Genomic DNA, 46,895 nt, shown 5'->3' with positions numbered 1-46,895 from the left:
CTTTTGGTAATTCAATTACATTTGCTTCATCATTATTGAAAATAAATTTAAAATCTAAAGCAGGAGGATTTTCATTCTGATCAATATTTTGTTTTCTTACTTCAGGATCAGAAATCTCTTTATAAAAATCTAAACCTTTTTCATTGTATTTTACTTTAATCTGAGTCTCATATTCTACCTCATAAAATTGAGCATTTGTATAGCTTGAAATTAAAATGATTAGTGCGATTAGTTTCTTCATATTTAGTGATTAAGATTTAAATATAACAAAAAAGAGACACAATAACTTGTGTCTCTTTAAAATATGATAATAAATCTATTTATAAAATATGTTTCTCTGCGTGATAAGAAGAACGAACCAAGGGTCCAGATTCTACATGACGGAATCCTAATCCACGTGCGAAATCTTCGTATTTTTTGAATTGTTCTGGCGTGATAAACTCTTTCAAAGGTAAATGCTTTTTCGTTGGCTGTAAATATTGACCAATTGTAATGACATCTACATTTGCATCAGCAACTTCCTGAATTGTTTCGAAAACTTCGTCTTCAAATTCACCCAAACCAAGCATAATTCCTGTCTTTGTACGACGTTGACCTGCTTCTTTTGCATAACGTAAAACTTTTAACGAACGATCATATTTTGCTTGAATACGAACTTCGCGCGTTAAACGACGAACCGTTTCCATATTATGAGAAAGCACTTCTGGAGCAGCTTCTACAATACGATCGATGTGTTTTTCGACTCCTTGAAAATCTGGAATCAATGTTTCCATCGTTGTTCCTGGGCTAATTCTACGAACAGCATGTATTGTTTCTGCCCAAATAATCGATCCCATATCTTTTAAATCATCACGGTCAACAGAAGTTAAAACCGCATGTTTTATTTGCATTAATTTGATAGAACGCGCAACTTTTTCTGGTTCTGCCCAATCCACTTGCTCTGGACGACCAGTTTTTACACCACAAAAACCGCATGAACGCGTACATACATTTCCCAAAATCATAAATGTTGCAGTTCCTTCACCCCAACATTCACCCATATTAGGACAGCTTCCACTTTGGCAAATGGTGTTCAATTTATATTTATCTACTAAACCCCTTAATTCGCGATGTTTTTTCCCCGTAGGCAATTTTACACGTAACCATTCAGGTTTTTTTACTCTTCCATCTGGTAATAGCTCAACACTCATACATTACTTTTCTGATTGGCTAATTTACAATTATTTTTTCTAAAACAGATTCAATTGTTTCGATTCTAATTCCAACAAAAATTGTTTGCGTTTCTTTCCGCCTGCATATCCAGTTAACGAACCATCTGAGCCAATTACGCGATGACAAGGCACCACAATTGCAATTTTGTTTTTCCCATTCGCATTTGCAACTGCTCGTATCGCTAATAAATCTCCAACAGCTATCGATTGTTCTTTGTATGATCTTGTTTCTCCAAATGGAATTTTAATTAATTCGTTCCAAACTTTTTTCTGGAAATCTGTTCCAATCAAATCAAGTGGAATGCTAAATTCTTTTAAATTTCCCTTAAAATAATCGTTCAATTCATTTTCTAAACGATTCAAAACTTCATCATCTTTTTCCAAAATTTCACCCAAGTTTTCTATTTCTTTGAGTTGTTTTTCAGTCGATTTTCCATCAAAAAACTCTAACATACAAAGTCCTTTTTCCGACTTTATTGCAAGCATTTCTCCAAGAGGTGTTTGTATTTTTTTTGAGTGAAACATTTTATAAAATTTTAGTTGAAAGTTAGAAAAATATAGTCGTAATTTGGTATCAAATTTGTTGTTAAAAATATCATAAAATTAATTTATGAAAAAATCTATTTTCGCGAGTATTATCGCATCTTTCATTATATTCTCTTGCCAATCAAAAGGTGTTCAACAAGAACAAAAAAATACAGATTCTTCTAAAGAAATTACAGACGCTGTAAAAAAAGAACACAATTCTATGAATTCGTTGGATTGGGCTGGAAAATATGAAGGAACTTTACCTTGCGCCGATTGTGAGGGAATAAAATATATTGTTGAATTGAAAAAAGATGGAAACTTTTTTATTGAGCAAGAATATTTAGGAAAAGAAACAGTTTATCAAGACGAAGGATTTTATAAATGGGATGCTTCTGGAAATGTATTACATTTAAATTCGAATGTAAGTCCGTTAGTGTTGAAAGTTGAAGAAAATAGATTGAAAGTTTTGGATCAACAAGGAAAAGAGATCACAGGAAATTTAAAAGATAAATACATCTTGAAAAAAACTAAATAATAAAAAATAAAAGGCAATCTCGATTACGGATTGCCTTTTATTTTTGAAATTATTTTTAGTTCAATAAATGATCTTTTGTCAATTTTTCAAAAACTTTGATCACACCAATTACTTGAATTTCCTCTTGTAAATATTCTTCAAAAGAAAAATAGTTGTAAGCTTCAATTTCGTTTGTTGGTTTTATTTCTTCGTTCAAATCGTACAAAAAACAATCTTGTTCCATCAAAAGGTTTTGCTCTCCATACGCTTCGGCCGTAATATGACAATAAAAATTGAGTTCTTCTTTTACCAAATCCAAACTCAATTCTTCTTTTATTTCTCTTACCAAAGCTGTTTCAGAATTTTCACCTTTATCAATTTTTCCACCTGGTAAATACCACGCTTTTTTATTTTTGCTAAATGTCAAAAGCAGTTTATTATTTTTAATAACTAATAAACCCGCTGTTGGTAAATCAATCATCTTTTATTTTTCTAAACTTTTTTGCCATTCCCAAGCTGTACGCATACTTTCTGACAATTTTGTTTCAGGTTTCCAAACCAATTCTTTTTCTGCTAAAGAGTTATTTGCATAAGCTTCGATAATATCACCTGCACGACGCTCTTTGATTTCGTATTTCAATTTCAAATCATTCGCATCTTCAAATGCGTGAACAACTTCTAAAACCGTAGATCCTGTTCCCGTTCCAAGATTAAAGAATTCTAGCTTTGCTTTATTCTTATTTTCGATCAAACGAGTTACGGCTTTTACGTGTGCATCAGCCAAATCATTTACATCAATATAGTCACGAATTGCCGTTCCATCACGCGTAGGATAATCATCTCCCCAAACCGATAATGCTTCTCTTATTCCAGCCGCCGTTTGTGTAACATAAGGAATTAGATTGTTTGGAATACCTTTTGGTAATTCTCCAATTTTAGCTGTTGGATGCGCACCTACGGGATTGAAATAACGTAAACAAATCACATTTTTATCAAATGCTGCTGAGAAATCTTCTAAAATTTCTTCTCCCATTTGTTTCGTTTTTCCATAAGGAGATTCAGGTTTTTTCAGCGGAGTTTGCTCATCAATAGGCATTTTATCCGCTTGTCCGTAAACTGTACAAGACGAGCTGAAAATAATATTATCAGCATCAAAATCTTTCATTGCATCCAAAAGATTAATCAAACCTAAAAGATTATTACGGTAATACATCAACGGTTTTTCTACAGATTCTCCAACTGCTTTATGCGCTGCGAAGTTGATAATTCCGTCTATTTTATTTGTTTTGAAAAATTCGTTTACTTTTTCTTGATTTTTTAAATCAATCTCAAAATAAGTTGGTTTTGTTCCAATAATAGAAGTAATTTTATCTAATACACCAATTTCTGTGTTCGATAAATCGTCTATAATCACAACTTCATAACCCGCATTTTGTAAAGCTACAACTGTGTGCGAGCCAATATAACCCAAACCTCCAGTTACTAATATTTTACTCATTTTTAATATTTAGTTTTTACAGTGAAATCAAATTTAGGAAAATAAAAAAAGCTTCTGAAACTAATCAGAAGCTTTTTCGTATTATTTTTAGGATAAATTATTTTCCAAAAAATTCGCGAACAGCAGAAGTGATATAAGCTAATTGCTCTTCATCCAACTCTGTGTGCATTGGTAAAGACATTACTTCTTCTACCAATTTGTTCGTATTTGGGAAATCTACATCATTATAATGTCCGTTATCGTATGCTTTTTGTTTGCGTAATGGAACAGGATAATAAATCATCGCAGGAATTTCTTTTTCAGTCAAGAAAGCTTGTAATTCATTACGTTTACCATTTGTTACACGTAACGTATATTGATGGAATACGTGAGTTGTATCTGCTCCTTTTACTGGCGTTAATAATGCATCAATATCTTTAAAAGCTTCTGTATAATAAGCCGCAGCTTTGTTACGAGCAGCGTTATAATCATTTAAGAAAGGTAATTTACGACGTAAAACTGCTGCTTGAACAGAATCTAAACGAGAGTTAACACCAACTTCATCGTGGTAGTAACGTTTGTACATTCCGTGATTTACAATTCCACGTAAACGATGCGCAATATCATCATCATTTGTAAAAATTGCTCCACCATCACCATAACAACCTAAGTTTTTTGAAGGGAAGAAAGATGTACAACCAATATGACCAATTGTTCCAGCTTTTCGACCTTTGTAATCCGCTCCAATAGCTTGCGCAGTATCTTCTACAACATATAAATTATGTTCTTTTGCAATTGCCATAATCTCGTCCATATTCGCACATTGACCAAATAAATGAACTGGAATAATTGCTTTAGTTTTTGGCGTAATTGCCGCTTTCAATTTTTCTGTATCAATTGTAAAAGTATCATAATCAACGTCAACTAAAATTGAATTTAATTTCAATAAATCAACAACTTCTACTGTTGCAGCAAATGTAAAATCTGCCGTAATCACCTCGTCACCTGGCTCTAAACCTAGCGCCATCAAAGCAATTTGCAACGCATCAGTTCCGTTTCCACAAGGAATTACGTGTTTTACATTTAAGTAATCTTGCAATTCAGTTTCGAATTGTTTTACTTCTGGTCCATTAATAAAAGCAGCCGAATCCAAAACATTCAAAATTGCTGCATCAACGTCTCCTTTTATTTTTTGATATTGACTTTGTAAGTCAACCATTTGTATTTTTTTCATAACTTAATGAATCTTTCAAAATCTACAACTTTAAAAAGTCGTTATTATTACAACAAATGTACAAAAAAAGCTCATTCTAAATTTTTAACTTTGCAACATTGTGCAAGGATTTTATAACACATCAATTAAGGCGTACGGAATGGCGCTAAAATTGGCTTCGAATTTTAACGAAAAAGCAAAACTTTGGGTAGATGGAAGAAAAAATTGGGAAGAAAAAATAGCTTCTAAAATTTCTGAAACCGATAAAGCTTTGTGGGTACATTGTTCATCTTTAGGCGAGTTTGAGCAAGGTCGACCTGTTGTTGAAGCGTTAAAAGAAAAATATCCGACACATAAAATTGCTGTTTCGTTTTTCTCGCCTTCTGGTTATGAAATTAGAAAGAATTATCAAGGCGCAGACGTTATTTTTTATTTGCCTTTGGATACAAAATCGAATGTAGAAAAGCTGATAAAAGTGCTTCATCCAGAGATTTTGATTTTGGTGAAATACGAATATTGGTTCAATTTGATTACCGAATTACATCAGCAAAACATTCCGACAATTGTGGTTTCATCTATTTTTAGAGAAAGTCAAAACTTTTTCAAGAAAGATGGAAAAAATTGGTTTGCGAAAAAATTAAGTTTGATAAATCATTTCTTTGTTCAAAATCAAAAGTCAAAAGATTTATTAGATTCAATCAATATCACACAAAATACAATTGCGGGCGATACGCGATTTGATCGTGTCAAACAGATCATTCATCAAGATAATCAATTGGATTTTATGAATGATTTTAAACAAAATTCGAAATTAATTGTGGTTGGAAGTTCTTGGCCAAAAGACGAAGAATTATTTATGAATTTAATCAATCAAAGGTTAACAAATGATTGGAAAATTGTTTTTGCACCACATAATTTGAATGATGGTGAAATCAATTCTTTTCTAAGTAAAATCAATCAAAAAGCAGTTAAATTTTCAGATTTAGAAAAATTATCACAACAAGATTTAATCGATTCTAAAATATTTATTCTCAACACAATTGGTATTTTATCAAAAGTCTATTCTTATGCAGATATTACCTATATTGGCGGAGGTTTTGGTGCAGGAATTCATAATACATTAGAGGCGGTGACATTTGGAACCCCTGTAGTTTTTGGCCCTAAATACAAGAAATTTCAGGAAGCTGTGGATTTAATAGAAGTTGGCGGAGGATTTTCTATTGCTAATCAAACTGAATTTGATACAATTATGAATCGTTTGATGAATGATGAAAATTTCCGAAAAGAAAGTGGAAAAAAAGCTGGAGATTTTGTTCAAAATTCACCAAATGCGACTAAAATTATTTTAGAATATTTAAATGATATTTTGTAAATCTTAAAATTTTATCAATTTTTAACAAAAAAGGCACAGAAATTGTGAGTCAAAAAAGCATTATTGATTTTTAAAGATTTAAATCAATCTTTTGTATGGATAAAACTTTACTTTTGAATTAAATATTATAACTCAGACTTAAGTAATAAAAAAAAATGAAAAAACTAATCTTAGGAATAGCACTTTTTGGTGGATTAAGTGCAGCAAACGCGCAAATTGATTTAGGAGTAAAAGGAGGTCTTAACTTCCCAACTTTATCTGGAACCGAAAGTTCTAAATTCAGAACTGATTTTTATGTTGGTGGTTATGCAAACTACAAAGTAACAGATCAATTCAGTTTTCAACCAGAGGTTTTATACTCTAAACAAGGAGCAGGAATCAAAACTCACGACGGAAGCGATAACAAAATTGTAACACATAATATTAATATTCCTTTAATGGGACGTTACGAAATTATGGAAGGTTTAAATGTTGAGTTTGGTCCTCAATTAGGTTTCTTGGTTTCTGCAAAAGAAAAAACAGAATTCAATAATATCAAAACTAAAGAACCAATTACTGATAATTTCAAAACATTTGATTTTGGATTAAATTTAGGTGCTGGATATAAAGTAACTGACGAGTTAGAAATTAATGCTCGTATCACAAAAGGATTAACAGATATCAATCATAATCCTTCTGCAAAAAGTACAACAAACACATATTTTAGTATAGGTGTAGCGTACAAATTGGCAGAAATGTAATTCATTTCAAATCAAAAATATAGAAAGGAGCTTTTGCTCCTTTTTTTTGTGCTTTATCGTTAAATAATTCTAAAAAAACTTTGTCATGTTAAATTAAATTCTATATTTGTAGTAATAAAAATACAATTGTAGATATGAAAGTTAAATTATCAAGAAGAGAAGAGGAAGTGATGGAAGTTATTTGGAGCGGAAAACAAGTTTTTGCAAAAGATATTATCGATTCTTACGACGATCCAAAACCAGCGAATACTACAATTTCTACCTTATTAAAAAGGATGCATGACAAAGGTTATATTGATTACGAGCAAATGGGAAACTCGCGTCGATACTATGCTTTGGTAAAAAAAGATGATTATTTTTCGAAAGAAGTAAAAGGAATGATTTCGAACTTCTTTAATAATTCGGCAACGCAATTTGCTTCATTTTTTGCAAAATCAAACAATATGTCAGTCGAAGAATTAGAAAAATTACGTGACATAATTGACAATGAAATAGACCGTAAAAAGAAATAGCCTATGGTTGCGTTTTTTATAAAATTTATTCTTTGTTCCGGATTTTTATATTCTTTTTATAAACTTTTTTTGGAACGTGAAAGCATGTATAAAATCAATCGATTTTATCTGTTGTTTTCGTTGATATTTTCGTTAATCGCGCCTTTGTACAAAATTGATTTGCCTATAACAGCGACGGAAACGAATATTTCGCCCGAATTATTGGCTTTTTTGATGCAAAATCCTGAATTGTTGCAACAAGAAAAAGGAATCAATTTTGGTGATATTTTGAATGTTATTTACATTTTGATTGGTCTAATATTTCTTGTAAGATTTATCTACAATTTGTACGAATTGATGTTCAAAATTAAAACTGAAGAAAAAATCAAAGATCAAGAAATTACATATATTCTCGATTTAGATTCGAATCAACCATATAGTTTTTGGAAATATATTTTTATTCCGAAAAAGCAACTGAAAAGTTTGCATCAAAACTTAATTGATCACGAAAAAGCGCATTGTATTCAGAAACATAGTTTGGACATTTTGTTGATAGAGATTTTTCAAATTCTTTTTTGGTTCAATCCGTTTATTTATTTCTATAAAAAATCAATCAAACTAAATCATGAGTTTTTGGCAGATGAATATGTTTTGCAAAGAAACTCAGATTTGAAAACTTACCAACATCAAATTTTGGATTGTATTGCAACGCAAAATCCATCTATGATGGCAAGTAATTTCAATTTTATTCTAACTAAAAAACGCCTACTTATGATGACAAAAAATACATCAAAACGAAAAGTAAAAATTCTGTCTTTTGCTTCGTTGCCTTTTATATTGAGTGCTTTTGTACTTTTTAGCCAAAAATCGTTCGCGCAAGAAGTTGAGAAAAAAGCTCAAAAAGTGGAACAAGCGTTGGAAAAACCTGTTCAATCGCAAGCCGAAATTCTACTTGATCAAGCAACTACTTTAAGAGATTCGCTTCTCAAAACAGATCAAGCTAAAACAACAACTCCAATAGAAAAAGTGATTACGAAAGATGAGTTAAAAACGATTTTGAAAAGTAATGCGCAAAACAAAATTATCTTGAATGATGCTGGAGATATTATTCTGAATGATTCTATCAAAATAAAAGATATTGTCTTGAAAAAAGAGTTGTCTCCAACGATTTTATATGGAACTGACGGAAAAATTTTGCAAAAAATTGATCCAAAAGATATAGACAAGGTTTTTGTAAGAAGTAATGAAGGTTTGATAGAAATTATCAAAAAAGATTCAAGTATCATCAAAATTTTTAATTCTGAAAAAGACATTCCGAATATCAATAAAAAAGTAAAAACAGCTAAAATGCCAACAGTAAAAAATAATATTAAGTTGAAAAACGGTTATTCAATTTACACGGACAAAAATGGCGTTGAGCACAAAATTATTAGTTCTGAAATTGATAGAGTTTATTTAGAGAATCAATTAAAATCAAAAGAAATTGATAATGGTTATAGTCTAAGTTTTTCAAAAAATAAAGGAGTTGATAAAGCGGAAATAGAAAAACAATTAAAAGAAGCACAAGCAAGAGGTTATGATATTACAGCTATAAAAACTGATACTAAAAATCCCGAAATACAAAAATTAGGTTCATTTACTGTAAAAACATTCTATTCTGAAGATCCTAAAGAAATGAGTAAACATCTTGAAGAAAAAAAGAAAGAACTTGAATTACAAGAAAAAAACACTAAGAAAATGCTAAAATAGATTGAGAAAAGGCAAAAACAGCTAAAAAAAGAAATTAAGAAATAATCAAAATTTCATAGTATATATAACATATTCAAAAAAAAGGAAACTCGTTCGGGTTTCCTTTTTTAGTACGTCATGTTTTGGCATTCTGATTTCTTATTTTTGAGAAGATTGTTTAACTTTCCTAAAAATTCAGAATTTGTTACAAGCAGGCGATTTCAAAATTTACAATGCATCCGCTGGTGCAGGTAAAACTTATACGTTGGTGAAAGAATTTCTTTCGTTGTTATTAACCAATGAAAGCGATTATCATTTCGAACATATTTTAGCCATCACATTTACCAATAAAGCTGCTGGTGAAATGAAAGAACGTATCATCGAAACGTTAGAAGAAATCGCCAAAAATCCTAATCCAAAAGAAAATCAATATATTCTGGAATTAGCTTCGGAATTGAATTTGAAGCCTGAGATCATCAAGACAAAAGCATACAATATTCTGATTGCGATTCTTCATAATTATTCCAAATTTTCGATTTCCACAATTGATAAATTTAATCTTCGATTGATGAAATCTTTTGCGCAAGATTTAGGTTTATCAATGAATTTTGATGTCGAAATGAATACAAATGAAATCATTAATGAATCGGTTGATTTGTTGTATTCAAAAATTGGAGAAGACGAAAAACTAACGCAAACAATGATCAAAATTGCGTTGGATAATATGGACGAAAATAAATCGTGGGATATTCGAAAAACACTTTCTTCAGACACTTCGGACATTTCTAATGATCGTCATTTGCAAGATTTAGAAAAATTAAAAAACATTTCGTTAGACGAATTTATTCGTTATCGAAATGTTATTTTTGATGATATAAAAACTTTGAAAGATGGTTTGATTACAATTGGAAATGAGTTTTTCGAATTGCTTGCAAACAATGGAATTTCGGTAAATGAATTACCAGGAAAAAGTCGAGGAATTGCTGCTTTTTTCCAGAAATTAAAAAACTTTGATGGTTTTGGTTTAATTTTACCAACCGATGCGAATACAAAAGATATTTTGGAAGACGGTTACCTTTCGAAAGTGAAAGAGGCAATAGCAGAATCTATTTTTCCTCAAGTGAAAGATTTGTTCGAAAAAGCTGCGAACATCAATGATCACTTACTTTTGTTAACCTCCATTCAGAAAAATATATCCTCAATTTCGTTGATTAATGAAGTTGAAAAATCATTGGATTCGATCAAAAAAGATTCAAATGTTTTGTTGATTAACGAATTCAATACTATCATCAGTAAAAATCTGCAACAACAACCTGCCAATTTTATTTATGAGCGAATTGGTTCGCGTTACAATCATTATTTTATTGATGAATTTCAGGATACATCGACGTTACAATGGAATAATCTGAATCCGTTGGTCGAAAATGCACGCGCGCAATCTGATACGATTATGTTGGTTGGTGATGCAAAACAGTCCATTTATCGTTGGCGAGGTGGAAATCCTGCACAAATGATTGATTTAATTGATCGAAAAGAGGAAGAAAATATTAAAGTTGAAGAATTAGAAAAAAACTGGCGAAGTCACGAAAATATTATTCAATTTAACAATGAATTGTATTCGTTTATCGCGCCACAACTCAATTTGCCGAGTTTTCAATATTTGTACGAAATCGGAAATAAACAATTAACTAATCATCAAAAAGATGGTTTTGTCAAAATAAATTTCATTGAGCAAGAAGGTCGTTCGAAAGATTTATTTAAAGAACAAAATTTAGAATTGGTTCTTAAAACAATTGAAGATTGTCGAGCAAATGGTTTCTCATTAAATGATATTGCGATTTTGGTTCGTAGTAATGCGCAAGGGATTTTGTTAGCGAAATATTTGACCGAAAATAATTTGGTTGTGATTTCTAATGAAGCTTTGTTGTTAAAAAATTCATTCGAAATTCAATTGATTGAATATTTGTTCAAAATCACCTCAAATCCTCAAGACGAGCAATCAAAAATTCGTTTTTTGATGGTGGCTTATGAATTAGAATTATTCAAAACGGATGATTTAACAATCACAGTTGAAAAAGCTTTAAAAGGAGATTTGCCAAAGTTTTTAAAATTAACCAAATCAGTTGGGATAGATTTAGATTTTATTCAAGATCAAAACCTTTCGTTGTATGATTTTACAGAAAAAGCGATTCGAACTTTACATTTACAAGAGCGTTCGCCCGCTTATATTTTAAGTTTTTTGGATGTTATTTTAGAGTATTCATCGAAAAATGAATCAGATCTGAATTCATTTCTTGAGTTTTGGTCAACAATCAAAGATAAAGCGAGTATCAAAACGCCAAAAGGTGTTGATGCGATTCAGATTATGACGATTCACAAATCAAAAGGCTTGGAATTTCCAGTTGTAATTTTGCCGTTTTTAGATTGGCAAAGTAAGAATTCTAAAATTTGGATTCCATTACAAAAAGATGAAGAAAATCCGTTCGAAACATTTTATGTTGGAATTAATAATGAATTAAAATCAATCAAAAACGAAGCGATAAAATCGAAGATTGACGAAGAAGAAAATTTGGTTCAATTGGATGAAATTAATACGCTTTATGTTGCAACAACGCGTGCAAAAGAGCAATTGTATATGATTGCGCTAAAACCGAAAGAATCTTCGAAATCAAAAAATATTGCAAATTATTTACACGAGTTTGTTTCGTATAAAGGTTTTTCTGAGGATGAAATTATTTTGAAAGGTTCTCCTGAACGAATTTCAACTCCAAAAATCATAGAAAATTCTTCGGCTGAATTAAAAATTTATTCTTCGGATTGGAATACGCGTTTAGTAATTAATACCAATTCGGAAAAAGCGCAAGAAAAGTTGAAATTCACCGAATTTGGAAATACAGTTCATAACATTTTATCGCAAATTGTTACACAAAATGATTTGCCAAAAATCATTGAAAGTGAAAAACAACGTGGTACAATTTCAGCCGAAAATGTAGAACATCTGCAAAAAACCTTGCAAAATTTATTACAAGATGCTAAATTAGTTCCATATTTTGCTGAAGGTTTAACGGTTTTGAATGAGCGCGATTTTATTGATGAAAATGGACAAATTTTCAGAGCCGATCGTGTGGTAATTGATGCAGAAAATAATTGTTCGATTATCGATTATAAAACTGGTCAACCCGATTTAGATCATCATTTTCAAGTAAATAGATATGCCAATTTTTTTAGAAATTTAGGTTATAATATTCAGACCAAAATCTTGATTTATATTGATGATGAACAGCAAAAAATAAATGTTGTAGAGGTATTTTGATGAATGAAAATGTAAAATTAAAATTAGCGAGTTTACCCGAAACGCCCGGTGTTTATCAATATTATAACAAAAAAGGAGATTTGTTATACATTGGTAAAGCGAAAAACTTGAAGCGTCGCGTGAATTCGTATTTCAATAAACAACACGATTCGAAACGTTTGCGTGTTTTGGTGAGCAATATCGATAACATCGAAACGATAAACGTTAATTCTGAATATGATGCTTTGTTGTTGGAAAATAATTTGATTAAAGAGCATCAACCACGATACAATATCCTGTTAAGAGATGACAAAACCTATCCTTGGATTTGCATCAAAAATGAACGATTTCCTCGTATTTTTTCGACTCGAAATGTTATCAAAGATGGTTCGGAATACTTTGGACCATATTCTAACGGAAAAGCGATGAAAGTTTTGTTAGGTTTGATAAAAGAATTGTATCAACTAAGAACGTGTTCGTATGATTTGAGTGAAAAAAATATCGAAAATCATAAATTCAAAGTTTGCTTGGAATACCATATTGGCAATTGTCTTGGACCTTGTGAAGCTTATCAAACAGAAGAAGAATACAACGAGCAAATTTCGGCAATTCGTAATATTATCAAAGGAGAATTTAACGAAGCAAAGCAATATTTGATTAACCAAATGACAAAATATGCATTGGATTTGAAGTTTGAAAAAGCGCAAATGATTAAAGAAAAAATCGAAGTGTTACAGAATTATCAATCTCGATCTACAATTGTTTCGCCTACGATTACCAATGTTGATGTTTTTTCGATTACGTCGGACGAAGAATATGCCTATGTCAATTTTATGAAAATTTATCATGGCGCAATTATACAGTCCCATACAGAGGAATGGAAAAAGAAATTGGATGAAACGGACGAAGATTTATTGGAACGCGCAATTATTGATTTTTCGGATCGATTTAATTTAACTTCGAAAGAAATTTATGTTCCGTTCGAATTGAGTTTAGAAATTCCGTTCAGAAAAATTACCGTTCCGAAAATTGGCGATAAAAAACATATTGTCGATTTATCGTTAAAAAATACACGAATTTATCGTTTAGAACAGCTCAAACAAACCAAAATCGTCGATCCTGATCGTCATACAAATCGTATCATGAATCAGATGAAAGTTGATTTGCGTTTACCTGCAGAACCTCGACATATTGAAGGTTTTGATAACTCTAACATTCAAGGAACGAATCCTGTTTCGGCTTGTGTGGTGTTCAAAAATGGAAAACCAAGTAAGAAAGATTATCGCATTTTCAATGTTAAAACCGTAGAAGGACCGAACGATTTTGCGACGATGGAAGAAGTGATTGAAAGACGATATTCGAGAGTTTTGGCTGAAGGAGAATCTTTGCCTCAATTAATTTTGATTGATGGTGGAAAAGGGCAATTAAGTTCGGCTCTAAAATCTATTGATCGTTTAGGATTGCGCGGAAAAGTTTCGGTGATTGGAATTGCGAAGCGTTTAGAAGAAATTTATTATCCAGATGATCCTTATCCGTTATATTTAGACAAAAATTCTGAAACCTTGAAAGTGCTTCAACATGTGCGAGATGAATCGCATCGATTTGGAATTACACGTCACCGAAATCGACGAAGTAAAAATGCTTATAATTCGGTTTTGGAAGAAATAGAAGGTATCGGTCCGCAAACAATTAAAGAATTATTAACAAAATTTAAATCGGTCGAACGAATAAAAAATGCATCTTTGTTAGAATTAACCGATTGTATAGGAAAATCTAAAGCAAAAAAAATAAAAGATTATTTTTCGAATGATGAAAAATCTACTAATTGACAGAGATTTAACGTCTCTTTTGAACAATCCAAAGCTACAAGCCACTTTGGCAATTGTTCCTATCACTTTATTTGTACTTGGCTTGTTAAGTTATTTTGGAATTTTTTATTCGATGTTTAGTACGCTCGATGTGCAGCTAGGACATTCAGGAAGTTCTAAATCGCTATTGAGTGCGTTATTAGGAAATCTTATCATTTTTATCTTCTTGGTATTGATGAGTTTTTTCACTGGCGTGATTTCTTTTGTATACTTTATTGTGCATGCTTTAAAGAATCCAAATTTGATAAAAAGTGATGATCGCTTGGTCTGGATTACGATTATTATTTTTGGAAATGGAATAGGAATTTTTGTCTATTGGCTGACTCAAATCAAGCGAAAAAAACCTCGTCCAATTATTGATTTATACACAGACGATATCTAAAAATATAAACTGCTTTACAATTTAGTAAAGCAGTTTTTTTTATGAATTATTTCAAAAATTTGTACCTTTTAACTACAAATCAAAACAACATGAAAATAGTAGAATTATTAGCAAAAGAATTGCAAAACGAGTATCAAATTACCAAAGAATTTATTGCAAGATTCCCTGAGGATAAAACGACATACAAACCTCATGAAAAAAGTATGGACATTACAATGTTGACGAATCATATTGTCGAAATATTTGCTTGGCCAGCTTTGATTTTAACAACTGATAAATTAGATTTTGCTACAGGAGATTACAAACCGACAAGTTTTACTTCTGTGCAAGATTTACAAAAGAAATTAGACGAAGATTACGAAGCGGGTGAAAATTCCTTGAAAAACGCAACGGATGAAGAATTGAATAATAATTGGAAAATTGTTGCTGGTGATACAGTCTTCGCAGATTTTACAAAATATGAAGCAATTCGTCATGCACTAAATCAAATCACACATCATCGCGCTCAATTAGGGGTATTTTATCGTTTATTGGGAATAGATTTACCTTCTAGTTATGGACCAAGTTCTGATTCTCAAAAGTTTCAATAAAAAAAGACCTCTTAAATAAGAGGTCTTAAAATCATAATTAGTGTTAATTGTATTACTGATTAGTAATATTGTTATCTCAAAAATATAACATATATCATATTTAAACAAATCTAAGTTGTGTTTTTTTTAAGAAATATTAACAATTTTATAATATTCGTAGTTAATAATCTATTTTATTGATTTTATCTAAAAAAGACATCTATAAAAGTATCAATTAATATGAATTCATAAAAAAAGCTTTCGAAATTCTCGAAAGCTTTTTTATATTTTGACTTTATATTGTTTTAAACAAAAGGAGTTTTTACAACTTCTGCTAATACATTTTTATCACGAATCTGAATTCTGATTGTTGTTCCAACTTTAGCAAAATCTGTGTGAACATATGCTAAACCAATTCCTTGTTTCAACATTGGAGATTGCGTTCCAGAAGTTACAATACCGATTGTATTCTCATTGTCATCTACAACTTTATAATCGTGGCGAGGAATTCCTCTTTCAATCATTTTGAAACCAACTAATTTTTTCTCAACTCCAGCCTCTTTTTGAGCTTTCAAAATATCAGAAGAAATAAAATTTGTATCCAATTTTGTTACCCAAGCAAGACCAGCTTCTAATGGAGTTGTGTCATCGTTGATATCATTTCCGTATAAACAGTAACCTTTCTCTAAACGCAATGTATCACGAGAAGCCAAACCACAAGGCTCGATATCGAAAGATTTTCCAGCTTCCATCACCTTATCCCACATTTCGTTTGCTTGTTCATTCGCGAAATAAATCTCGAAACCTCCAGAACCAGTGTAACCTGTTGCAGAAATAATCACATTTTCCATACCTGCAAATGTACCAATTGCGAAATGATAGAACGGAATTTCAGCTAAATTAACATCTGTCAACGATTGCATTGCTTCAATTGCTTTTGGACCTTGGATTGCTAACAAAGACATCTCATCAGATTTGTTTGTTAACTCTGCACCAAACGTATTGTGTTTGTTCATCCATTCCCAATCTTTATCGATGTTAGATGCATTTACAACTGCCATCCACTCATCATCAGAGATTTTATAAATAATTAAATCATCTACAATTCCTCCTTTTTCGTTTGGCATTGCATTATATTGAGCTTGACCAATTGCAACTTTCGTTACATCATTAGTCAATAAGTGTTGTAATAAGTCTGTTGCTTTTTCTCCTTTTACAAAAAATTGTCCCATGTGAGAAACGTCAAAAACACCAACTTTTTCGCGAACAGCAAAGTGTTCTTGGTTAACACCTGCGTATTGCACTGGCATTTCATATCCAGCAAAAGGAACCATTTTCGCACCTAAATCTTTGTGCTTTTGGTTTAATGCAGTTACTTTCATTGTTTGTTTGCTTTGATAAGTTTATAATTCTCCCAAAAATAAGGAATTAATTGTTAGGAAAATTTCTTAAATAGAAGATTATCTAATTTTGTGAATAATTTTTAAATTCCCTTCCGTCGCTTTATACGGCTCGAAACGCATAACCGATTTTCCTTTACCAAATTTGTTCATAAACTTTTCGTTTATTTTTCCTGATAATTTCAATGGTTGACAACCTTCGCAAGGAATAATCAAAATGGTATCGTTTGTTTTACCTTTTACTTTTACAATTTCGTACGAATAATCTGTATCCAAACGAGAATTAATAACATTTTCAATTGGTTTATCGAAGCTCTCAATAAAGAAAACACGTCGATCTTTGTTGCTTCCAATAATAATTGCAGCACCAACTAAAATCAATAAAACGACAATTGATATGGTTAAAATTTTTTTAAAATCCATCTTTTTGGTTAATTCGTGGATTAAAAGTAATAATTCATTCCGAATGAAAAAAATATTCGTTTTATTTCCTATCTTTTTACTCCTATTTACATTGACAATGAATAGTTGTACAAAATCAAAAATATTAAAAGAAAAACATTCAATTTCATTACAAAATATTCAAAATGGAGATTTGATTTTTGTTGGTGCGCAAACCGAAGAACTTTCGGGTGCGATAAATAGAGTGACAAAAATAAATAATGAAACCAATTTTGATCATGTTGGATTGATCGAAAAAACGGCTGATTCTATTTTTGTTCTACATGCTGCTCCAATGGGCGGATCGCAACGAGAAGAAATACATCATTTTTATACTTCTCAAACCGAAAAAAATAATAAAATTGTCATTTATCGTCTCAAAAATGAATATCAATCTACGATTCCTCATGCAATTGAAAAAGCTAAAACAATGCTCGGAAAGCCTTATAATTGGTTATATATTCTGAATGATGACGAATTATATTGTTCCGATTTTATAGAAAGAGCTTTTCGTGATGATAACGTTTTTGAACTAATTCCTATGAATTTTAAAAACAAAGGAACCGGAATTATTGATGATTTTTGGATAGATTTTTATCGTAAAAAAGGAAAAGATGTTCCACAAAATGAACCAGGAACAAATCCAAATCAATTAGCAACTTCTGAGAAATTAGTTAGGATTGGAGAAATAACTTTATGAAAAAGAAAAAAATAATAGAAATTGTATTTCTAATAATATGCTGCACATTTCTCTATTTTAATTCTAACTATTATATAAATAATCAGAATTGGAAATATAGAAATGGATATCATATTGGAGATATCTTGGAAAAATCTAAAGGAGTTTCTAACAATGAAACTCAGTATTGTTTTGGATATATTTTAATTATAAAAAATAATCAAACCAATGAAAAAGGATATTATATTAGAAAATAATATGAAGCAATAACAAATATCTAGTTTCTAACCTTTACTTTTCATTAACCGCAAAAGAAACAAGTTTCGAAGTTCGAATTAGAGAGTTGAAGTTTTAAGACAACCCTAAACATTATAAATTAATAAATGAGAAATCGTAAAAAACTACTAGACAAATCTATCTGCCTAATCCTAGAAAATTCAAATAAAGAAGATGACATAAAAGTATATTATGGCAAAGTTTTAAAAGATAAAACTGGATCATATTATTTTACTGATAATTCATCAACAATACATTTAACTTTAGATGAAGAAGATTTAGACAATGCGAAAGTAATAACCCAAGAAAAACAGAAAGAAAATGAAATATTTAGAAACTGTGATTATTCTATTTGGATAACAGTAAATATTATTGAAATTGATGAACCAACAGATGACATGAAAAAAACTAATATGAAATGGGATTAATCCCTACTTTTACCACATGAAACAAAATATCATTTATAGTATCATTTTCTTTTTCGTGTTGTTTGGACTAAAATATCTGTTTGATAAAAGCGATGTACAAACAATGTTGGTTTATTCGGCAATTGGAACGGTTATCTTTTTTATTTATCGCGTTGTTGTAAGAAAAATGTTATACAAACAAAAAGACCAAGAAAACTAATTTTCTTGGTCTTTTTTTATTGCTTGCATCGCTTCCTCGATGTGCGTTTCGGCAACATTTGAAACAATGTGTTTGATTAATTTTCCTTGTTTATTGAATACAAAAGTTTCTCGTGGTGTGATTAAGCCAAATTTCTTTTTAATTCCTAACAATTTCGACAACTTTGCGCCTTTATCAGAAAGTAACGGAAAGTTGAGTTGATGTTTTGTATAAAACTTTTCGTGAGAAGATGTTGATTGTCCATTTATTCCAACAATCACAGCATCCAAAGCATTAAATTCTGCATTTACATCACGAAATTGACAGACTTCTTTTGTACACATTGGCGTAAAATTCATTGGATAAAAGAATAAAACAAAATATTTTTTGTACAAAAACTCGTCCGAATTAAACCAATTTCCTTTATTATCCTCCAACGAAAAAGTTGGAATGTGATCACCTAATTTCATTCGCCTGCGTATTCTACGAAATTACGTGGAGTTTCGTATAAGGTTACTTTCAATTCTAAATCAGTCGCTAATTTTGCTCTAATTTTATTCCAAATCAAAATCACAATATTTTCGGCAGTTGGATTGATAGTTTTAAATTCTTCAATATCAACATTCAGATTTTTATGATCCAAATAATCTTCAACTTCAACCGCGATAATTTTTCGTAATTCGTCCAAATTCATCACAAAACCTGTTTCTGGATCAACTTCACCTTTCACCGCCACAATAATTTCATAATTGTGTCCGTGATAATTTGGGTAAGAACATTTTCCGAAAACTTCAAAATTCTGTTCATCGCTCCAATTCTTGTTAAACAATCGGTGCGCAGCGTTAAAATGTGCTTTTCTGTTGACAGTAACTTTCATCTGTATAAATTTTTATTCTTCGATATACGAAACGTAATGTTCAAAAATTATTTTGAACCAAGCTGTATAATTCTGAGGATTTTTTTCCATATCTTTTTTCAAATCATCCAATTCTACCCAACGATAAGCCATCACTTCATCAGGATTTAGCTTTGGTTCGTCATCAAATGTTCCGATAAAAACATGGTCTAATTCATGCTCAATCAAATCATTTTCTAAATGTGCTTTGTAAATGAAATTAAATTTATATTCTAATTCGCAATCAAATCCCATTTCTTCTTCCAAACGTCTGTGCGCCGCTTGTTCGTATGTTTCGTTATCGCGCGGATGACTACAACATGTATTCGTCCACAACGTTGGCGAATGGTATTTGCTCGCAGCTCGTTGCTGAATCATCAATTCTCCTTTGGAATTGAATACAAAAACAGAAAATGCACGATGCAACAAACCAGCTACATGAGCCTGTTGCTTCTCCATCAATCCTAATTTTTGATCGTCCTGATCAACTAAAACTACAAATTCTTCCATAAAACAAAAATAACCATTTATGTAGGATTAAAAAAGAAGTTCGATTTCTTTGTGCTTAAATTCTCGCAATGCTTGATTGATTTCGATCAGTAAATTTCCCGCTTCATTTACATCTCTAATAATTCCGTCCACTTCTACTCCATCCAATCTAAAATGCGAGATTTCATCTTTTCTAAAAAGATTATCTAAATATGTTTGATGAATTTGTTCGAAATTTTTCTGTTCTAAAATTGGATATTCATTTTCGAAATGATGCATTAAATCTGCCAAAATTTCCTCGATGTCATATTCTTTGTCAGTTACTTTTCGAATAGATGTTGCTTTTGGTAAGTGATTAAAATCAGCTTGATTGACATTAATTCCTATTCCAATTACAGAATTCATTATTCCATTGGAACGATGATTTTCGATTAAAATTCCGCAAACCTTTTTATCATTTAAAATGATATCATTTGGCCATTTTACGTTAGATTTTGGATGAAATTGTTTTAAAAATAGACAAATAACATTTGAAATCCATTCATTAAAATAAATTAATTCTTGAAAACTATAATCCGTTTTCAGCAAAAAACTAAAGGTTAAATTTTCTCCTGCGACAACTTTCCACTCATTTCCTGCGTAACCTTTTCCTTTTGTTTGATTTTTAGCATGTATGACAGTCCAACTATTGGCATCTTTTTTGGACAAATCCACCAAGAACTCATTCGTATTAGGCAAAGAATCAAAACTAATTAAATACATTTTTTTTACTATTTTTATAGAGTGGTTAAAGTTATTTTAAAAAGTTTAAACTTTAATAAGGATTCACTAAATTTGCGAATTACAAAATAAAAGATGATAGATACTCAATATACAAAAGACTTGCTAGATAGCATTGTTGACGGAATTACAAATGTTAAAGGAGAAGAAATTACAATTCTAGATTTACGCGAAATTGAAAATGCATTTTGTCAATACTTCGTTATTTGTACCGGAAACTCGAATACACAAGTTAGTGCTTTAGCTGGTTCGATTGAAAGAACTGTAAAAACAGAAATGTCAGAAAGACCTTTTCATGTAGAAGGAACGCAAAATAATCAATGGGTTTTGTTGGACTACACTAATGTTATTGTCCATATTTTCCAAAAAGAATACAGAGAATATTACGATATCGAAAGTCTTTGGGGTGATGCTGTAGAGACGCGTATCGAAATGGAATATTAATCATAACTGAAACCAAAAAAAATTGAAAAAAAATAATTTTAAACCTTCGGGGTTTAATCCTACATGGATATATGCCATTATTGGATTATTGCTGATTGCCTTTCTATTATTTTCTGATAATATTGGAGGTGCCGGCGGAACTACTAAAAACATAGACCGTACGACTTTCCTTTCTTATGTAGAAAAAGGTTACGTAAAAGAAGCCAATCTAGAAAAAGAATCAGGACGTGTAAGTGTATATTTAACGGACGCAGCTCTCAATACTGAAGAATTTAAAAAGTTTAAAAAATCAAACGAGACTTTAAATCCTTTTGCTACAGGTGCTCCAAACTTTATTTTCAATGTTGCTGATGCAGGAAATTTTGAAAAAGATTTTTATGCTAACGTAGAAAAGAGCCCAAATAAAACTGCCGTTCTTAACACACAAATTTCAAATGGTTTTGGAAGTTTGTTTATGAATCTTTTCATTTCATTGATTTTCTTCGGATTAATCTACTTCTTACTATTCAGACGAATGGGCGGAGGTGGATCTGCTGGAGGTGGCGGAGGAATTTTCTCTGTCGGAAAATCGAAAGCGAAATTATTTGAAGGTGATGATCATATCAAAACAACTTTCAAAGATGTTGCAGGTTTAGAAGGTGCAAAAGAAGAAATTGAAGAAATCGTTGAATTCTTGAAACACCCAGAAAAATTCACAAAATTAGGTGGACGTATCCCTAAAGGAGCCTTATTAGTAGGACCTCCAGGTACAGGTAAAACCTTATTAGCAAAAGCTGTTGCTGGAGAAGCGAAAGTGCCTTTCTTCTCATTATCAGGATCAGATTTCGTAGAAATGTTTGTGGGAGTTGGTGCATCTCGTGTACGTGACTTATTCAAAAATGCAAAAGAAAAATCTCCTTCAATTATCTTTATTGATGAGATTGATGCAATTGGTCGTGCACGTGGAAAATCAAACTTTACAGGTTCTAATGACGAACGCGAAAATACATTAAACCAATTATTAACAGAAATGGATGGTTTCGGAACAGAATCTAACGTAATTGTGATTGCTGCAACAAACCGTGCTGATGTATTGGATAAAGCATTAATGCGTCCAGGTCGTTTTGACCGTATTATTCACGTTGATTTACCTGAATTAAACGAACGTAAAGAAATCTTCGCGGTTCACTTACGTCCATTAAAATTAGGTGAGGATGTAGAAATCGAATTTTTAGCAAAACAAACGCCAGGTTTCTCTGGTGCAGATATTTTCAATGTTTGTAATGAAGCGGCTTTAGTTGCTGCTCGTAAAAACAAAGAAGTCGTAGAAAAACAAGACTTTTTAGATGCTGTTGACCGTATTATTGGTGGATTAGAGAAGAAAAGTAAAGTGATTAAACCTTCTGAGAAAAAACGTATCGCTTATCACGAAGCAGGTCACGCTACAATTGGTTGGTTAACAGAACACGCTGCGCCATTGGTTAAAGTAACTATCGTTCCTCGTGGACGCTCATTAGGTGCCGCTTGGTATTTGCCAGAAGAAAGACAAATTACAACGACAGAACAATTGTTAGACGAAATGTGTATGACAATGGGTGGTCGTGCTGCTGAGGAAGTTGTTTTCAATAACATTTCTACAGGTGCATTAAGTGATTTGGAAAAAGTAACAAAACAAGCTTCTGCAATGGTAAGTATTTACGGATTGAACAAAGAAGTTGGTAATGTTTCTTATTATGATTCATCTGGACAAAATGAGTATGGTTTCAGCAAGCCTTATTCAGAACAAACTGCTCAGGTAATTGATAAAGAAGTAAAAACAATGATCGAAGCTCAATATGATAGAGCAAAAGATATTTTACGTGAACATCGCAATCAATTAGATGTTTTAGCTCAAAAATTAATTGAGAAAGAAGTTATCTTTAGAGAAGATTTGGAAGAAATTTTCGGACCAAGAAAATTTGTAAGCGAATTGGATCAAATCGAAGAAAAACAAGAAGAAGCTATAGAAGCTGGTCCAGAACAAGTGATTCAACCAGAAGCTGGAAATGATATTTAATCAAATTCATTCAAAATAATAGAAAAAATCGTCCAAATCGGACGATTTTTTTTTTACTTCTTATTATATTGTTAAAAATTATTACCTTTAGGCTGTAATTGATTAATTTCATATAAAATCATGAGTTTTCATGTGGAAAGCAATTAAAAACCTACTTAAAAAAGCTACTGAAAAATCAGCAGAGAATTCAGATGATAATCACATTGATTTGTTTCATCCAAATTATGCTGACCAAAAGATTTCTATGGACGAAGTCTTTGCTACAAACTTTAATGTAGGTGGTGGACATTTTTTATTTTGTGAAAATATAGAAGAGGCTTCTCAAAATCTGAAAGAAATTGTCAATTACGAAAATGTGACCGAATTAATTTGTCCTGATCCGCGCTTACAACAAATTCTTAATTCAGTCAATATTCCTTTTGTCGAAAATCCATGCGATTCTCGTTATACGCTTAGTTTTCTTAGTTGCGAATTTCTGATTGCTTTTGATGGAAGTATTATGTTATCGGCACATCAAACTTATGGAAGAAATATTGCTGATTTTCCATCAAATTTTATTATCTATGCACGCCCGTCACAATTAGTGGAAAATGTGAGCGTGGCATTACAGAAATTACGAACATTAAAAAAAGACAACCTTCCATCTAAAATAACTTCGATTCGTGGAAAAAATATGCACAAATTTCCGAACGTAGACAACGCGAAGAATATTTATTTGTTATTGGTTGAAGATTAGCCATGAAAAATTTAGCAATTAGAGCTTTCTCTGGACTTATTTACGCACTTATTATATTTTTCGGGACAACGATAAACCCAAAAGGTTTGATTGTTTTGATGATGGTTTTTGGACTTTTTTGTTTGTACGAATTTTTTAAAATCACTAATCTTACCAATAAACTTTATCAATTAGGAGCACTTTTAGCTGCCTTAATTGTTTTTGGATATTATGGAAAAGAATTTTTAGAAGCTTTCGAAACAAATACTCATTACTATTTTCATTTAAAAAGTTTGTACTTCATCATTCCAGTTTTATTTGTTTTTAGTATTTATATTATTTTCAAATCAACCAATGAATTATTGAACGATTTTGGAAAAGTTACTTTAGGTTTAACATACGTTATCGCACCATTTGCCTTAGCCTTAACTTTACCTAGTTTTGATTATAATTTAGGCGAAAAATTGATGCATTACGAAGTATTTTTCGTATTCTTATTACTTTGGTGTAGTGATACATTTGCATATTTAACAGGAAACTTAATTGGAAAACACAAATTAGCACCTAAAATCTCGGGAGCAAAAACGTGGGAAGGTTTTTTTGGAGGAATAGTTTTTACGTTATTAGCTGGATTCTTAATTCAGAAATATTTTGGAGAAAACTTGCACGGAAATTGGATGATTATTGGTTTAATCGTTGCTGCATTAGGTCCATTAGGAGATTTGACAGAATCTAAATTAAAACGATTTTTCAATGTAAAAGACAGCTCTAACCTTATTCCAGGACATGGTGGTTTTTTAGATCGATTAGATAGTTTTATATTTGTCGTACCATTTGTTTATTTATATTATTTATTAGTATATACTTTATGAAACTTCACAGAGAAGGAACAGCAATTTTGATAGGTTGCTTAATTTTATTTGCAATCGCTACAGGAGTATTACATTACTTTTTTCCTGTATATGGTTTTTACTTTGCCTTACCATTATGGATACTTTACGGATTTATCGTTTGGTTTTTCAGAAACCCAATTCGTGAATCAGATTCGTCAGAAAATTGCGTAATCGCACCAGTTGATGGAAAAGTTGTTGTATTAGAAGAAGTATTTGAAAGCGAATTTTTGAATCAAAAATGTATTCAATTATCAATTTTCATGACGCCTCTTAACGTACATGTAACGCGTTATCCTGTGAATGGAAAAGTGATTTATTCGAAATATCATCCAGGAAAGTTTTTGGTTGCATTTCATCCAAAATCATCAGAATTGAATGAAAGAACAACTGTTGTTGTAGAGAATGCAGATCATACAAAAGTTCTTTTCAGACAAATTGCAGGTGCAGTTGCACGAAGAATTGTTTGTTACAGTAAAGAGAATGACGATGCTGTTGCGGGTAAAGAATATGGCTTCATCAAGTTCGGATCGCGTGTTGATATCTTTTTACCACTTGATACAGAGATCAGTGTAAAGGTTGGAGATAAAACAAAAGGTGGAATTCAGAAAATTGCACAATTGAAATAAATCAGTTAGTTGAACTCAATGTTTTTAACTAATTTTGTCAAAACAATTATAATAATATACCCATACAATAAATTTTGTAAGACATGAAAAAATTAATTCTTTTAGTAGCTGTTGCAGCATTCGCTACTTCTTGTAACTCTAAAGCAAGTGTAAATCACGGAGTTCTTCCAGTTGTTCACGAACCAGCTACTGCAGAAGAAATGCACCACAAATCTGAAGCTACTCACGAAGGTCACGGAAAACATGAGGAAGCTGTTGAAGAAAAACACGAAGAAGTGAAAGATTCTACAAAAACGGCAGAAACTCCGAAAGTTGAGAAAAAAGATACTGTAAAAGCTGGTCATTAAGATTCAGCTTTTTTTGTTTTTATAGATTTATAATCAGTTTATCATCACCTATTAAATAATTTTTATTTTTAGGGCGAATATAAAATGAACGTGAAGAAGAGTTGTTTTCAGAAATGATTGATAATATCTCTTGATAAGTAAAAAAACTTGCATCAATTGCAATTTCATTATTTGATAAAGATTTGAAATCTGATTTCTTATCAATCCAAAATAAATTTTCTGCTTTTACTTCTATTTTAGAAGTATTATTAGGTGAATGTAAAGAAAATTTAAATAATTGAATTAAATATTTAATCAAAATTCCCGAACGTAAAAGTTGATAATGCAACCAATTTTTTTGATAATATTTTGCTAAGAAAATCATCATGGCTTCAAAAAAATGTTTATAATATTTTTTATCTTTTTTCGTACTTTCTCCCTTGTAATGTAAAACCGTTATATCTCCTTTATAATAATTTTTATAACCAGCCAATTCTGCACTAAAAGACAAATCTATATCTTCTCCATACATAAAATAACGTGGATCAAATCCTCCAATTTCCTGATAGATTTTCTTCGTGGTGAACATAAAAGCACCAACTAAAATTTCGCAAGGAGCAATTTCAAATTCATCAACTTCTAATTTGTAATAATTATTTTTCTTTGAATGATTAAATCGACTATACAACTTAGAAAATGAATTTTTAGCTGTCGGAATATTACGTTTTGATTCTGGATGAAAATTTCCGTTTGTATCTATCATTCGTACTCCCACAAAACCTATTTTTTCTTTTGACTGATGAAATTCAATCAAAGATTCGAATAAATTCTCTGGAATAATTGTATCTGGATTAAGAATCAGAATATATTCTCCCAAAGCATTCTCAACCCCAATATTATTCGCTTTTGCAAAACCAAGATTTTCATTCTGAAGTAAAAAATTTACAGTAGGAAAAGTTTTTTTTAGGAATATAAAATCAATTTCCGATGAATCATTATCAATTACAATTATTTCGCCATCTACATTTTTTAAAGCTTCCTGACACGAATCAAGACAAAGCTCTAAATGTTTTGGCGTATTATAACTAACAATAATTATCGATAATTTCATCTAAAATTTATTTTCTGAATATGGTATTCGATGTTGTATAGAACGAACTAGCGTTGCTTCGTCCGCATATTCTAACTCATCTCCTACACCAAGACCTCGCGCAATAGTAGAAAAAATAATTTCGGCATTCTTTAATTGTCGGTACAAATAGAAAACAGTTGTATCTCCTTCCATTGTCGAACTTAAAGCAAAAATTATTTCCTTCACATTTTCATTTTGAACACGATCAACCAACGTTTGGATATTCAATTGACCAGGTCCAATACCTTCCATTGGAGAAATCTTTCCTCCTAAAACGTGATATTGTCCTTTAAATTGTCCTGTATTTTCAATCGCCATCACATCACGCACATCTTCCACGACACAAATTATAGTTTCTTCTCTCAATGGGTTGTTGCAAATATCACAAACCTCATCATCAGAAATTGTATGACAATGTTGACAATATTTAACATCATCTACCAAATGAGAAAGCGCTTCGGATAAAGCCGTCGTTTGAGATTTGGGACGATTTAACATATGTAAAACAAGTCGCAAAGCTGTTCTCTTTCCTATTCCTGGCAAATTTGACATCTCTTCTACAGCTCGCTCTAAAACCTTGCTTGGGTAATTCATTCGTTCAAAAAATTATAGACAACAAATTTACAATTTTATCTTCGGAAAATTAATCTATCATCATTCACTCAAAAATATTAAATTTGGGCTTATTTACTAAATAAATTATGAACTCAACAATTTTACTACTTTGTGTTATCGTATACTTTGTAGGACTTTTAGTGATCTCTTACTTCACCAGTCGAAATTCTGACAATCAATCTTTTTTTAACGGAAACAAAAAAAGTAAATGGTGGTTGGTGGCTTTCGGAATGATTGGGACAAGTCTTAGTGGTGTTACGTTTATTTCGGTTCCGGGTACGGTCGGAAAATTAACTGGTTCCGAATATATTTATGGAGGATTCGAATATTATATGATGGTTATCGGATTTTTTCTTGGTTATTTTATCGTCGCGGGGGTATTACTTCCACTCTATTACCGAATGAATCTAACCTCAATTTACACCTATTTAGGAAAACGTTTCAATGTTGAAGCACATAAAATGGGATCGGTTTTCTTTATTATTTCACGTGGAATTGGCGCAACAGCACGTTTATATTTAGTTGTAAATGTGTTACAAATATTTTTATTAGACAATTTAGGCGTACCATTTTGGGCTACAACATTTGTGTTATTATTAATGATTTTATTGTACACGTTTGAAGGTGGAGTAAAAACAATTGTTGTAACCGACACTTTACAAACATCATTTATGATCATTAGTTTGATTGCTTGTATTTGGTTTATCCTTTCTCATCTTAACTTATCTGTTGGTGAAGCTTACGATATGATGCAAGCCAAAAATTATACGCATTTCATTAATCTTGATCCAAATTCGAAAACTTATTTCTTAAAAACAATTTTGGGCGGAATGTTTATCACAATTGCAATGACTGGTCTTGACCAAGAAATGATGCAAAAAAATATTTCGGTTGATAATCTTCAAAACTCGAAAAAGAATATGTTGACGTTTGCTGGAACATTATTGATTGTGAATTTAGCCTTCTTATTTTTGGGTGGATTGCTTTATTTATACGCAATGAGTGAAGGTGGTTTTTATACTGCTGATGGTTTCTTTATGGAACAAGGCGGACAAAATATGATGGGTGATGATATGTTTCCTGCGCTTTCGCTTTTAGGACATCATTTCCCAATGATTATTTCTGTAATTTTTATTATTGGATTAATTTCTGCCTTATTTCCTTCTGCCGACGGAGCTTTAACAGCGGTTACAAGTTCATATTGTGTCGATTTATTAAACATCAACGAGGACAAAGAAAAGTCAGAAAAAGAGAAGAAAAAGATTCGTATTCGTGTTCACTTGATTTTCACGGTAGTTTTCTTTATCTTGATTATGGTTTTCAAAGCGATTAACAACAAATCTATTGTTTATCTTGTGATGGAAATTGCAGGTTATACATACGGACCGTTATTAGGATTATTTGCTTTCGGAATTTTAACGAAACGTAACATTTACAAAAAATATTCAATTATTACAGTTGCGATTTTAGCGCCTATTTTTACCTATATCATCAACGAATTAGTGATCAATTTTACCGATTACAAAATTGGTGTTGAATTAATCATTCTGAATGGTTTATTAACTTTTATCGGTCTATGGTTGGTAAGTTCTAATCGTCAAAAAGAAACAATTATTCATTCATAATCAGAACAATTAACACTCTACAACTATGAAAAAAATCGCCATTATTGGAGCAGGAAATTTAGGAATTTCTATAACAGAGGGTTTAATTAAGAATAAAGCATTCGATCCAAATCAAATTATCGCTACAAGAAATAATTTGAATCAAATTGAACATCTTAAAAAGCTTGGTGTAACGATTACAAATGATAATCATTTTGCTGTAAAAGAAGCTGATTATATTCTGTTGTGTGTAAAACCGTACAAAGTGGAAGAAGTTTTGACGCAATTAAAAGACGATTTTACGACCAATAAAATATTAATTTCAGTTGCAACAGGAATTTCATTGCAAACGTATCAAAATATTTTATCACAAGGTATGTCAATTTTTCGTGCAATGCCTAATACAGCTGCTTCTGTGGAAGAATCGATTACATGTATTTGTGGAAATTCGAAAGATGAAAACATTTTAAATGAAATCAAAACGATTTTCAATCCAATTGGCGAAACAGTTGTTATAAATGAGGAGTTGATGAATGCAGCGACTGTAATTGGCGCTTGCGGAATTGCTTATGTTTTACGATTTATAAGAGCAATGATTCAAGGTGGAATCGAAATTGGATTTGACACACAAACTGCTACAAAAATTGTGACACAAACTGTAAAAGGAGCTGCTGAATTATTAATAGAAAACGGTTTGCATCCAGAACAAGAAATTGATAAAGTGACGACACCAAAAGGTTGTACGATTGCTGGATTAAATGAAATGGAACATCAAGGATTTAGTTCTGCTTTAATAAAAGGAATTAAAACTTCTTTTGATAAAATATAATTATGGAAAAGAAATTAAAATTAATCTGGGATTTTTATGGTCCCGATGCTATACCAACTGCAAAACATCATGCAGTTCACCTGAAACAATACGCAGAAAAAGAAAAGTTACAAAGTACATTTTCTGAATTTGTAGAGGTTGAACCAGAATATGCAGTTGCTTATTTGGTGGTGGTAGAATCTGAAATGATACAAGTTCGTGACGCTTTGATCCCTCACCGTGGCGAATGGCATTCGGAAGAAGAATAAATAAAAAAGACGAAGTTTAGCTTCGTCTTTTTTATTGTTTTAAAAATCGCATAAAATCTCCTCCCCAATTGTAGTGATTTATGTTCTACGATTTTTTTGCCCTACAAAAAAGGATTATTTTTGTTCAAATTTTTATAAACAAACAATGACACTTCAAGAACTTCAAACACAAGTACAACAAACAAGGAGAGATATTTTGAGAATGGTACATGCCGTAAATAGTGGACACCCAGGTGGATCATTAGGTTGTGCAGAATATTTTGCTGCATTATACGGTAAAATCATGACTTACTCTACAGACTTCTCTATGGACGGAAAAGGAGAAGATTTATTCTTCTTATCAAACGGTCACATTTCACCAGTTTTCTACAGCACATTAGCTCGTTCAGGATTTTTCCCAGTAAGCGAATTAGCTACATTCAGAAAATTAGATTCTCGTTTACAAGGTCACCCAACAACACACGAAGGTTTACCTGGAATTCGTATCGCTTCTGGTTCTTTAGGACAAGGCTTATCTGTTGCTTTAGGTGCTGCGCAAGCAAAAAAATTAAACAACGACGATAAATTAGTTTACACATTACACGGTGATGGTGAATTACAAGAAGGTCAAGTTTGGGAAGCTTTTATGTATGCTGCTGGTAAAAAAGTAGATAATGTAATTGCAACGATTGACTACAATGGTCGTCAAATTGATGGTGACACAGACCACGTTTTACCTTTAGGAGATTTGAAAGCTAAATTAGAAGCTTTTGGATGGATTGTTTTAGAAGAAAAAAATGGAAATGACTTAGAAAAAGTAATTGCTATTTTAGAAGAAGCTAAAACATTAACAGGAAACGGAAAACCAGTTTCAATTTTATTACACACAGAAATGGGTAATGGAGTTGATTATATGATGGGAAGCCACTCTTGGCACGGAAAAGCGCCTAACGATGAGCAATTAGCATTTGCATTAGAGCAAAATCCTGAAACTGAATTGACAGATTATTAATAATTTGAATACAACCACAATACTATGAAAACGTTATTTTATTCTATACTTACGCTTTGTTCTTTGACAGCCTTTGGGCAGGAAAAAACATATTCTTTTGACAAAAAAGTATCGTACAAAATCAATTTACCAGAAGAATATCAAACTTATTTGGATGGTCAAAAAGATTTATCTTTTGTAACCTATATTTCTAAAGACGCTGTTTTAGGAACTTCGGAAGGAGGTCCTTACACTTCAGGAAGCTTCAGTAAAGATGCTTTCTTTATCAACAACAGCAAGTTTTTCGAAGTCTATGCCAATTCATTAGAAAATCAATTATCGATAAAAGCACCTTATTATTATGAAGGCATGTCGGATGATAGTTTAAAACCTTATTCGGATAATTTGTTCGAGAAATTTATTTCAGTTAAAAATCTAAATTCATCTACAACGATCAATGGATACAAGTGTAATGAATACGAATTAACATCTAAAACAGATTTCGAAACAAAATCTTCTACATTATGTGTTGATGAAAAAAATGCAATTAATAACGTTGCGATTATGTTTCCTCAAACAAAACTGAAAGGTCTTTTGATACGATATGACGCAGGAGATTTTAATGGATTAACAATTCAAAATATTGCAAATTCTAACGTAAAAGTAACTTTTGATGAGAAAAAAGAAATCGAAAGTTTTACTAACGAATTGGCAAAAAAGAAACAAGAATACGAGAACATGATGTCGTCTGTAGATACAGCTTATGCAGCGGAAGCGGCTTATTCACCAGACAATCGTTACGAGGATCCTATTGTTAATTATTACAATTATCAAACATCAGAAAGTGATAACGTAAATAGTCTTTTTGGGACTGTTGCTTCATTAAATTATAGTTTGATTTATAATGATAGCGATTATGATGGAAATCCTGATATCGAGCGTTCTAAAGCTTTGGCAGCTGCTCAAGGTTCTACAAATCAATTGGTAAAACAATTCAAAAAGAATAAATTAGCAAACAAAAGCGAAGTAAAAGAATTAAATAACCTTTTCAAAACGTATTTCGATGATGCTAAAAAGTTTAAATTAACAGAAGTTTCAACAGATTATGATGAAGCGGCTGTAGCAGTAGATTCTGTTGCTGCTATGCCTTATGATCTTGCAGATTATTATGACCCGTATACTTCTACTTACAAAACGACAGATATTAGCAAAATCGATTTGGCAATCGACAATCCAGACGTTCAAGATTTCATGAAAGTTGCACCAGAACATTGCAAAAACTTGAAAGCTAAAATTCCGACTTTTACTGATAAAGATTTAGGAAATTTGGTTTACAATTACGCAGGACAAGTGTGCGATTTATACATTTATCAAAGTGGAAGTGTTGCTCTTTCGGGAACAATTGATGCGATGAGAAAAAGTATTTTAGAAATCAATAATAAATATGATAAACTGAAAAAAGAAGACAAGGATAAGTTAACTACTTTCTTGAATTCTTTGGATTAATATTGATCAAAATACATCGATAATGAAAAAACCAATCAGTTTAATATTAACGCTTTTTACAAGTTTAACTTTTGCTCAAATGCAATCGTATAAATTCGAAAACGTTATTCAATATCGTATCAAAAGTGATTTCTATTCAGATTTTCTGGATATTTTATCAACCAAAGATTATAAAGCGCATTTAATGATTACGCGAACACCGATGGGAAATTTCGCTTCATTAAAAATAAACGATAATATGTATTCTGTTTACAGCGAAGAAGAAAATCCGAAGGTTTTTAAAATAGATTTCGAAGGCACTAAAGATTTATTAGGAACTTCTTTTTTAGCGACTGATAATCCAAGTTTAACGAATTCCGCAATCGGAAATAGTTATGTTGCGAATAGAACTGGTCAAAAAGAAACGATTCTGAATAAACAATGTGAAGTATATAACATTTTTAGAAAAGATAATGACAACGATAATGGTACAGAAATTTGTATCGATACAAATTCTAACATCAACACCGTTCCGTTTATCAATTCTGAACTAAATTTGAAAGGCTTGATTTATCGAGTTGGACAAAATATTGTGTTAGAAAATGTTGAAACCTTAGAAAAATGGATCAAAAAGAGCACTGAAGAGGAAGAAGAAATTAATGTTTCGCCAAATGATTTTATTTATCAATTTGATGAAAAAACAGAAGTAGAAAAATACAAAAACGAATACAAAAAACAAAAACAATGATAGACTTAACATACACAGAAAAAAAAGATACACGTAGTGGATTCGGAGACGGATTGACAGAGTTAGGAAGAACAAATCCTAACGTTGTTGCATTGTGTGCTGACTTGATTGGTTCATTGAAAATGGATCAATTTATCAAAGAAAATCCAGAGCGTTTTTTCCAAATTGGTATTGCAGAAGCAAACATGATGGGAATTGCTGCAGGTTTGACAATTGGAGGTAAAATTCCTTTCACAGGAACGTTTGCTGAGTTTTCTACAGCTCGTGTGTACGATCAAATTCGTCAATCTATCGCTTACTCTAACAAAAATGTAAAAATCGCTGCATCGCACGCTGGTTTAACATTAGGAGAAGATGGTGCAACTCACCAAACATTAGAAGATATTGGTTTGATGAAAATGTTACCAGGAATGGTGGTTATCAATCCTTGTGATTACAATCAAACTAAAGCGGCTACAATTGCTGCAGCTGAATACGAAGGTCCTGTTTACTTACGTTTCGGACGTCCTGCTGTTCCAGTTTTCACGCCAGCTGACCAAAAATTTGAAATTGGTAAAGGTATCTTAATGAACGAAGGTTCTGATGTAACAATTGTTGCGACAGGTCATTTAGTTTGGGAATCTTTAGTTGCTGCTGCTGAGTTAGAAAAAGAAGGAATTTCTTGTGAGGTAATCAATATTCATACTATCAAACCATTGGATGAAGAAATTATCTTAAACTCTGTAAAGAAAACAGGAAAAATTGTAACAGCTGAAGAACACAATATTTTAGGTGGTTTAGGAGAATCTGTTGCAAGAGTTTTAGCACAAAAATTACCAACAAAACAAGCTTTTGTTGCGGTTAATGATAAATTTGGTGAATCTGGAACACCTTCAGATTTAATGAAAAAATATGGAATCGATTCTACTGCTGTAATCGAGAAAGTAAAATCTTTACTTTAATTCCATTATAATATTAAAAAGGAGCTAAAAATTTAGCTCCTTTTTTTATAGGTTAAATATAAATAGGTTGGTTGAAAAAAGCAAAACTGCTTTAATCCTATAGATATTTTGCAAAATTAGTTTATATTGCTAATTCAAAAAATACTCATTTAATGGTATTTTATTAATCTTTTACTTGTAAGCATATGAAAAAAGCAAATCAAAAATCTATAACTGAATATGCAAGTATTGTAAAAAAATTGTGGAGTGAAAATACAGATAGTAGAACCTTTAACGAAAAAGATGAGAGTTTTCAATCGATTAATGATTATTTACAAACTTTAGGAAGTCTTGCTCTTGGTGAATCTTTCATGTATTTTATCAGTCCTAATTCTGCAACTTTCGAATATGTATCTCCTCAATGCGAGGATATTTTGGGTTATCTACCTAACGAATACACTGCTGAATTATGCGTAGAAATCGTACATCCAGATGATTTGCAACATGTAATTGATATTCAGCAACGAATTTCAAATTTCAGTATGGAAATTGTTCCAGAAGAAAGAATCAATTATAAATTCACCTATGATTTTCGTGTGATAGATAAAAAAGGTGAAATTCATCAAATTCATTTGCAACATTTCTTTTACGAATTAAGTAAGAATTTTTTACCAAATCGAGTTTTTTGCTTAGCGACTGACATCACACAAATAAAGGTTGGAGGGAAACCGACCATGCATATTTACAACATCAAAGATGGATTGAATAATCTTCTTAATTCAAAAACAAATTCATCTTTACAACTTACAAAAAAAGAAACGGAGATTATAGAATTTCTGATCAAAGGTTACACAAGTCAGGATATTGCTGATGCAATTGGCTTAAGTAAACATACTATTGATACACATCGAAGAAATATTTTGAAGAAAAATGATTGTTCTAATACTTCAGAATTATTTAGTCTTTACTTCAAAAAATAGAAAAAAAGCAAGCCGATAAGCCGGGTTCTGTCATCTTAATAAATTAAGACGCTTTGTCATTTATCTAGTATTTTAGTTACCTAAAACATCAATCTGCCTACCCCCCAGCAACGAACGAGTAGCTCTTAACTGCTGGTATACATGGCATTGCTCCGCATAGAGTTTACCTGGTTTCACTACAGCCGAACTGTACATACTTTCTGTTGCACTTGTCCTCGCCTCTCGACGGACGGGCGTTACCCGCTATGCTTACTCTTTGGAGCCCGGACTTTCCTCTTCACATACATGAAGCGACAAAGTGGCTTGCTGAGCGCAAATGTACGGCAAAAGTTACCGAAATAAAAAAGGCTTAAACAAAAATGTTCAAGCCTTTCTATTATAGAAACTTAGAAATTATTCTGATTTTTCTTCTTTCGTTTTTCCTTTTACAGAAATTTTAACGCCATCTTTTGCTTCATTTAAATCAAGGATTAATTCATCTCCTTCACTAATTACAGCATTGATGATTTCTTCTGCCATCGGATCTTCGATGTATTTCTGAATCGCACGTTTCAACGGACGAGCTCCATAATCTTTATCAAATCCTTTGTCTGCGATAAAATTCTTTGCTTCCTCAGTTAATTCAATATGATAATTTAAAGCTGTTAAACGCTCTATTAAACTTGCCAATTCAATATCGATGATTTTCATGATATCTTCTTTTGTCAATGAATTAAAGAAGATAATATCATCAATACGATTCAAAAATTCTGGAGCAAAAGCACGTTTTAAAGCTGTTTCAATTGTTGATTTTGCACGTTCATCAGCAGAATCTTTCTTAGATGAAGTTCCAAATCCAACACCATCTCCAAACTCTTTCAATTGTCTTGTACCAATGTTAGACGTTAAAATGATAATCGTATTACGGAAATCAACTTTACGACCTAAACTATCAGTTACATGACCATCATCCAAAATTTGTAATAAAATATTGAATACATCTGGATGTGCTTTCTCAATCTCATCTAATAAGATTACTGCATATGGTTTACGACGAACTGCTTCTGTTAATTGTCCACCTTCTTCGTAACCAACGTAACCCGGAGGTGCCCCAACTAAGCGAGAAACGGCAAATTTCTCCATGTATTCTGACATATCGATACGAATTAATGCATCGTTAGAATCAAAGATTTCTTTCGCCAAAACTTTCGCTAATTGTGTTTTACCAACACCCGTAGTTCCTAAGAAAATGAATGAACCAATTGGTTTGTTTGGATCTTTCAATCCTGCACGATTACGTTGAATTGCTTTCACAACTTTCGTTACCGCTTCATCTTGACCTATTACTTTCCCTTTCATTAACTCATTCATCTGAGCTAATTTTTTCAATTCTTTCTCAGCTACACGATGTACAGGAACACCAGACATCAACGAAACAACTTCCGCTACATTTTCTTCTGTAACCGTTTCACGATTCTCTTTCGATTCTTGTACCCATTTTGCTTGCTCACGTTTCAAATCACTTTCTATTTGTTTTTCTGAATCACGTAAACGAGCTGCTTCTTCGTATTTTTGAGATTTTACAACTTTCGTTTTCTCTTCACGAACTTCTTCTAATTTTGCTTCAAGGTCTAAAATTTCTTGAGGAACTTTTATATTCTTGATATGCACACGAGAACCCGCTTCATCTAAAGCATCAATTGCTTTATCTGGCAAGAAACGATCTGTAATATAACGTGTTGTCAAATTAACACAAGCTTGTAACGCTTCATCTGTATAATTTACATTGTGATGCGCTTCATACTTATCTTTGATGTTATGTAAAATCTGTAATGTTTCTTCTGGAGTTGTTGGCTCAACCATCACATTTTGAAAACGACGAACTAATGCGCCATCTTTTTCAATATATTGACGATATTCGTCCAACGTTGTTGCTCCAATACATTGTAATTCTCCACGCGCCAAAGCAGGTTTGAACATGTTAGAAGCATCTAAAGAACCTGTAGCTCCTCCTGCTCCAACAATTGTATGTAACTCATCAATGAAAAGAATAATGTCATCATTTTTCTCTAATTCATTCATAATAGCTTTCATACGCTCTTCAAATTGTCCACGATATTTAGTTCCAGCAACTAGTGATGCTAAATCTAATGTTACTACACGTTTGTTAAACAAAACGCGCGAAACTTTACGTTGTACAATTCTTAAAGCTAAACCTTCTGCAATTGCAGATTTACCAACACCTGGTTCTCCAATTAACAATGGATTGTTCTTTTTACGACGAGAAAGAATTTGAGAAACACGTTCTATTTCTTTTTCACGTCCAACTACAGGATCCAATTTTCCTTCTTGCGCAATTGCTGTTAAATCTCTTCCAAAATTATCTAAAACTGGCGTTTTACTTTTTGAAGTTGATTTACTTGTTGATGCACGCTCAAAATCGTTATCAGAATCACCTCCATCAAAAGATGGATTTTCTGCACGAGGAGATTGAATTTCCTCATCTTGAAATTGAAATTTGAATTCTTCCTTTACTGTATTGTAATCAATATCCAACTTATTCATCAATTTTGTAATCGGATCGTTTTCATTACGAAGAATACACAATAATAAGTGGATTGTATTTACAGTCGGACTTTTAAACAATTTTGCTTCTAAGAAAGTTGTTTTCAACGCTCTTTCAGCTTGTTTTGTCAAACTCAAATTTTTTATATTATTACCTGGAGTTTCTTTTGCTGGGTTTAGGTTTTCTATTTTTTGACGCATTTCGTCTAAATCGACATTCAATGCTTCTAAGACAGAAATGGCTTTCCCTTCACCGTCGCGAATAATCCCCAACAGAAGGTGTTCCGTTCCTATTTGGTCGTGGCCTAATCTCAACACTTCTTCCTTACTGTAAGAAATAACGTCTTTTACTTGTTGTGAGAAATTATCGTTCATTTTATTATTTAAGCTGTCTTTAACAAATATAATTATTCTGATAGACTATAGCATAAATTATGCCTATGTCCGAAATGATTTGATGATTCCTTAAAATAACGAATTATTGTCTATTAATTTCAAAATAGCTGACAATATTTCATATCAATTCTTAAAGAATTCATAATAATTTGAGAGATAGATGTCGTTGCTAAAAAATCGTACAAATCGCCTTTATTCATTTTCAAATCATCGTGAAGTTCTAAAATTTCTTCGGAATTTAACTCATTATTTTGGTTAAAAATTTCATCAATTTCATTTCTTCTTTCAGGACTGTACAATGTCGACGAACACCATGTCACAATTTTTTCTTGCGAAACATCTTTTACGCTCAGTTTATTTTCATTCCAAAACAAAAGGTAAGCATTTTTAGTTGTTCTTTCAAAAACAAAAATTGTAAAAGGTGCAATTTCTGACAAATTTTCCGAATCAATAAACTCATTTACAGAATTATATTTCAATAAATCTAACAAGATAATTCCTCTACTTTCTCTGTATTTTTCTTTGAAAAGCGTTGGTTTTTCTATTCCTCCATTCAAAATACACGCAACATATTGCTCCGAATAAAAAATCCAAGTTCCATTCGCACGCTCATCTACAGGCGAAAAATAGGTTTTATCAAAACGCTTTTGCTCCACAATTTCTTTGGAAGAGGAACGATTTATTTCCTCATCTCGGTTATGCGTCAACACAAATTCATCCTCATTTCTGTAAAAACTGATTATACACATCTCATTTTTCAATTTAGTTCAAATGTAAAAATTTATCTTTGCAAAGAATTATGAGTATTCAGAAAACTATAGCGCATTCTTTTGATGAAATGAAATCGATTCTTTTGCAATTTGACGATATGTCTTTTCAAAAGGAATTAGAAATCATTTCTGATGCTTCTGTTGGTCAACATTTTCGCCATATTATCGAATTTTATTCGTGCTTTTTACAAGCGCAAAAAAATAATTGCATTTGTTATGATGATAGAGAACGAAATCGTGCTTTAGAAAATTCGGTTGTCGAAAGTTTGAATACGTTGAATCAGTTAAAATCTCAAATAGAACATTTAGATTTAGAAAAAACAATTCGGCTAAAACAGAATTACTACGGAGAAAACTTCACAATTAATACCACAAATTATCGTGAATTAATGTATTGTTTTGATCACAGCGTTCATCATTTTGCATTGATTAAAATTGCTATAGAAACTCATTTTCCAACGATTAAAATTCCACAAAATTTTGGAATTGCATCTTCTACAATTGCTTTTCAAAATCAAGAGAAATGAACCCAAAAATAACGAAATGGACACGATACGAATTTTGGCCATTCTGGTTATTTTATGCGCCATTGACGCCTTGGTACATTTATAAAATCTTTCAAGCAGGTGCTCCAGCCTACTTTTGTTCGGCAAATCCTACAATGAAATGGGGCGGATTTATTGATTATTCTAAAATTGATTTGCTCAATCAAATTGATGAAAATTATAAGCCAAAAACTAGTTTTTTTAAAGAATTTACAACACAAGAAATTCCGTTTGATTTTCCTTTTATTGCGAAACCAAATCTGGGTGAACGTGGTATTGGTGTTGAATTAATCAGAAATGAAATTGATTGGAAAAATTATTTAGAACAAAATAATCGCGATTTAATTTTACAAGAATATATTCAATCTAATTTTGAATTTGGTATTTTCTATGTTCGATTACCAAAAGAAAAAAATGGCAAAATACTTTCGATTACAGCTAAAGATTTTTTGACGTTTACAGGTAATGGAAAATCAACATTGAAAGAATTAATCGAACAAAATTTAAGAGCTTTTTACCGAAAAGAGTATTTGTTTAAACGTTTTCAAAACGAACTAAATTCAGTTCTTCAAAAAGATGAAAAATTATTGGTTGAACCAATTGGAAATCATAGTCGAGGTACAACTTTTTTGGATGGATCTTCTCTAAAAACATCTAAATTAGAAGAAACTATAGATCAAATTGCAAAAAAAATTGATGGTTTTTATTATGGACGAATCGATTTGAAAGCAAAAAGCTTAGAGGATTTTCAGAACGGAAATTTTGTCATACTCGAAATTAATGGTGCAAATTCTGAAGCTACTCATATTTACGATCCGAATTTTAATTTGATAAAAGCTTATAAAGAAGTGATTAAGCATTTAAATTACCAACATAAAATTGCTATTCAAAATCATCAATTAGGCGTAAAATGGACCGATTGGAAATTGCTTGCGCAAGAATTATTAAAACGCTATCAAGCTTAATTTGACCAAAATTGGCAGACTTTCTGGAAAGGAATAAAGATTGAAAGATGTTTTCGAAACCAATTTTATGAGTTATCCTTTTCCAAAGAAAACTATTATAATTCCTCTCTTACTACTTATCCCAATGTGGATTATCTTTTTGTTTCAACAAAACGGATACAATTTAGACAGTTGTTACGGCGTTATTCCGAGAACTTTCGTAGGATTGAAAGGTATTCTGTTCTCACCTTTATTTCACTCGGGTTGGAAACACATTATCAGCAATACTTTTCCATTAGCTTTTCTTAGCTTTATCGCACTATTGATGTACGATAGATTGGCTTATTACGTGATATTCTTTGGTTGGATTTTATCAGGAATTATTCTTTGGATCATTGGAAACCCACCTTTTTTAGATGACAATGTAAGCTGTCATATTGGAGCAAGTTCTATCGTTTACTTATTAGCTTCGTTTATATTTTTCAGTGGAATAATCAGAAAAGAACGTGGTTTAATGGCAATTTCGTTAATCATTATTTTATTATACGGCGGAATGATTTGGGGAATGGTTCCTCAAGAAATTTTACCGCAGTTAAAAACAGATACAAGTAGCAATTCTATTTCTTGGGAAGGACATTTGAGTGGATTTATCTCGGGTGCATTTTTCGCTTATCTGTTTAGAAATATTGGTCCACAAAAAGAAGTTCCGAAATGGGATCAAGAAAATTATTATGACCCGCAAGCTGAACGTTTATGGGATATTTACCAAGAACAAGAACGTTTGAAAGCAGAATATTTGGAATCGTTGGAAAATGAAGATGATGAATTTTATTTAGATAAAGAAGTTGATAACTCTGTCAAATAATCATCAATTTTCTTTAATTCTTTTGCTGGATTACCTTTATCGTATGGATTTGAATAATAAGTTGAATCTTTTGTTTGAAATTTCAAAACTACATTTGGAGCACCATCATGCATAAAAGCTTGACTTGGAGATTTGATATTTTCTAATTTTTCTAACAAGATTTGATCCATAAGTTTTGTTAAATTCTCCCATTCTTTCGTAGTATTTTTTATCTTTATTGTATCGTTTTCATTTTTGATTAATACAATAGTAGATTTATCTACAATTAAGTCATAGTGCATTTTTCTTGACGATTCTATTCTTTCTACAGATAGTATATTTTCTTGTTTATTTTGGTTAGAATAATTATTTTTTTGACACGATAGCAAAGTAATAATTCCTAAAAATATTGAAAGATAAAAAGCTATTCTCATAAAATTTTATTAGTTTTATCATTAATTAACAAATATAATTAACAATATTTAATGAAAAAACTTTTATTCACTCTATCAGTTTTATCCTTATTCGGTTATGCTAACGCACAAAATTGGAAGGAAGTACCTAGTTATTTTTTAAAAAGTAAAAATATTACTACTGAATATCAAAATTCAAAAGTATATTCAATGGATATCAATACTTTGAAAAATAAATTAACATTAGCCCCATCGAATACTAGTAATCAATCAGGAGTGGTTGTTGACATGCCTACATCTGATGGTAGTATTCAAAAATACATGATATGGGAAGCTTCAATCTTATCTCCAAAATTACAAGAGAAATATCCTAATATTCGCTCATACGTTGGAAAAAGTTTAGATGATCCATCTGTTTATTTAAGATTTAGTGTAACTCCTTTAGGATTGAGTTCTTCTATATTTAGAAATGAAGGAAAATCAGACTTTATTGAATCTTATGATGTTGAAGGTTCAACATATTACGAAGTTCATAGTTCTAGTAAAGCTGTAAGTAATTTTGTTTGTTCAACAAATGAACTAATTTCAAAACATCAAGCTAATAAAGAAGATTCTTCTAACTTACAGAACAAAGCCAATAATCAAGTTTTTAAAACATATCGATTAGCACTTTCTGTTCCTGGAGAATATTCGGCTTATTTTGGTGGTACAAAAGAAAAAGCTTTGGCAGCTATGACAAATACCATGACACGTGTAAATGGAGTATTTGAAAAAGATATGTCAGTTAATTTCCAATTCATTGATAATATTGATGATTTAATATTTACAGATGCAAGTACTGATCCATATTCAGCTCCTGCACAAGGAATGGCAGATCACCCTACATATGGTTCAGCCCCTTATTATTTATCTACATGGCAAGTTGAATTACAAACTTATTTAACAAATAATCTTGGTGAAGATAAATATGACATTGGACACTTCTTCGGCTCTCAAGGAGGAGGAGGAAATGCAGGGTGTATTGGATGTGTATGTGATACAGCATTTCCTGATGGAAAAGGGAGTGGTATGACTTCTCCTGCAAACAAAATTCCTTCTGGAGATAAATTTGATATCGATTATGTTGCTCATGAAATTGGACATCAAATGGGAGCTAATCATACTTATTCTCACATTTATGAAGGTACAGGAGTTAATGTTGAACCTGGAAGTGGCTCTACGGTAATGGGATATGCAGGTATTACGTCTTATAATGTTCAATCAAATTCTGATGATTATTTCACATACAGAAGTATAGCTCAAGTTCAGAACAACTTAAAAACTAAAAGTTGTGGTGTAGAAAAACCAATTCTAAACACTCCTCCAAACATACAATTAGAAAAAGCTTTATACAGAATCCCTGTGGGAACAGCATTCAAATTAAATGCTACAATTACTGATGCTGAAAATGATGCTGTTTTAACTACGTGGGAACAAAACAATTCTGGAACAAGCGCTACAACAAATGCGAATAGTAGAGTGAAGGAAACAAAAACATCTGGTCCTAACTTTAGATCTTTTTCTCCTGTTAAAGAAACATACAGATATTTCCCTAATTTCACTTCTATTTTAGCAGGTAAATTATTACACACTGGAACAGGAAATGTAGTTTGGGAATCTCTAACTTCTGTTGCAAGAACATATGATTTTACTGTAACTGCGAGAGATTATAACGTACAAGGTCCCCAAACTCAAAACGGAAGTGTAAAAGTAATGGCTACCGCTGGAGTTGGTCCTTTTGTTGTTCTTACTCCAGACGCAACAAATAACAAATTACCAATTAATGCTTCTAATTTTGATGTCACATGGGATGTTGCTAAAACTAACGAAGCTCCTATCGAAACTACAAAAGTTAAAGTTTCAATTTCATGGGATGCAGGAAAAACATTCGAAGAATTAGGAATTGTTGATAATACAGGATCAGCTAATTTCCAAATGCCTAGTAACGCTAAAGATGTTACAGAAGGTTATATTATGATTGAAGCTGTTGATAATGTTTATTTAGCTGTAAAAAAATTCTCTACAGGATTATTAGCTACCAAAGATTTAAACACAACTAAATCTACAATATATCCAAATCCATCTAATGGGCAATTCACAATTGAACAAAAAGCTTCTGGAAAAGTAAATATTGAGATTGTTGATGTAAATGGAAGAATAGTTTATTCAATTTCTGAAAATGCTTCTGGAAATTTAAAGAAACAAATCGATACGAATTTACCATCAGGAGTTTATATCATAAAAGTTTCATCTAATGAAGGTCAATCAACATCAAAATTGATTATTAAATAATTCTATTTTTAATTAGATATCAAACAAAAACCCCTGAAAATTATTTTTCAGGGGTTTTGTTTTTTTCAAATTCTTCTTAGAAAGGCATTCCAGGAATATTTGGTAAGTTTTCTTGAGCCGTTTTTTTCGCTCTGTCAATTGCTTCTGTTTTTACTTGTTCCAACGCGTTGTTTAACGTCATCACTAACAAATCTTCAATTTCTTCTTTTTCCATTCCTTCGGCAAGCTCAATATCTTTTACTGTTGCCAATTTAGACATTGTAATTTTTACTTTTCCATCGTTAGAAGTCGTTGTAAAAATTTCTCCATCTAATTCATTTTTCAAATCAGAAAATTTATCTTTAAATGAATTGATTTTTCCCATCATTCCCATGATGTCTCCAAAATTTCCAAACATTTGTCTTTATCTTTAATAATTAGTTATTCGTGTAGTTTTTTCCACAATAAATCTTTCAATTCTGTGATTCCTTTTCCAGAAACAGACGAAATAAATATCGTATCAATATCAGTTGGTAATTGCGCTTTAATCTCAGCTTCCAATTCATCATCTAACATATCTGACTTAGAAATTGCTAAAATTCGTTCTTTATCTAACAATTCAGGATTGAATTTTTTCAATTCATTCAACAGAATTTCATATTCTTTTTTATAATCTTCTGTATCGGCAGGAATTAAAAATAATAAATTAGAGTTACGCTCAATATGACGCAAGAAACGATGTCCAAGACCTTTTCCTTCTGCCGCACCTTCGATAATTCCAGGAATGTCTGCCATAATAAATGACTGATGATTACGGTATTCTACAATTCCCAAGTTAGGTGTTAACGTTGTAAATGCGTAATCTGCAATTTTTGGTTTAGCAGCCGAAACAGCTGATAATAAAGTAGATTTTCCTGCATTTGGAAAACCAACTAAACCAACATCTGCCAAAATTTTCAGCTCCAATGTAACTTGACGCTCGTCACCATCCAAACCTGGTTGGGCATAACGAGGCGTTTGACGCGTTGCAGAACGGAAATGCCAGTTTCCTAAACCTCCTTTTCCTCCTTGCGCAATAATTAATTCTTGCCCATTTTCTGTTACTTCGCCAATAATATTTCCTTCTTCATCTTTGGCAATTGTTCCGATCGGAACTTCCAAAATAATATCTTCACCGTCAGCTCCAGTAGAACGAGATTTACCTCCACGTCCACCGTTTTGCGCACGGAAATGTCTTTTGAATCGAAATTCTAACAAAGTCCAAAGATTTGAGTTTCCTAGAAGCGTGATGTTTCCTCCACGTCCACCATCTCCACCGTCTGGTCCACCTTTGTCAATATATTTTTCGCGATGCAAACTTGCTGAACCAGCACCTCCATGTCCTGCTCTACAATTTATTTTTACGTAGTCAACAAAATTTGATTGCATAATTTTTTTATTTTAATTAGTCTGCAAAAGTACGATTTCTAATTTGTTTATTAAAATCTAATTCATAAGTTTCAAAATATTGTAAAACTGATGAATAGTAGGTAAATTATTTATCGGATATGCTTAATTTTGCAGCATGTACAAACAATTCAAAAACATTTTATTTCAATTACAGCCCGAAGATGCACATCATTTCGTTACGCGAAATCTAAAAAATTATGCTGCATTTCCTGGAGTTGGAAAATTATTAGATAAATTTTATCAATACAATCATCCAAGTTTAGAACGAGAAGTTTTTGGAATTAAATTCAAAAATCCAATTGGTTTAGCTGCAGGTTTTGATAAAAATGCTGAATATATTGAAGAATTGAACCACTTCGGATTCGGTTTTATCGAAATTGGAACCGTTACACCAAAACCTCAACCAGGGAATGATGCGCCGCGTATGTTTCGTTTGGTAGAAGATGAAGCGATTATCAACCGAATGGGATTTAATAACAAAGGTGTTGATTTTGCTGTTTCGAAAATTAGAGAATTAAAAAATCGTGAAAACTATATTATTGGTGGAAATATTGGTAAAAATAAATTGACGCCAAACGAAGATGCTGTTGATGATTATATCAAATGTTTCAATGCATTGTTTGATTATGTAGATTATTTTGTAGTTAACGTTAGTTCTCCAAACACGCCTGGATTACGAGATTTGCAAGAAAAAGAACCTTTATTGTACATTCTGAATTATTTGCAACAATACAATAATCAGAACGAAAAACCGAAACCAATTTTACTGAAAATCGCACCAGATTTAACAGATTCGCAATTAGACGATATTATAGATATTGTATTAGAATCTAAAATTGCAGGAGTGATTGCCACAAATACAACTATTTCGAGAGAAGGATTAAAATCTAATCCTGAAATTGTAAAAGAAACTGGTGGAGTTTCGGGAAAACCACTTAAAAATCGTTCAACAGAAGTGATTCGTTATCTTTCTGAAAAATCGAACAAAGCATTTCCTATCATTGGAGTTGGTGGAATTCATACCGCTGAAGATGCTAAAGAAAAACTGGAAGCTGGTGCAAGTTTGTTACAAGTTTATACAGGTTTTATTTATGAAGGCCCTGCTGTTGTAAAAAACATTTGCAAAGGCTTGGTTGAAGGAAAAAAGTAAAGTCATTCT

At 31.6% G+C, this 46,895-nt stretch carries 50 protein-coding genes and 1 other RNA gene; 31 read left to right on the top strand and 20 right to left on the bottom strand.

The annotated features are described in order from the left end of the window. The 3 genes from N5D90_RS14005 to N5D90_RS13995 all read right to left on the bottom strand — a co-directional run. A partial coding sequence (locus N5D90_RS14005; protein ID WP_280062912.1) for a hypothetical protein occupies nt 1–241 on the bottom strand: 241 nt, incomplete at its 3' end. 79 nt (nt 242–320) lie between these two features. Further along, nucleotides 321–1,190: a lipoyl synthase gene (lipA, locus tag N5D90_RS14000; protein WP_280062911.1), complete on the bottom strand. Its 870-nt coding sequence runs from the start codon at nt 1,188–1,190 to the stop codon at nt 321–323. 39 nt (nt 1,191–1,229) lie between these two features. Then, entirely contained in the window at nt 1,230–1,736 is a 507-nt protein-coding gene (locus tag N5D90_RS13995) for a methylated-DNA--[protein]-cysteine S-methyltransferase (protein WP_280062909.1), read from the bottom strand. A gap of 85 nt (nt 1,737–1,821) precedes the next feature. On the opposite strand from N5D90_RS13995, the gene N5D90_RS13990 reads away from it, so the two are divergent. Beyond that, on the top strand, nt 1,822–2,274 hold the full coding sequence (locus N5D90_RS13990; RefSeq protein WP_280062907.1) for a copper resistance protein NlpE: 453 nt from the start codon (nt 1,822–1,824) through the stop codon (nt 2,272–2,274). A 55-nt stretch (nt 2,275–2,329) separates the two neighbouring features. On the opposite strand, the gene N5D90_RS13985 is transcribed toward N5D90_RS13990, so the two are convergent. From N5D90_RS13985 to N5D90_RS13975, 3 genes are all read right to left on the bottom strand, one after another. Beyond that, nucleotides 2,330–2,734 (bottom strand): NUDIX domain-containing protein, encoded by a 405-nt coding sequence (locus tag N5D90_RS13985; RefSeq protein WP_280062905.1) that lies wholly within the window; start codon nt 2,732–2,734, stop codon nt 2,330–2,332. A 3-nt stretch (nt 2,735–2,737) separates the two neighbouring features. Then, a complete protein-coding gene (galE, locus tag N5D90_RS13980) occupies nt 2,738–3,751 on the bottom strand; it encodes a UDP-glucose 4-epimerase GalE (RefSeq protein WP_280062903.1) in 1,014 nt (337 codons plus the stop codon). A gap of 97 nt (nt 3,752–3,848) precedes the next feature. Further along, on the bottom strand, nt 3,849–4,964 hold the full coding sequence (locus tag N5D90_RS13975) for a DegT/DnrJ/EryC1/StrS family aminotransferase (protein ID WP_280062902.1): 1,116 nt from the start codon (nt 4,962–4,964) through the stop codon (nt 3,849–3,851). A gap of 100 nt (nt 4,965–5,064) precedes the next feature. On the opposite strand from N5D90_RS13975, the gene N5D90_RS13970 reads away from it, so the two are divergent. The 8 genes from N5D90_RS13970 (at nt 5,065) to N5D90_RS13935 (ending at nt 15,406) form a co-directional block, all read left to right on the top strand. Further along, nucleotides 5,065–6,315 (top strand): 3-deoxy-D-manno-octulosonic acid transferase, encoded by a 1,251-nt coding sequence (locus N5D90_RS13970; RefSeq protein ID WP_280062900.1) that lies wholly within the window; start codon nt 5,065–5,067, stop codon nt 6,313–6,315. A 155-nt stretch (nt 6,316–6,470) separates the two neighbouring features. Beyond that, on the top strand, nt 6,471–7,055 hold the full coding sequence (locus N5D90_RS13965) for a porin family protein (RefSeq protein WP_280062898.1): 585 nt from the start codon (nt 6,471–6,473) through the stop codon (nt 7,053–7,055). A gap of 134 nt (nt 7,056–7,189) precedes the next feature. Beyond that, on the top strand, nt 7,190–7,567 hold the full coding sequence (locus N5D90_RS13960; RefSeq protein ID WP_038331851.1) for a BlaI/MecI/CopY family transcriptional regulator: 378 nt from the start codon (nt 7,190–7,192) through the stop codon (nt 7,565–7,567). 84 nt (nt 7,568–7,651) lie between these two features. Next, nucleotides 7,652–9,295 carry a M56 family metallopeptidase gene (locus N5D90_RS13955; RefSeq protein ID WP_280062896.1) on the top strand — a complete coding sequence of 548 codons (1,644 nt, stop codon included), beginning with the start codon at nt 7,652–7,654 and terminating at the stop codon, nt 9,293–9,295. 181 nt (nt 9,296–9,476) lie between these two features. Then, nucleotides 9,477–12,587, top strand: coding sequence for an exodeoxyribonuclease V subunit beta (locus tag N5D90_RS13950; protein WP_280062895.1), 3,111 nt, complete (start codon nt 9,477–9,479; stop codon nt 12,585–12,587). Continuing rightward, entirely contained in the window at nt 12,587–14,395 is a 1,809-nt protein-coding gene (uvrC, locus tag N5D90_RS13945) for an excinuclease ABC subunit UvrC (RefSeq protein WP_125348623.1), read from the top strand. The genes N5D90_RS13950 and uvrC overlap by 1 nt, the downstream gene beginning before the upstream one ends. Continuing rightward, on the top strand, nt 14,376–14,816 hold the full coding sequence (locus N5D90_RS13940; RefSeq protein WP_236688169.1) for a hypothetical protein: 441 nt from the start codon (nt 14,376–14,378) through the stop codon (nt 14,814–14,816). Before uvrC ends, N5D90_RS13940 begins: the two co-directional genes overlap by 20 nt. 89 nt (nt 14,817–14,905) lie before the next feature. After that, nucleotides 14,906–15,406: a DinB family protein gene (locus N5D90_RS13935; RefSeq protein WP_280062894.1), complete on the top strand. Its 501-nt coding sequence runs from the start codon at nt 14,906–14,908 to the stop codon at nt 15,404–15,406. Nucleotides 15,407–15,690: 284 nt separating this feature from the next. On the opposite strand, the gene gcvT is transcribed toward N5D90_RS13935, so the two are convergent. Next, nucleotides 15,691–16,767 carry a glycine cleavage system aminomethyltransferase GcvT gene (gcvT, locus tag N5D90_RS13930; RefSeq protein ID WP_115001576.1) on the bottom strand — a complete coding sequence of 359 codons (1,077 nt, stop codon included), beginning with the start codon at nt 16,765–16,767 and terminating at the stop codon, nt 15,691–15,693. 78 nt (nt 16,768–16,845) lie between these two features. Then, the gene (locus N5D90_RS13925; RefSeq protein WP_115001578.1) at nt 16,846–17,208 is read right to left on the bottom strand and encodes a hypothetical protein; all 363 of its coding nucleotides are present in this window, start codon (nt 17,206–17,208) and stop codon (nt 16,846–16,848) included. A gap of 43 nt (nt 17,209–17,251) precedes the next feature. Between N5D90_RS13925 and N5D90_RS13920 the strand changes: the two genes are divergently transcribed. From N5D90_RS13920 to N5D90_RS13910, 3 genes are all read left to right on the top strand, one after another. Continuing rightward, a complete protein-coding gene (locus N5D90_RS13920; protein ID WP_181816327.1) occupies nt 17,252–17,926 on the top strand; it encodes a YiiX/YebB-like N1pC/P60 family cysteine hydrolase in 675 nt (224 codons plus the stop codon). A gap of 362 nt (nt 17,927–18,288) precedes the next feature. Next, on the top strand, nt 18,289–18,609 hold the full coding sequence (locus tag N5D90_RS13915; protein ID WP_115001582.1) for a hypothetical protein: 321 nt from the start codon (nt 18,289–18,291) through the stop codon (nt 18,607–18,609). Nucleotides 18,610–18,625: 16 nt separating this feature from the next. Then, the gene (locus tag N5D90_RS13910; RefSeq protein ID WP_038331833.1) at nt 18,626–18,808 is read left to right on the top strand and encodes a hypothetical protein; all 183 of its coding nucleotides are present in this window, start codon (nt 18,626–18,628) and stop codon (nt 18,806–18,808) included. Here the strand turns inward: N5D90_RS13910 and N5D90_RS13905 are convergent. Genes N5D90_RS13905 through N5D90_RS13890 form a run of 4 tightly spaced genes read right to left on the bottom strand, consistent with a single transcriptional unit; the run spans nt 18,805 to nt 20,933 of the window. Further along, entirely contained in the window at nt 18,805–19,257 is a 453-nt protein-coding gene (locus N5D90_RS13905; RefSeq protein WP_280062891.1) for a peroxiredoxin, read from the bottom strand. The two genes, N5D90_RS13910 and N5D90_RS13905, sit on opposite strands and share 4 nt — an antisense overlap. Continuing rightward, a complete protein-coding gene (locus N5D90_RS13900; RefSeq protein ID WP_038331829.1) occupies nt 19,254–19,664 on the bottom strand; it encodes a 6-carboxytetrahydropterin synthase in 411 nt (136 codons plus the stop codon). The genes N5D90_RS13905 and N5D90_RS13900 overlap by 4 nt, the downstream gene beginning before the upstream one ends. Before the next feature lie 12 nt (nt 19,665–19,676). Continuing rightward, nucleotides 19,677–20,192, bottom strand: a complete 516-nt coding sequence (gene idi / locus N5D90_RS13895; RefSeq protein ID WP_115001587.1) for an isopentenyl-diphosphate Delta-isomerase — start codon at nt 20,190–20,192, stop codon at nt 19,677–19,679. Between the two features lie 27 nt (nt 20,193–20,219). Then, nucleotides 20,220–20,933 carry a biotin--[acetyl-CoA-carboxylase] ligase gene (locus tag N5D90_RS13890; protein WP_115001589.1) on the bottom strand — a complete coding sequence of 238 codons (714 nt, stop codon included), beginning with the start codon at nt 20,931–20,933 and terminating at the stop codon, nt 20,220–20,222. Nucleotides 20,934–21,026: 93 nt separating this feature from the next. Here N5D90_RS13890 and rsfS point away from each other — a divergent pair, with 93 nt between their 5' ends. The 6 genes from rsfS (at nt 21,027) to N5D90_RS13860 (ending at nt 26,011) form a co-directional block, all read left to right on the top strand. After that, entirely contained in the window at nt 21,027–21,395 is a 369-nt protein-coding gene (rsfS, locus tag N5D90_RS13885) for a ribosome silencing factor (RefSeq protein ID WP_038331822.1), read from the top strand. A gap of 22 nt (nt 21,396–21,417) precedes the next feature. Next, on the top strand, nt 21,418–23,430 hold the full coding sequence (gene ftsH, locus N5D90_RS13880; RefSeq protein WP_280045261.1) for an ATP-dependent zinc metalloprotease FtsH: 2,013 nt from the start codon (nt 21,418–21,420) through the stop codon (nt 23,428–23,430). Between the two features lie 130 nt (nt 23,431–23,560). Further along, entirely contained in the window at nt 23,561–24,166 is a 606-nt protein-coding gene (locus tag N5D90_RS13875) for a hypothetical protein (RefSeq protein WP_115001593.1), read from the top strand. A 2-nt stretch (nt 24,167–24,168) separates the two neighbouring features. Continuing rightward, the gene (locus N5D90_RS13870; RefSeq protein WP_280062890.1) at nt 24,169–25,017 is read left to right on the top strand and encodes a phosphatidate cytidylyltransferase; all 849 of its coding nucleotides are present in this window, start codon (nt 24,169–24,171) and stop codon (nt 25,015–25,017) included. Beyond that, nucleotides 25,014–25,664 (top strand): phosphatidylserine decarboxylase family protein, encoded by a 651-nt coding sequence (locus N5D90_RS13865; protein WP_219033686.1) that lies wholly within the window; start codon nt 25,014–25,016, stop codon nt 25,662–25,664. Before N5D90_RS13870 ends, N5D90_RS13865 begins: the two co-directional genes overlap by 4 nt. Before the next feature lie 83 nt (nt 25,665–25,747). Next, the gene (locus N5D90_RS13860) at nt 25,748–26,011 is read left to right on the top strand and encodes a hypothetical protein (protein ID WP_280062888.1); all 264 of its coding nucleotides are present in this window, start codon (nt 25,748–25,750) and stop codon (nt 26,009–26,011) included. A gap of 19 nt (nt 26,012–26,030) precedes the next feature. On the opposite strand, the gene N5D90_RS13855 is transcribed toward N5D90_RS13860, so the two are convergent. Together N5D90_RS13855 and recR are read right to left on the bottom strand one after the other, a co-directional pair. Further along, nucleotides 26,031–27,101: a glycosyltransferase family 2 protein gene (locus N5D90_RS13855; protein ID WP_125350514.1), complete on the bottom strand. Its 1,071-nt coding sequence runs from the start codon at nt 27,099–27,101 to the stop codon at nt 26,031–26,033. Then, nucleotides 27,102–27,716: a recombination mediator RecR gene (recR, locus tag N5D90_RS13850; protein WP_180905071.1), complete on the bottom strand. Its 615-nt coding sequence runs from the start codon at nt 27,714–27,716 to the stop codon at nt 27,102–27,104. A gap of 107 nt (nt 27,717–27,823) precedes the next feature. Here recR and N5D90_RS13845 point away from each other — a divergent pair, with 107 nt between their 5' ends. The 8 genes from N5D90_RS13845 to N5D90_RS13810 all read left to right on the top strand — a co-directional run bounded on the left by N5D90_RS13845 (nt 27,824) and on the right by N5D90_RS13810 (nt 35,521). Next, nucleotides 27,824–29,362, top strand: coding sequence for a sodium:solute symporter (locus N5D90_RS13845; RefSeq protein ID WP_280062886.1), 1,539 nt, complete (start codon nt 27,824–27,826; stop codon nt 29,360–29,362). Between the two features lie 25 nt (nt 29,363–29,387). Further along, nucleotides 29,388–30,170, top strand: a complete 783-nt coding sequence (gene proC, locus N5D90_RS13840) for a pyrroline-5-carboxylate reductase (RefSeq protein ID WP_115001606.1) — start codon at nt 29,388–29,390, stop codon at nt 30,168–30,170. A gap of 2 nt (nt 30,171–30,172) precedes the next feature. After that, nucleotides 30,173–30,418 (top strand): hypothetical protein, encoded by a 246-nt coding sequence (locus N5D90_RS13835; protein WP_115001608.1) that lies wholly within the window; start codon nt 30,173–30,175, stop codon nt 30,416–30,418. 145 nt (nt 30,419–30,563) lie between these two features. Continuing rightward, nucleotides 30,564–31,409 carry a transketolase gene (locus tag N5D90_RS13830; protein ID WP_115001610.1) on the top strand — a complete coding sequence of 282 codons (846 nt, stop codon included), beginning with the start codon at nt 30,564–30,566 and terminating at the stop codon, nt 31,407–31,409. 24 nt (nt 31,410–31,433) lie between these two features. Further along, nucleotides 31,434–32,894 (top strand): hypothetical protein, encoded by a 1,461-nt coding sequence (locus tag N5D90_RS13825; protein ID WP_115001612.1) that lies wholly within the window; start codon nt 31,434–31,436, stop codon nt 32,892–32,894. Nucleotides 32,895–32,916: 22 nt separating this feature from the next. Further along, nucleotides 32,917–33,621, top strand: a complete 705-nt coding sequence (locus N5D90_RS13820) for a hypothetical protein (protein ID WP_115001614.1) — start codon at nt 32,917–32,919, stop codon at nt 33,619–33,621. Continuing rightward, nucleotides 33,621–34,562, top strand: a complete 942-nt coding sequence (locus tag N5D90_RS13815; protein ID WP_180906861.1) for a transketolase family protein — start codon at nt 33,621–33,623, stop codon at nt 34,560–34,562. The genes N5D90_RS13820 and N5D90_RS13815 overlap by 1 nt, the downstream gene beginning before the upstream one ends. 185 nt (nt 34,563–34,747) lie before the next feature. Beyond that, entirely contained in the window at nt 34,748–35,521 is a 774-nt protein-coding gene (locus N5D90_RS13810) for a LuxR C-terminal-related transcriptional regulator (RefSeq protein ID WP_180905075.1), read from the top strand. Here N5D90_RS13810 and rnpB read toward each other — a convergent pair. The 3 genes from rnpB to N5D90_RS13795 all read right to left on the bottom strand — a co-directional run bounded on the left by rnpB (nt 35,522) and on the right by N5D90_RS13795 (nt 39,210). After that, nucleotides 35,522–35,831: RNase P RNA component class A (gene rnpB / locus N5D90_RS13805), an RNA gene on the bottom strand. Nucleotides 35,832–35,914: 83 nt separating this feature from the next. Then, nucleotides 35,915–38,440 (bottom strand): ATP-dependent Clp protease ATP-binding subunit, encoded by a 2,526-nt coding sequence (locus N5D90_RS13800; protein WP_280062884.1) that lies wholly within the window; start codon nt 38,438–38,440, stop codon nt 35,915–35,917. Nucleotides 38,441–38,559: 119 nt separating this feature from the next. After that, nucleotides 38,560–39,210: an NRDE family protein gene (locus tag N5D90_RS13795; protein ID WP_280062883.1), complete on the bottom strand. Its 651-nt coding sequence runs from the start codon at nt 39,208–39,210 to the stop codon at nt 38,560–38,562. Between the two features lie 50 nt (nt 39,211–39,260). Here N5D90_RS13795 and N5D90_RS13790 point away from each other — a divergent pair, with 50 nt between their 5' ends. From N5D90_RS13790 to N5D90_RS13780, 3 genes are read left to right on the top strand one after another with little or no spacing between them, the layout of a single operon-like run. After that, on the top strand, nt 39,261–39,758 hold the full coding sequence (locus tag N5D90_RS13790; protein ID WP_280062880.1) for a hypothetical protein: 498 nt from the start codon (nt 39,261–39,263) through the stop codon (nt 39,756–39,758). After that, nucleotides 39,755–40,741, top strand: coding sequence for a D-alanine--D-alanine ligase (locus N5D90_RS13785; protein WP_280062878.1), 987 nt, complete (start codon nt 39,755–39,757; stop codon nt 40,739–40,741). The genes N5D90_RS13790 and N5D90_RS13785 overlap by 4 nt, the downstream gene beginning before the upstream one ends. A gap of 40 nt (nt 40,742–40,781) precedes the next feature. Beyond that, nucleotides 40,782–41,585, top strand: a complete 804-nt coding sequence (locus tag N5D90_RS13780; protein ID WP_115001625.1) for a rhomboid family intramembrane serine protease — start codon at nt 40,782–40,784, stop codon at nt 41,583–41,585. Here the strand turns inward: N5D90_RS13780 and N5D90_RS13775 are convergent. Next, on the bottom strand, nt 41,549–41,998 hold the full coding sequence (locus N5D90_RS13775; protein ID WP_280062877.1) for a hypothetical protein: 450 nt from the start codon (nt 41,996–41,998) through the stop codon (nt 41,549–41,551). The genes N5D90_RS13780 and N5D90_RS13775 overlap by 37 nt on opposite strands. Before the next feature lie 189 nt (nt 41,999–42,187). Here N5D90_RS13775 and N5D90_RS13770 point away from each other — a divergent pair, with 189 nt between their 5' ends. Then, nucleotides 42,188–44,308, top strand: coding sequence for a zinc-dependent metalloprotease (locus tag N5D90_RS13770; RefSeq protein ID WP_160279583.1), 2,121 nt, complete (start codon nt 42,188–42,190; stop codon nt 44,306–44,308). 76 nt (nt 44,309–44,384) lie between these two features. On the opposite strand, the gene N5D90_RS13765 is transcribed toward N5D90_RS13770, so the two are convergent. Then, nucleotides 44,385–44,705 carry a YbaB/EbfC family nucleoid-associated protein gene (locus N5D90_RS13765; protein ID WP_280062874.1) on the bottom strand — a complete coding sequence of 107 codons (321 nt, stop codon included), beginning with the start codon at nt 44,703–44,705 and terminating at the stop codon, nt 44,385–44,387. A 23-nt stretch (nt 44,706–44,728) separates the two neighbouring features. Then, the gene (gene obgE / locus N5D90_RS13760; protein ID WP_038333097.1) at nt 44,729–45,715 is read right to left on the bottom strand and encodes a GTPase ObgE; all 987 of its coding nucleotides are present in this window, start codon (nt 45,713–45,715) and stop codon (nt 44,729–44,731) included. A gap of 136 nt (nt 45,716–45,851) precedes the next feature. On the opposite strand from obgE, the gene N5D90_RS13755 reads away from it, so the two are divergent. Then, complete coding sequence (locus tag N5D90_RS13755) at nt 45,852–46,886, top strand: quinone-dependent dihydroorotate dehydrogenase (RefSeq protein ID WP_280062872.1); 1,035 nt, start codon at nt 45,852–45,854, stop codon at nt 46,884–46,886. Nucleotides 46,887–46,895: the final 9 nt, after the last annotated feature.

This window comes from Empedobacter sp. GD03797 (assembly GCF_029842105.1).
GTDB classification, from domain to species: Bacteria; Bacteroidota; Bacteroidia; order Flavobacteriales; family Weeksellaceae; genus Empedobacter; species Empedobacter falsenii_C.
Note: the sequence above shows the minus strand (reverse complement) of the source record. Positions and strands in the feature narration are given on the sequence as shown.

What these genes read in the sequence shown, in the direction of transcription:
- N5D90_RS13920 (WP_181816327.1), top strand. Translation starts at nt 17,252, where the DNA reads ATGAAAAAAATATTCGTTTTATTTCCTATCTTTTTACTCCTATTTACA.
- N5D90_RS13960 (WP_038331851.1), top strand. Translation starts at nt 7,190, where the DNA reads ATGAAAGTTAAATTATCAAGAAGAGAAGAGGAAGTGATGGAAGTTATT.
- N5D90_RS13755 (WP_280062872.1), top strand. Translation starts at nt 45,852, where the DNA reads ATGTACAAACAATTCAAAAACATTTTATTTCAATTACAGCCCGAAGAT.
- rsfS (WP_038331822.1), top strand. Translation starts at nt 21,027, where the DNA reads ATGATAGATACTCAATATACAAAAGACTTGCTAGATAGCATTGTTGAC.
- N5D90_RS13855 (WP_125350514.1), bottom strand. Translation starts at nt 27,101, where the DNA reads ATGAAATTATCGATAATTATTGTTAGTTATAATACGCCAAAACATTTA.
- N5D90_RS13975 (WP_280062902.1), bottom strand. Translation starts at nt 4,964, where the DNA reads ATGAAAAAAATACAAATGGTTGACTTACAAAGTCAATATCAAAAAATA.
- N5D90_RS13870 (WP_280062890.1), top strand. Translation starts at nt 24,169, where the DNA reads ATGAAAAATTTAGCAATTAGAGCTTTCTCTGGACTTATTTACGCACTT.
- N5D90_RS13935 (WP_280062894.1), top strand. Translation starts at nt 14,906, where the DNA reads ATGAAAATAGTAGAATTATTAGCAAAAGAATTGCAAAACGAGTATCAA.
- N5D90_RS13860 (WP_280062888.1), top strand. Translation starts at nt 25,748, where the DNA reads ATGAAAAAATTAATTCTTTTAGTAGCTGTTGCAGCATTCGCTACTTCT.
- N5D90_RS13810 (WP_180905075.1), top strand. Translation starts at nt 34,748, where the DNA reads ATGAAAAAAGCAAATCAAAAATCTATAACTGAATATGCAAGTATTGTA.
- N5D90_RS13835 (WP_115001608.1), top strand. Translation starts at nt 30,173, where the DNA reads ATGGAAAAGAAATTAAAATTAATCTGGGATTTTTATGGTCCCGATGCT.
- recR (WP_180905071.1), bottom strand. Translation starts at nt 27,716, where the DNA reads ATGAATTACCCAAGCAAGGTTTTAGAGCGAGCTGTAGAAGAGATGTCA.
- N5D90_RS13775 (WP_280062877.1), bottom strand. Translation starts at nt 41,998, where the DNA reads ATGAGAATAGCTTTTTATCTTTCAATATTTTTAGGAATTATTACTTTG.
- obgE (WP_038333097.1), bottom strand. Translation starts at nt 45,715, where the DNA reads ATGCAATCAAATTTTGTTGACTACGTAAAAATAAATTGTAGAGCAGGA.
- N5D90_RS13900 (WP_038331829.1), bottom strand. Translation starts at nt 19,664, where the DNA reads ATGAAAGTTACTGTCAACAGAAAAGCACATTTTAACGCTGCGCACCGA.
- N5D90_RS13905 (WP_280062891.1), bottom strand. Translation starts at nt 19,257, where the DNA reads ATGAAATTAGGTGATCACATTCCAACTTTTTCGTTGGAGGATAATAAA.
- N5D90_RS13955 (WP_280062896.1), top strand. Translation starts at nt 7,652, where the DNA reads ATGTATAAAATCAATCGATTTTATCTGTTGTTTTCGTTGATATTTTCG.
- N5D90_RS13890 (WP_115001589.1), bottom strand. Translation starts at nt 20,933, where the DNA reads ATGTATTTAATTAGTTTTGATTCTTTGCCTAATACGAATGAGTTCTTG.
- N5D90_RS13985 (WP_280062905.1), bottom strand. Translation starts at nt 2,734, where the DNA reads ATGATTGATTTACCAACAGCGGGTTTATTAGTTATTAAAAATAATAAA.
- gcvT (WP_115001576.1), bottom strand. Translation starts at nt 16,767, where the DNA reads ATGAAAGTAACTGCATTAAACCAAAAGCACAAAGATTTAGGTGCGAAA.
- N5D90_RS13825 (WP_115001612.1), top strand. Translation starts at nt 31,434, where the DNA reads ATGAAAACGTTATTTTATTCTATACTTACGCTTTGTTCTTTGACAGCC.
- idi (WP_115001587.1), bottom strand. Translation starts at nt 20,192, where the DNA reads ATGGAAGAATTTGTAGTTTTAGTTGATCAGGACGATCAAAAATTAGGA.
- N5D90_RS13845 (WP_280062886.1), top strand. Translation starts at nt 27,824, where the DNA reads ATGAACTCAACAATTTTACTACTTTGTGTTATCGTATACTTTGTAGGA.
- N5D90_RS13925 (WP_115001578.1), bottom strand. Translation starts at nt 17,208, where the DNA reads ATGGATTTTAAAAAAATTTTAACCATATCAATTGTCGTTTTATTGATT.
- N5D90_RS13830 (WP_115001610.1), top strand. Translation starts at nt 30,564, where the DNA reads ATGACACTTCAAGAACTTCAAACACAAGTACAACAAACAAGGAGAGAT.
- N5D90_RS13795 (WP_280062883.1), bottom strand. Translation starts at nt 39,210, where the DNA reads ATGTGTATAATCAGTTTTTACAGAAATGAGGATGAATTTGTGTTGACG.
- N5D90_RS13765 (WP_280062874.1), bottom strand. Translation starts at nt 44,705, where the DNA reads ATGTTTGGAAATTTTGGAGACATCATGGGAATGATGGGAAAAATCAAT.
- N5D90_RS13800 (WP_280062884.1), bottom strand. Translation starts at nt 38,440, where the DNA reads ATGAACGATAATTTCTCACAACAAGTAAAAGACGTTATTTCTTACAGT.
- N5D90_RS13865 (WP_219033686.1), top strand. Translation starts at nt 25,014, where the DNA reads ATGAAACTTCACAGAGAAGGAACAGCAATTTTGATAGGTTGCTTAATT.
- N5D90_RS13910 (WP_038331833.1), top strand. Translation starts at nt 18,626, where the DNA reads ATGAAACAAAATATCATTTATAGTATCATTTTCTTTTTCGTGTTGTTT.
- N5D90_RS13915 (WP_115001582.1), top strand. Translation starts at nt 18,289, where the DNA reads ATGAGAAATCGTAAAAAACTACTAGACAAATCTATCTGCCTAATCCTA.
- proC (WP_115001606.1), top strand. Translation starts at nt 29,388, where the DNA reads ATGAAAAAAATCGCCATTATTGGAGCAGGAAATTTAGGAATTTCTATA.
- N5D90_RS13820 (WP_115001614.1), top strand. Translation starts at nt 32,917, where the DNA reads ATGAAAAAACCAATCAGTTTAATATTAACGCTTTTTACAAGTTTAACT.
- N5D90_RS13995 (WP_280062909.1), bottom strand. Translation starts at nt 1,736, where the DNA reads ATGTTTCACTCAAAAAAAATACAAACACCTCTTGGAGAAATGCTTGCA.
- N5D90_RS13785 (WP_280062878.1), top strand. Translation starts at nt 39,755, where the DNA reads ATGAACCCAAAAATAACGAAATGGACACGATACGAATTTTGGCCATTC.
- N5D90_RS13965 (WP_280062898.1), top strand. Translation starts at nt 6,471, where the DNA reads ATGAAAAAACTAATCTTAGGAATAGCACTTTTTGGTGGATTAAGTGCA.
- lipA (WP_280062911.1), bottom strand. Translation starts at nt 1,190, where the DNA reads ATGAGTGTTGAGCTATTACCAGATGGAAGAGTAAAAAAACCTGAATGG.
- galE (WP_280062903.1), bottom strand. Translation starts at nt 3,751, where the DNA reads ATGAGTAAAATATTAGTAACTGGAGGTTTGGGTTATATTGGCTCGCAC.
- N5D90_RS13770 (WP_160279583.1), top strand. Translation starts at nt 42,188, where the DNA reads ATGGATATCAATACTTTGAAAAATAAATTAACATTAGCCCCATCGAAT.
- uvrC (WP_125348623.1), top strand. Translation starts at nt 12,587, where the DNA reads ATGAATGAAAATGTAAAATTAAAATTAGCGAGTTTACCCGAAACGCCC.
- N5D90_RS13990 (WP_280062907.1), top strand. Translation starts at nt 1,822, where the DNA reads ATGAAAAAATCTATTTTCGCGAGTATTATCGCATCTTTCATTATATTC.
- N5D90_RS13790 (WP_280062880.1), top strand. Translation starts at nt 39,261, where the DNA reads ATGAGTATTCAGAAAACTATAGCGCATTCTTTTGATGAAATGAAATCG.
- N5D90_RS13875 (WP_115001593.1), top strand. Translation starts at nt 23,561, where the DNA reads ATGTGGAAAGCAATTAAAAACCTACTTAAAAAAGCTACTGAAAAATCA.
- N5D90_RS13940 (WP_236688169.1), top strand. Translation starts at nt 14,376, where the DNA reads ATGAAAAATCTACTAATTGACAGAGATTTAACGTCTCTTTTGAACAAT.